This is a genomic window from Streptomyces sp. NPDC096013, assembly GCF_044763565.1.
Taxonomy (GTDB): domain Bacteria; phylum Actinomycetota; class Actinomycetes; order Streptomycetales; family Streptomycetaceae; genus Streptomyces.
Genome location: NZ_JBIWGK010000023.1, coordinates 56775 through 113777 on the forward strand (window position 1 = coordinate 56775; position 57003 = coordinate 113777).

Sequence of the window (57003 nt, forward strand, 5' to 3'; positions counted from 1 at the left end):
GACATGAAAAAGGCGGGCCCGGTCGGCAAGGCGTGCGCCGCCTACGCCCACAAGCCCACCTGGTGGCGGGTCGGCGGCGCCGGACTGCTGCTGGTCGCCGCCCTGTTCATCTGCGGCATGCTGCTGTCCTGCGCCATCGTCCTGCTCGCCACCCAGGGCATCTGCGCCGCAGCGGCGGCCGCCGGCGGCGTCACCTTCATCGCGGGCATGCTGCCCGGGCCACCGCGCCAGAGCGTGTGGAAATGGATGTCGCTGTGGGGGATCGCGGTCTTCGCGCTCGTCGCGGTCTGCGCGTTCATCCCGGCCTTCGGCATCGCCGTCGACGCCACCATCACCAACGGCCCCGACCTCATGGTCGAGCGGATCCTGCTCATCGACGTCCTCGCGATCGCCGGCACGGCCGGGCACCGCCGCATGCTGGCCGGCATCACCTCCTTCGGCCGGCGCACGGCGATGCGGATGCGGTACGCCAAGGTCGGCGGCACGCATCTGCCCGGCGACACCTCCGAGCTCGGTGCGGCCCTCGCTATGAACTCCCCTGCTGCGATGGGCGGTTACGGCGGCGGGCTGCGCATGTTCGCCGGCGGCGGGGGCGGCCGGTTTCGGCTGCTGGGCACCCGCTACCGGCTGCTGAGCGCGCTCACCTCCCTTATCGACAGTGCCGGCATGCCGATGGACACCGGCGGAATCCTTGCCGACGCCACCGCCGAAGCCGGACGCGGACTTGCCCCGCTCACCGCCGCGGCAGCCGTCGGCGGTCTGGGCGCGCGGCTTGGGCTGAAGGGCTCCCACTGGCTGCTGATCGGCAAGCGGCCGGACTACGAGCAGTTGGCCAAGTGGCGCAAGCCCACCGCCGACGGCGACCCCGGGGGCGGGACGTGGGGCAGCGGACCAGCCGGTTCAGGCGGTTCAGGCGGGGGTCCCCGCAGACCAGGGGGGCCACCCGACCGGTACCGCAACGACCAGGGCCAAGTCATCAACCGCAATACCGGGCAGGTGCTGCACGACCAGAACACAGACCGAACTCTGCTGTCCACGCGCGCCCACAACCAGCTGGTCCGCTTCCGCGGCTACCGCATCCTCAACCGGGGCGGCAAGGCCGCGTACGGAGGGACGGTCGGGCTGCCGGCCAACGTACGCCGCGCCCGGGCGGGCGGTTCGCGCTACACGCAGGACGCGCTGCAGCAGCTACGTGTGTGGGGCAACACCACGCGCGAGGACGCCCGGGCCTGGGGCGACGCAGGCCGCGCCGCGGCCCGGGTCAGCGGCCAGACCGGTCGGCTCTTGAGCCGTCGTCCGAACACGCCAACGACTCCGGCAACGCCAACAACGGGCGGGCTGGCACGGCCGGCAACACCACCCCGGCCGACAGCACCACCACGGCCGACCGTGGCGCCCGCCCGTCCGCCACGGCCCGGCCCAGGCGCGACCGGACCGACGCCACCCCATGCAGGCGGCGGTCCCACCCCGCCGACGCCTGCTCCGGCGCCTTCACGGACAGCCCGCCTCGCCCCCGGGCCCACAGCCCGCCCGTCAGGCGGGACCGGGCCGGCTCCGACCGAAGGCAACAACGCGGGCAGCAGCGCAGGCACCGGCGCCCAGGACCAACTTCGGGAGCGGATGCGGCAGGCCGAAGCACTGCGCGCCATGCGGGAACGCTGGCAGATCGAAGACGGTGAGGATGAGTGAGCCAACGCGGACGCCGTATGAAGCGAGTGAAGCGGTGGAGCTGTGTGGTCGCACTGTTGATGTCCGCCGCCGTGTGCTGCGCCGCCCCACTGTCGAGTGCGGTCGGCGCCTACGTGGCACTGAAAACGGGAGTGAGCGACGGCGGTGGGATCGCCGGGGGCGGCAGCGCCGCGGACATCCCGGCGCGGATGCTCACCGCCTACAAGAACGCCGTCCAGCAGGTCGGCCAGTACGTGCCGACGTGCCAGGGCATGCGCTGGCAGATCCTCGCCGGGATCGCCAAGATCGAGTCCAACCACGCCGTCGGCCATGCCATGGCCGCCAACGGCGACATCATCCCCAAGATCTACGGGGTTCTCCTCAACGGTTCCGGTGCCGGCGGCAACACCACCGCCGTCGCGGACACCGACGGCGGCAAGTGGGACGGCACCGCTCAGGGAGAGCGCGCGGTCGGACCGTTTCAGTTCCTGCCCTCCACCTGGGAGTCGACCGGGAAGGACGGCAACGGCGACAAGGTCGCCGACCCGCACAACGCCGACGACGCCTCGCTCGGCGCCGCCGTCTACCTGTGCGGAGGCGGACGCGACCTCACCCAGCGCTCCCAGCTGAAGGCCGCGATCCTGCAGTACAACCACTCCAACGCGTACGTCGCCAACGTCCTGGGATGGATCGACCAGTACACGGCTGCCGCCAAAGACCCGGACCTGACGAACGTCACGGGCACGGTCCGCACCGTCATCGAGGCCGCTCTCTCCCAGCGGGGTGTCCCGTACTCCTGGGGCGGCGGCAACGCAAACGGCCCGTCGTACGGGATCTGCTGCTCCCCGAGCGGCAAGAGCGGCACGAACATCAAGGGCTTCGACTGCTCCGGGCTGACCCAGTACGCGTACGCGAAGGCCGGCATCCCTCTGCCGCGCGTCGCCGCCGCGCAGGCCAGTGCCGGACAGCGGATCCCCGCCGGCCTCGGCCCATCCGTCCTCAAGCCCGGTGATCTCGTCTTCTTCGCCACCGCACCCGGACACGACTCCACGATCTATCACATCGGGATCTACCTGGGCAGCGGACAGATGGTCAACGCCCCCCGCCCGGGCACCGCCGTGCGCCTGGACGCCGTCAGCACCATGCCCGGCTACGCGGGCGGAGCGCGACTGCTGTGAACCCCTCCGCGCGCCCGCTCCGATCACCGCTGCTCCTGTCGCTGAGCACCCTCGTGCTCGCCATCGCCGGCATCGCATTGCTGGACGTACCGCAGGGTCAGGAACCGTCGGTCCCGGCAGTGGCGCCAACCATGCACGCGGTCACGATTCCGCCGACGGCAGCCGCCACGTCCCCTACTGACAGGCCAGCCGCCAACGCGCCTGCCACGGTAGCTTCGCCGGCAGCAATACCGTCGGCCGCCGAGTCCGCGCTGCCGCCGCACGGCGAGGGCGAGGCTGGCGACGCGGCTGTCCAGAGAAACCTGGTATCAGCCTGGCCCGCCGACCTTCCGGCCGCCGACGAGCGGGAATTGGTCGCTGCCGGCCGCGCGCTGCTGCGCGCGGACGCCACCGGCATCGGCCGCACCGCGTGGCCCGACGTCTTCCCCGGCTCGGGTCAGCCGGTGGCGCCGGCGTTCTCCACCGTCCGTTTCCGCATCCAGGCCGCGATCGCCCGCCGCAACGGAAGCCCTGCCAAGGCGGTGGTCCACCTGGTGTGGGCCGGCACCGACCGCGGCGGCACCTTCACCGACCTGAACGTCACCGACTGGCACTTCACCCGCACCGTCACGAAGGGAACCACGGCGTGGACTCCGCAGCCCAGTATCTGACCAGCCGGACCGACGACATGGCCGCCGGGCAGGCCCTCGGCCTGCTCACCGGCCTTGTCGACGTCGTCGACTGGCTCTACGTCCACTGGTATCTGCTCGCCCTGGCCATCGCCGCCTGCTTTGGTGTGGGCGAGGTGGTGGTCCGCCGGCTGGCGGCGCGGGCCTCGGCCGAGCGGATGGCGCTGGAGCTTGTCTCCAACCGGCACTTCGACCCCGGTCTGGAGGAGATCTTCCGGCGCGGAGTCCAGCTCGCCCGCGCGTCCACGGCGATGCCGTGGTGGGCGCCGCGCCGGGCGAAGACGGTACAGATCCGGCTGCGCGCGGACGGCAGCAGCCCGTTACGCTACCGCGTCGAGGGCCCGGCCGGCGGCGAACGGCTGCTGTCCATCACCCCGTTCGGACCGGACATCACCGTCAACCGGGCCCGGCCGATCGTCGACAAGCCCCGGACGCATACCGTGCGGGCCGAGTTCATCCTGCGCGGCAAGGTCATCTCCCCGCTGCGCGAGGTGCCGCTCGACCCCGACCCGCTCCAGCCGCTCGTGGACGCCGTGTCCGACCTGCGGGCCGAGCTCGGCGACCTCGCCGAGATCCGCCTGGACATCCAGCGCGCTCCGAAGTGGGCGCTGCGTGCGCGCCGTCTGCAGCTGATGAGCGCCGCGCGCCGGTCCGAGCGGCGGGAGGCCCAGCGGGCCGCGCGCTGGCTGCGGCAGGACGCCGGTGGCATCGAGGACTCCTGGACCGGCCAGCTGCGTCAACTCCTCAGCGACAAACCCGGATCAGGTGCCGGGCGACGTCTGGTGATGCCTCCGGTTCCCCGCCGAGTGGAGCCGGCCGAGGCACTGGGCAAGCTCGCCGAGGACGACCACCTGGTGCGCGTGCAGCTGCTGGTGATGTGCGCCTCGAACATCGAAGGCCGCGCCCAGGCCCGCCTTGCCCAACTCCAGGCCGGCCTTGATGTGTTCGGCGGCCGCTCACGGTGGGCGATGCGCGGATGGCGGCTGGGGCCGCGGCGGATCGGCGCCGATCACTGGCCCACCCGGCGCGGCTTCGAACGCCGCTGGAATCTGGGGCACTGCCAGCCGCCCCGCGCGAACTGGGTGCGGCTGGAGGAACTCACCGGCCTGCTCAAACCCCCCACCGTCCACTGCCGTCTACCAGTGCTCGCCGGGGACCTGCCCACCTTTGAGTTCGGCGACCCAAAGTTCCTGCTGCAGGGCATCTACCGCGCCCCGGACGGACGGCAGAGGCTGGTCGCCACCTATGCCGAGGAGACTCTGTTCGAGGTGGGGGTCGGCAAGGCGGGCGGCGGCAAGACCGAGCGGGCCCTGGCGCAGGCGATCGGCTGGGCGCACGCGGGCGGCGGGCTGGTCTTCGTCGACCCGCACCGCGACTCCTGGCCACGGGCCACCACCTTCCTGGCACACGAGCACCTGGCGCCGCGGATCGCGCTGATCGACCTCAACGGTCTCGGCCCCAACCCACGGGTAAGTTCGTGGAATCCGCTCGGCATGGACCGCGGGCAGGCGGCACACGAGGTCGTCGAGGCGATCACCGATGCCTATGCCTCGGTACTGGCCTGGGACGACGCGACCGCTCCGCGCGCGCTCACCATCCTCACCGCAGCGCTCACGGTCCTGGTCACGGTGAACGAGTCGGCCTGCCAGGCGAGTCGGCCCAAGGACCAGGCCACGATCTTCCATGTGCGGTCCCTGCTCACCGACGCGGGCTTCCGTTCGGCAGCGCTCGCCGCGGTGGCAGGCCGGCTGGATGAGGAGGCCCGCTCCTGGTGGAAGACGGTGTTCCCGACGCTGACGCCGGACGCGTTCGCCGTGGTCCTCAACCCGATCGCCCGTCTCGCAGCCAATCCCGTCGCCCGCGCCTTCCTCGGCCAGCCGGTCGGCGTCTACAACATCCGCGCAGCGATGGACTCCAGGATGATCGTGTGGGTGTGCCCGGGCGGCAACGGACCCACCGACCGCCTCCTTACCGCACTCCTCGCCCGCGACCTGCTGCGCGCCGCACGCTCCCGGCGCGACACCCCCGAACACCAACGGGTGCCGTTCCGCCCCTACTTCGACGAGCTGATCACCCTGACCGGCGCATCCCCGGAAACCATCGCGGCGATGTTCGAGGACCTCCGCAAATACCGCTGCCACGTCCACGGCATGACCCAACTGCTGTCCCGCCTCCCCACCCCCGTCCGGCTGTCCCTGGTACAGAACGCGTCCACTCTGGCCACCACCGCCGGGTCAACATCCGCGATCGCACCGATCACCGCCGAATGGGGCGACAACCCGAGCCCCGACCGGGTCGCCACCATGGAACGCTTCGAGCACTTCGTCTCCCTGAACGCGCACGGCCACCGCGTCGGCCCCGTCCAGTTGCGCGGACCGCGTCTCGACGACGTCTTCGCCGCCCAGGCCCGCCCGAAGAACGTCCCCGCACTGGAGCGGGCCGCGCAGGCGAACGCCGGGACGCTCCCGCTGGACCAGCTCACCAGCCGCGCCGCCGGGCAGCTCAGCCACGTCACCGCCTTCCTCACCGCGCACTCCCCTGCCGGCGCCGCTGCTGTCCACCTGACGAAGGACAACGAATGGACCTGACCACCGCCCAGTCCGCAGACCGTGCGACGGCAAGCTTCACACCCAGGTAGGAGCCGTGGCCCTCGCCTTGCGATGCACCGCACAGGCCGCCGACCGGGCTGACACCTTCCGGTTGGTGACCTTCGCGCTCATTCCGGGCTCACACTCGCCGCCTCGCCGCTATCGGCTAGGCGTTTAATCGGATGTACGTGCGGCGCGGAGTTGTTAGGTTCGCCGTGTGCCGAAGCTGAATCAGATCATCGCAGTCGAAAAGGGTGTCAAGTCCAAGGCTCTCCAAGAGCTCACCCAAGCTCACCAGGACGTGCAGAAGCCTGCCCTGCTGGCAGGCATTTCCCGGACCTACCAGCCCAAGGACGAAGAGGGCGAGCAGTTGCCGCCCGAGTCCACGCGGGTGCAGATCAAGGCCGAGGATGCTCTGCGGGCGACCGCTGGGACCCTGACGCGGCTCTTCGACGTGACCGCGACGAAGGACTGGGCGAACCGGTCCGCGGTCGCGGACGTGGTGGTCGACGGTACGGTGCTGTTGCCTCAAGTGCCTGTCCCGTACCTGTTGTTCCTGGAGAAGCAACTCACCGACCTGCACACCTTCGTGCGCAAGCTGCCGGTCCTTGATGCCTCCGAGTCGTGGAATCTGGACCCCTCGACCGACTCGTGGAAGACGGACCCGGTGCGGACCATCCGAACGAAGAAGGTTCCGCGTAACCATGTGAAGGCCGAGGCTACGGAGAAGCATCCGGCGCAGGTTGAGGTGTACTACGAGGACGTCGCGGTCGGTTACTGGACTACGGTGAAGTTCTCCGGCGCGCTGCCCGCCCGGCGGGTCAACGAGCTCCTCGACCGCGTCGAGAAGCTCCAGCAGTCCGTCAAGTTCGCCCGCGAAGAGGCGAACAACACCGAGGTGACCGACCAGCGGGTCGGTGACGCGGTATTCGGCTACCTCTTCGGGTAGCCCCACATACGCCCTCCGTCGCGAGCGGAGGGTGCGCGAAGAGCGCAAGCTGAAACTGATGTTGAAGCTGATGAAGGGGTGTCAGTTGGGGGTTCGAATCCCTCTCCCCGCACCACGTGCGGGGGTGGCCCAAGTCTGGCAGAGGCGGCCCCATGAAACTCAGATTCTCGCTCCAGTCTCAGTATTCGCCGCCGAACACCGGATCGACCGAGCGTGGGCGAACATCGACGGATGGGGGTTCAAGTCCCCTCGGCGCCTCTCTCGTGGCGCTGTAGTTCAAAGGCAGAACACGTCGATCTCAACATGACCCGCGGTTCTTAAACGCCGCCGGTGTGCGCAAATGGGTGGCAAGCTGGAGCCCGGGAGCTGGACATGCTCCCGGGCTCCGTCACGTTCCGGCTGCGGCTTGTGCTGTGACCAGGAGGGGTCACCAGGTCGAGTGTCCTAGCAGTGGCGGGTAGGAGTAACTCAGAACTCATACGGGACAGCCTTCAGGCGCCGTCCCGGGCCCGGATCGCCTCCTCGACCGTCGGGTACGAGGCACGTGCCTCGATGAGACATGAGCATCGGCCCTGTTGCCCGGGGCCGGGCAGACGATGGCCACGACCAGGCGGGTGTCGGCGTCAATGATGACTGCACGTTCGCCGAGAACCGGTAGGTGCGGCTGACGGCGCCAACCCCCGCCTCCCGGGCTGCTCGTATGGCGGGCGTGGGGCCGGGAGAGAGTCACCGAGCCCGGCAACTCTCTCCCGAAGTACTGAGTGTGATGGCCCGGTGCGCGAGATGGGTGAGGTCGATGACCCGGGGGTCACGGTGCCAGGGTGCCATGGCGCGGACGACGCCGGCGAGGTAGTCGGTGGCGCGGGTGGACCGTACGTGGCTGAGGATGATGACGGCGCGCTGGCCGTGGACGAGGGCTTGGTCGAGGTCGCGGTTTTGGAGGTGTGTGGTGGCCAGAACGGTCATGCGCAAGCCGACGGAGCGGGTGAAGTCGCTCTCGCGCATGGAGCCCGCGCGGTTGTTCCAGCGCAGGGCGGCGGCGGGCAGGCCCAGGTCGCGGTGGATCTCTACGGCGTCGGCTGCCATGCGTGCCGGGGTGTAGTAGCGAATCCATGAGGGTTCGTCGCCGGGTTCGCGCTCGGCGCGTTCGAGGAGTTTCTCGGAGGAGGAAAGCGCGGAGGCGGCTGATCGGGCGTCGCCGAGGCGGGCGTGTGCGCGGGCCTCGATGAGGCGGGCAAAGGCGAGGACACGGGGGGCTGCTTGACGGCGGGCGCGGTCGTAGGCGCCCTGGGCCATGTCGACGGCCTCGTCGGGGTAGCCGCGCAGGCTGCTCTGGAGTGCCATGTTGGTGAGGATGTGGCAGCCGATGTCCAGGCGTCCGCTGGCCCGGGCCATGCGCAGGGCCTGGATGAAGTGCCGTTGGGCGAGGGCGTGGTGGCCCATGTCGAGTGCGCTCCATCCGGCGACGCGCGCCAGTTCAGCGGTGCCCGCGAACAGTTCTCGCCCCACGGCGTCGGTGTAGTCGCCGTGCAGGAGCGGGATGGCGTGCTCGTTCAGGAACGCGGTCACCGTGGATGCCTTCCCGGTTCCGCCGCCGTACTTGGAGTCCGAGCGCTGCGCGTCGGCGGCAGCCGCCCAGAGACCGTCCAGGTCCCGGCGGCCGACATGACATCTGCCGTGGTGGGCGGCGCCCGCGTCTTCGGGCACGGCGAGCCACCGGGTGACGGGCGTGCTGTAGGCGCCGACGGCGAAGGGCGCGGTGAGGAAGGTTCGGCGGTGCACGGTGCTCCAGAATCGGGTCGCGGTGTGGATGGCCTCGTGGGCGTCACGGTGGAAATCCAAGCCGACGTGGTCGGCGCTCTCGCGTATCTGGGGCATGCCTATTTCTGCCGGGTCGACCGGCCGGCCTAAGCCTTCTGCCAGCGCTTGGGCGATGAGTGCGGGGACCGGCGGGCGGGGAATCATGCCGCGGCGGGTCCAGTTCACGACGCTCGTATGGGTGTAGGAGAAGGTGATCCCGAGCCGCTCGGCGAGGACGTTGACGCGCCGGGCCAGCGCGTGGTGGCTCATCCCGGACGCCTCGATCAGCTGGGCCAGCGGTTTGTTCGCGGTCGCGGGCGGGTGGTCGCTGAGCTTCATGACGGTGGCCTCCTGGGAACCGGGTGCCGCCGGGTGGGCCGGGCGGCGGGGCCAGTTAGGTTTTCGAGCGTAGGAGCCTGCGACCTGCGGCCGGGGCTGTTTCCCCGTTGTGAGCCCCCTTCGTGAGCCTGTGCCGGGGCGCGGGACGGCCTTTCATGCGGTCATCGCACTTTCTTTCGGAGCGGGGCCGGATGGCCTCGAGGGCTCAGGCCGACAGGCCGTTCCTCGCGGTCAGGTGATTCCGGCGCCGCTTCGCCCGCCGTGCCACCCCATGGAAGGGGACATGCTCATGAATGTGCTTGTGACCGGGGGTGCCGGTTTCATCGGCTCCCACTTCGTCAAGTCGCTGCTGCTGGACGACGACATCGACCATGTCACCGTGCTGGACGCCCTCACCTACGCCGGCCACGTCGAGAACCTCGGAGAGGCGTTCCTCGACCCGCGGATGACGTTCGTCCACGGCAGCATCCTCGACGCCGCGCTCGTCGACCAGCTCATGGCCGGGCACAGCCGCGTCGTGCACTTCGCGGCCGAGTCCCACGTCGACCGCTCCCTGCTGGATGGCCAGCCGTTCGTCGCAACGAACGTGGCGGGCACCCAGGTTCTGGTGGACGCCGCAGTCCGGCACCAGGTCGAACGGTTCGTACACGTCTCCACCGACGAGGTATACGGACCGCTCCTCGAAGGAGTGGCCACGGAGGACTCTCCGCTGCTGCCCACCGTTCCCTACGCCGCCTCCAAGGCCGCCAGCGACCTGATCGCCCTGAGCGCCTTCCGCACCTACGGGCTCGGCGTGTGCGTGACCCGCTCCTCGAACAACTTCGGGCCTGCCCAGTACCCGGAGAAGATCATCCCGCTGTTCGTCACCCGCCTGCTGCGCGGCGAGCCCGTCACCGTGCACGGGCAGGGCGAGCATGTCCGCAACTGGCTGCACGTCGCGGACAACTGCCGGGGCATCAGCGCGGTCATGCACGACGGAGTCCCGGGCGAGATCTACAACATCGCCGGCGGGAGCGACCTGACCAACGCCCAGCTGACCGAGATGCTGCTGGAGGTGTGCGGCGCCGGGCCGGAACTGGTGACCTACGTCCCCGACCGGCGGGCCAACGACCTGCGCTACGCCATGGACTGGACGAAGATCGCCACCCGGCTGGGCTACCGGCCCGAGAGGGACCTGCGGGAGGAACTGGCCGCCACCGCCGCGTGGTACCGCCGCAACCCGGAGCGCTGGGCGCCCCTGCTCCAGAGCCCGCACGCGTTGCCCGTCCCGGCAGGAGTGTGACGCCATGACAGACGCCACCAGCGCGCGTCCCTGGCGGATCCTCGTCACCGGTGTCGGCGGAGCCCCAGGCCTCGACGTCGCGCGCCGTCTGATGGCCCTGGGCTGTGAGGTCGTTGCCGCCGACAGTGACCCGCACGCGATCGGCCTGCGCCTGTCCGATGTCACGGCGCGGGTCACGATGCCCGCCTACCGGGCTGACTACGCCGCGAGCATGCTCCGCCTGTGCACCGAACTGCGGCCCGACGCCGTGGTCTCGGCCGTCGAGCAGGAACTGCCTCACCTGTTCGGCCTGTGCCGTGCGCTGGCCGACCTCGGCGTGGCCCTGTGGCTGCCCGGACTGCCCGCGATCACGGCCTGCACCGACAAGGCCCGCTTCGCCGAGGTGCTGGCCGATCACGGCATCCCTGCCCCCTGTACGGTCCTGCCCGACCAGCTCGGCCAGGCTCCCGACGGGCCGCTCATCGTCAAACCCCGCCGCGGGCAGGGCGCCAAGGACGTCATCTGCTGCGACACCCGCGCGCAGGCGGCCGTCCTGTGCGAGCTGGTGGCCGACCCGATCGTCCAGGAATGGGTGAGTGGGCGGGAGTTCACCGCGGACTGTCTCGTCGACCGCGTCGGCCAGGCCAGCGTGATCCTGCGTTTCCGGCTCGTCGTCAAGGGTGGGCTGGCCATGGTCAGCCAGACGTTTGACGACGCCGAGGTGGAGCGTCAGGTGCGGGCGGTCTTGGCGGCCACCGGCCTCGTGGGTGCCTGCTGTGTCCAGGGCTTCCTGTGCGAGGGGGGCCCGCACCGCGTCGTGATCACCGAGGCCAACCTCAGGTTCGCCGGCGGTTTTCCCGCTGCCGAAGCCGCGGGCGCCGACCTCGTCGGCCAGTACCTCAACGGCCTGTTCGGCCACCGTATCGACCACGACCGGCTCCGCTACCGGCCTGCGGTCCGCCTCACCAAGTCCTACGAGACACTCGCCGTCACCGAAGGGATCACCCCGTGATGACCGCCGCCCCCATAACGACGTCCGTCACCGGTGCGGGCGCCGGCGCCCGCCCCTTCCTGTTCGGGCCCGAGGATTACGCGCTCCTCACCGCCCTGCACAGCGGCCACTACAACCACTCCGAGGTCTGCGACCGGTTCGAGGAGCGGGTCGCAGACGTCCTCGGTGTCGCGGACACCGTCGCGGTGTCCTCGGGGACCGCGGCCCTCACCGTCGCGCTGCTGGCCGCCGGGATCGGGCGCGGTGACGAGGTCATCGTGCCGTCCTTCACGTTCTGCGCCACCGTCCAGGCCGTCCTCGCCGTCGGCGCGATCCCCCGCTTCGCCGACATCGACCCGACCACCCTGTGCACGGGGGCCGCAGAGGTCGCCGAGGCCCTCACGGCGGCGACCCGGGCCGTGATGCCGGTCCTGTACGCGGGCCGGGCCGTCGACCTGGGCGCGGTCCGTCCCGAACTCGACCGGCGCGGCATTCCCGTCATCGAGGACGCCGCGCACGCCTTCGGCTCCTCCCACGACGACGCCCGCCCGGTGGGGGCCACCGGTGACTTCACCTGCTTCTCCTTCGGCCCGATCAAGAATCTGACCTGCGGCCAGGGCGGCATGATCGTCCCTCGGAGTCCCGAAGAGGCCGCCGCGCGCAGGGCACTGCGCAGCCTCGGCATCACGGACACGGTCACCAGCCGCGCCGACATGACCAGCTACCCGGTCAGCGGCTTCGGACTGCGCGTGCAGATGCCATCCCTCAACGCCGCGATCGGCCTCGCCCAGCTCGACCACTTCGCCGAGATCCAGCAGCGCCGCCGCTACCTGTGGCGGTCCTACGCCGCCGCGCTGGAGGAGATCGAGGGAGTCGTCCTGCTCGACGTCGACATCGAGCGCACGGTGCCCCACCTGTGCGTGGTCCGTGTCCCCGACCACCGGGAGGAGGTCTTCGCCGCCCTGCGCCGACTCGGCATCGGCGTCGGCACTCACTACCCGGCCAACCACCGCCAACCCGCCTTCACGGCCTGGCACCGGCCCCTGCCGGTGACCGAGCGGATCGGCCGCGAGGTCATGACCCTGCCCTTCCACCTGTACCTGGACGACAGCGACATCGCCCAGGTCGCGGACGCACTGCGCCACGCCCTCGCCCAGGTCCGACGGTGACCGCGGCCGTGCCCCGGCGCGTGCTCGTCGTGTGCTTGGGCAACATCTGCCGCTCCCCGCTCGGCGGCGCCGTTCTTGCCCGATGGGGCGGAACATCCGTCGAGGTGCGCACGGCCGGCCTGCGGGACAAATGGACCGGCCACGGCGCGCATCCGATGATGACCACCGCAGCCGCCGCCCGCGGCTACGACCTGAGCGCGCACCGCGGCCGCCGGGTCGACCGCGATCTGATCGGATGGGCCGACACCGTGCTCGCCATGGACCGCGCCGTCCTTGCCGCGCTCCAGGACCTGGCCGCCCCGCCGGACCTGCCGAAGCTGCGTCTGTACCTGGACGGGCAGGACGTTCCCGACCCCTACGGCGGCGACGCTGACGCCTTCGCCGAGGTCGTCGCACTCGTCGAGGCCGGCGCCGCCCGCCACGTGTAGCCCCAGCGTGGGGTCAGCCGGACGCAGCGGAGAGGATCACGTCCACCAGCCTCTCGGCCGCGTCCGGCCGGCCGTGTGCGCGGGCCCGCTCCGCCATCGCCGCCCTCAGTCCCGGATCGGCCAGCAGCGGCTCCAGGGCACCGGTGAGGGTCTGCCCGGTGACTCCGTCGGTCAGCGCAACGGCGGCTCCCGCCTCCTGGAGGTAGCGGGCGTTGTGCAGTTGCTCATTGCCCGCCGAGGTGGCCAGCGGGATGAACACGGCGGCCTTGCCCAGCGCGGTCAGTTCGGCGAGTGTGCCCGCCCCGCTGCGGGAGATCACCACGTCCGCGAGCGCGAGGACGTCGGGCAGCTCCGCCCCGACGAAACCGGTCAGGTGGTAGCGGGCAGCGGCCTCGGCAGGTAGCGCCGCCGTGCGCCCGCGCAGGCTCTCGACGTGGTCGGGTCCGCACTGGTGGACGACGTTGGCGTACGTGAGCAGCCACGGCAGGACTTCGGCCACGACGTCGTTGATCTGCTGGGAGCCCTGGGCGCCGCCGGTGACGTACACGGTGGGCCTCCGGCTGTCGAAGCCCCGCAGGCCCAGCGCCTCGACAGCCTTCGCACCGTGGCCCGACAGCACCTGGGGCCGTACCGGATTACCGGTGACGACCGCGATGGCCCGGGCAGCGGCGGGCAGCAGTTCCAGCGTCGACTCCGAGGACACAGCGATCCGCGTCGCCGAGCTGGCGAGTTTGCGGTTGGCCAGGCCCAGTCGCACCGTCTGCTCGTGCAGCACCAGCGGTCTGCGGCACATGCGGGCCGCGAGCCCGGCCGGGACCGCCACGTACCCGCCGGTGGCAAGGACGACGTCCGGCCGGAAGTCCGCGATGCTCCTGCGGGCCTGTGCCACACCCAGCGGCACCCTCGCCATGTCCGTCACGTTCGCTGCGGACAGCATCTTCAACGGATTCGCCGACCGCCGGATCTTGCCCGTGGCGACCGACGTGAACGGGATCCCCTCAGCGGGCGCGATCCTCGCCTCAAGGCCGTGCTCCGTGCCGATCCACAAGGTGTCCAGTGTCCGGCCGGACACCGCCAGCCGTTCCTGGAGCGTCCGCACTGCCGTCAGCGCAGGGTAGGTGTGCCCCCCGGTCCCGCCGCCCGTCACCACTAACCGGAAGACACCAACCGACGCGGTGTCATGAGCACTGTTCACCAAGCAAATCCCATCTGACCCGGACATCGAAATCGCTCGTACCGTAGCGGAAACCCGCCGGCGACTGGCTGGCGGCTCGCGCACCGCGACGTGGTCGCTCATCGGCCGTGTTCCCTTGCGGATCTGGCGGCTGAGACGCCGGTAGACGCCTCTCTGGGGAGTCACGCTTCAGCTTGTGCTTTAGCCTCCAGCGCGCTGATGGTCTCGGTCGTGCACTCCTGCGTTCCGTATGCCCGTGGGGCATCGGCAAGTGGTCGAAACGCACGGCCGAGTCTCGGTTCAGAACATCACGAACAAGGCTGCGATCTTCATAGTCGCCGCGGTGGAGCTGTGCGATCCGGATCAGCGCCGCCTACGCACTGGCCACCGCCACTGACCTCGACCGCGCAGTCCGTGCCGCCTTTCGCACCCGACTCGACGACGAACAGAGCCCGATCGTCCGCGCCGCCCTGGTTCTCGCCACCGCCGAAGTCAGCCAGACCCACCCCCACCCGCCGACCACGGTGTGGATGCGAGAGTGCTGGCGGGACGGAACACAACCATCCGAGGCCCAGCTGGCCACCGCGATCGGCTGGCTCTGCCTCACCGACGAACCCGCCCCTGACGACCTGCGCGCAGCCGTCGACGACCTCGCCGCCGGCGAGCGTGCCCACGCCATGGACGACCTGCCCTGGATGGCCGCCGCAGGCGGGTCCGGCGAAACGGGACTGCGGCGATGCGTCCGCGAGATACTCCACCCCGAACAGCCTGATCCGACAGAGCACAACGACCCCTGGGCCCCGCAATCCTGACGGCGGAGGCATGTTCAGCAAACCCGATGATCACTCTTCCTCACCACGCACTCCCCTGCCGGCACCGCCGTCCTCCTGTCGAAGAACAACGAATGGACCTGACCACCACCCGCAGACCGTACGAGGGCGGGCTTCACACCCAGCTCCGTTCCGCGGCTCTGCATGGCCATCGTCGACCGACTCACCTTCGACGGCACCATCATCGAGAGCGGCACCGATCCTGCCGCCTCGCCCAGACCAGGGCCAGGCACCAGTAGACGAAGAAGTAGCCCCGGGGCCAGCTGGCCGGTGGAATCTAATCTCTGCTGCCTTGGGCCTGGCGGTCCAGGAACTCAATCAGCCGTGTTTCCGAACGTGCAAGCGTCTCCCGTTGTTCGCGGGGAAGCGAAGCGAGGGCGTCGACCAGGACCCGCTTTCTCGGGACGTGCACGATGTTGCCGGAGTAGATCCGGCAACGGGAACACCAGGCGAGTCCGACGCACCGTTCGCACATGGACGACTCGGGCGGATGAAATCGGTACTGGTACGAGCGGACGGGCGTTCCGCAGGCGGCACAGATCCGACGGTCCCCGTCGGAGACCGTGTCCCAGGTCCCGACCTTGTGCCAATGCTGCCGCCCAGCCGGTGCTCTTCAAGTCGTCATGCCCAGCATTCTCTCCCACAGCGAGTTGTCCGGCACAGCCGTCCCGGACAACCTGGGGCCTGAGCAGACCGGAGGCCGGAGCCACTTCGAGCCGGAACAATCGCCCGAACCATCCCCGAAGTGGGGCCAGTTCGGGTCGGAAAAGTGGGGCCAGTTCAGACCGTTAATGCCACTCCTACCGACTCGCCACCACCCGAGCCCGCCAGGGCGCCGTCAGCTGACCAAATCCCCCTTGCTGTTGAACACCAAGTGTCACCAGGACTAGCGTTCTCACACCTGCCAACTTCGGCACTCTCAGGGAAGTCCACATGCCTCGCCGGACACCGGGCGAGATCAGGTCCCAGCTGCCGCTACGTGACACCAGGCACTTCAGGCGGACCGTCATCAGAGGACTGTCTGCTTCAACGAACCGCCAAATCGCCCAGTTCGAGCGGGACCGACGCTTGCCCAGGGGTGACGTTGCGCTTGCCTTCCGCCGCTGGGCCCAACGAGCCGGTCGCCCCCGCAACGCGGAAGAGTGGCGATACGGGTACTCCGACGTCCCCACAGGGCACATCCGCACATTACTCGAAGTCGCCGCTTGCAACCTCCGTCCCCGCGCTCGAAGAGAGCTGCAAGCCGCGTTGGCACCGCTCGACGCACGCGTCCTGAGGCGCACTGTCAACGATCCATTCGCCATGCAACATCTGCCCTGGTGGCAACGGCGCATCGAGATTTGACTGAGGCTGCCCGATCGATGAGTCAGCGCTCACGGCCGGCTCGGCGGCGCTGAAGCTGCTCTTCGCGAGCTTCGAGGAGCGCCGCCAGGCTGGGGTACAGCGGCGGCCAAGTACCGTGTGGTTCGAGGGTGTTGTGGGGTAGAGCGTGCAACGCGATCGCCAGCTGAACCGCCAGATGGTGTTGTCCGACCACCGCGAGCCAGCCAGCGCACCAGGGCAGCGGTTGGGGGCCGTCCGGCCGGTCGAGCGGGCAGTCGACGACGGGGGCCGTGAAGGACGCCAGCTCGCGTGGTCGGCCGTCGGCGCGGGCCAGCATCTGCATGTCGTGTTCGGTTGTGGCGGTGAGGTCGCTGTCCGTACGCCACAGGCACTGGGCGCACGGACGGTCCCGGTAGTCATAGGTGGCGCCGGCCGTAAGAGTCAGAACGGTGACGTGGACGGCATCGTCGGTAGTCGATCCGCTGTCCTGGTCCACGTTCGTCTCCTCATGGGCTCGGTGGCCTGGCTCGGCAGCTAGGAAGCGCTTTTCCATTCCTGCTCACTCAGAGGTGCCTTGGGCAGGTGCGGTTTCTTCGGGCCGAGGAGCATGGGGATGAGCATGTCCGGTGAGAAGAGTCGGGTGGCTGGCTTTTCCAGGCTCATCACGTCCAGGAGTGCGCTCAGGGCGCGGGGGTTGCGGGCGCCGGTGGAGACGGCCTGGTCGACGAACCGGGCGAGGATCCGCTCCACGGTGGTGGGTGGTGTATCCGTGGCGCCGGGGTAGAGGGCGTCCTGTCCGACGGCGAGGTCCCAGGCGGCGGCGACGGGGCGGGCGGCGGCTCGCTGGAGGAGTTTGGCGGTGCCGGGTGCGGTGATGCTGGTGGTGTTGAGGATGTCCCGGACGGCTATCGCGCATTGGGCAGCGACGGTCAGGCCGTGGCCGTAGACGGGGTTGTAGGCGGCGATGGCGTCGCCGAGGACGGTGTAGCCGTCGGGCCAGCGTCGCGTTTTCTCGTAGTAGCGGCGGTGGTTGGCGGTGCTGCGGGTGGTGGCGATGTCTCCGATTGGTTCGGCGTACTCGAGGAGCCGGCCGATGACGGGGTCGCCGAGGCTGCGGGCGAAGGCCTCGAAGGAGTTGAGGTCGCCGGTCGGCTCTCCCCCGCGGGTTCCGGCGAGGGTGACGATCCACTGGTCGTCTTCGATGGGCAGGATGATGCCGCCCTGGCCGGGGGCCTTGGCGGGGTTGGCCTGGACGTTGATGAGGGGGAAGTTGCGGTCGGCGGTGGTGCCCGGGGCCCGGTAGAGGCGGGTGGCGTAGGCGACGCCGGCGTTGACCTCCCGTTCGGGGGGCTTGGGCAGGCTCAGGCGTTCGAGCCATACCGGAGTGTGGGAGCCGCGGCCGGAGGCGTCGACGACGAGGTCGGCGTCCAGGGTGAGTTCGTCTCCGCCGGTGCTGACGTGGAGGCCGGTGACGCGGTTGGCATCGCCGACGAGTCCGAGCGCGGTGGTGTTCTCGCGGAACGTGACGTTCTCCAGGGCGCGGACGCGGGCGCGCAGCACGGCGTCGAGGAGATCGCGGGAGCAGACGAGATTGCGGTGATGGGTCGCGGTGAAGCGCCGGAACCACAGTTCGTTGGGGCTTCGGGAAACCATGTCGCCCATGATGTGGGCCAGGCGGCCGCCCCGGGAGACCACGTCGTCGGTGACGCCGGGGAGCAGGTCGTTGAAGGCTTTTACTCCGCCGCTCCACACCAGGTGGGCGTGGCGGGCTTGCGGGACGCCGCGGCGGGGTTCGGGTCCGTCGGGCAGCAGGTCGCGTTCGACGATGGTGACGTCGGCGAACTCGGCCAGGGCGGCTGCCGCGAAGAGCCCGGCTGCGCTTGCCCCGATGACGACGGCGGTGGGTCGGCTGTTGGTGGCATTACGAGGCATGTGTATCGGCGCTTTCTGTACCGGCCACCCGCTGGCGGATGCCGTCGACGAGGCGAGGATGGTGCAGGACCTGCGCGATCGTGTCAATGTGCTCGTGGATGTCCGTGCCGAACTCGAGCTGCCGGTCCGTGAGGGTCTCAGGGCGGGGCACACCGCGGCGGTGGGCGTCGATGGCGGCGCGCACGGTGACGGCGCGGGCCACGTCGCGGGCCTTCTCCTCGGTGTAGCCGGAGGGTGCCGCTTGGTGGGCTCTTTGGTAGAGGTCCTGGTCGAAGTAGGGGACCAGGACACGCAGCGCATCGTGAATGCGCTGCTGGCGCTGCACCAGGCGGAGGTCCAGCGGCATCCAGAGGCCGAACCGGGCGGGGGCGGAGGAGGGGGTCACCTCGCGCACGGCCCGCCACAGGGAGCGCAGACGCCAGTACTCGCGCCGGTCACGGACCCATTTCTGCTGGAGGGGGCCAGCCTGGGGAACGATGAACCCCATGGCGACGAGGATGCCCGACAGGAGCGCGAAGGGCGGTGCGATGTTGGTGCTGAGAACGTCCCAGTCGCGGCCCGACCAGCGGGCGCCGATCGCGATCAGTTTCACCACGTCGAAGACGAGGCCGGAGGCGAAGCCGAGCTGCAGGAAGACGACGCCCGATCTCAGCCAGCGGTTCTCGACCTCGGGGAACCACTTGATCAGCATGTAGGTGGCGACCAGGGACGTCGCCATGTGGGCGCCCAGGTACAGGAGGATGTGCTCGCTCATCCAGGGGGTGCTGGCGTAATAGGTGTCGAGGTCGTAGATCCTCGGCTCGGGCACGCGGGCCAGCAGGAAGGTCACCCACAGCATCACGATGATGCCGGTGTATATCCAGTAGATGAGGCGCATCCGGCGATGGCGCCCGGCCGAGGGCTCCTCCCGCCATCGCATGATCATGGTGAGGGCGGTGGCGCCGAACGCGGTCAGGAACGAGTAAGCCCAGGGCGAGGCGATGTTGGGGACGCCGGTCCACTGGTTGAGGCGTTCGATGTTGACGGGGGTGATGACGACGAGCACGGCGGTGGCGAAGCACAGCAGGAGCGTGGTGGCCTTGACGTTGGGATCCCGCCAGGCCCGCATGATAGTGGGCAGCTTGAGGAGAAGGGCGATCGCGAGGAACGCGGTGGGGAGGGCGTACGGGATGTGGAAGTACGCACTCACAACAGGCGCCCGCCGCGGTTGAGGAGGGAGAGGTTGATGCGGCCTTCGACAGTCGCGTCGCTGACCGGCCCTTGCGCGTACTCCCCCGTCATCCAGGTCCGCACCGCCCGGCCGAAGAGGAGGCCGAAGGTCTCCGCGTCCACCTCGTGGTCGTCGGCGGAGTGGGCCCGGGCCGTCACCGTGAGGACGGACTCCCTCAACGCGTCGTACTGGTCGAGGATCTGTTCCACAGCGCGCCCCACCGTTTCGGGCGACTGCGGGGCGCCTAACGTGCGGGCGGCCGCGGGCATCCCGGCCGTGTGATGGCCCGCGTTGCCGTCCTCCTCATGCCACAGTTCGTGGCCGAGGATGACGAACTGGGCCCCGGGGGCGGTGGCTGCCTCGACGACGATGAGGGAACGTTCCCCGAAGTCCAGGCGTACGCCCGACATTCCGGCTTCCGGAGGGAACGTGTGAAACTTGAGCTCGATGGGCCGGCCTTTGCGGACGCTCATGGCCCGGCAGAATTCCTCCATCACGGCCCGGGGTTCGGCCGGGCGCTGAAGTGATTTCGACACCTCCTCTCCTAAGTCGCTGAGCAGCGCCTTCATCGCCTTGGTGCTCATGTGCCGGACTCACCCTTCTGCGGCAACACCGATTGCAGCACTCCCTTGAGGACACGTTCCAGTTGGTCCCGCGTCATGGAACCGTCCTGCCTCATGTGCGCACTTTCCACTCCGTACTCGCGCATGAGCTGCGACAGAGGATCCGTGTCGGGGCCTTCCAGCTTCTGCAGGACGGGAAGCAGTACGCGGTTGAGCGCCTCGTCGGCTGGTGCGGTGAAGAAGCGCTCGCCGCCTTCGACGCGGAAGTACGCCGCCAGGTGGTGCAGGAGATCGACGTTGGGCATCTTCTTGCCATCGCAGACGCTGCGCGCCCAGACATCGGAGATCCCCAGCGACTTGTGGAGATCGGCGGCCAGGTTCTTCATCTCTTTGCCGGTGTCGGCGAGATAGGCGTCACTGACCACCTTCATGCGCGCGCAGACACGGTCGGAGACCGTATCGGGCGTCGGTTTGCCGCCCTTCACCAGGCGCCTGACGACGGTGGCCGGCAAGGCCGTCTTCGCGGCCAGAGCCTGCACGTCGAAGATGTCCGCGCGGTTCAGGCCTCGTTCGGTGATCAGCTCGTCCAGACGTCGCAGCGTCTCGGGAAGTGATGTGGATGGCTCCAACGAGGTTCTCCCTACGGGCCCTTGGGGGCGGCGGCTCCCGCACGTGTGCAGGGCAGCGTACGCGCAAACACCCACGGTTCACAACGATCGTTTCTCAGCTGCACGCGATCGTTAGATTTCCAGCGTTCTTCCCAGATAGGGACAGACCCTAGTCCGGAGAACGGCAGCACTGCCTCTGCCGCACCGCGACTCTTCACCAACGATCGTTTGTAAAATCCGAACTTTCGTTGACACCCGGCGTTTGCTCGTAGCAATATCACCGGACAGCGGAGGTGAACCGTCCGGCTACCGGGCGTGATCACCATCGTCGGAGCTGTCCTGCCCATGCCCCCACCCGAGGGAGACACCCTTGCACGCGCCACGCGCGCCGAGCGGCACCCGCTGCACGCAGTGCCGTTCTCGCCCGTACGCCGCCGGGCACCCTCTACTGCTTCCGGGCGTCCCTTCCCCCTAACCAGGGGACGTCCGGGAGTACCGGGCGGGGCCGTTCCAACGTCGCTGGACCGGCCCCGCCCTCGGCCCGACAACCGTCGTCCGCTCCGCCGGCCGTGCTCACGCATCCCGCCCCGACCGCGGGTGCGCCAGCGTCACCGAGCGGCAAACCGCCCGGAAGACAGCGCGTGCAGCACTACCCGGCACCACAGTCCGACCGCCGCACCACCTCATGCGCATCCCGCCGTCCCACTCCAGGAAGGAAGCGCTCATGGGCAAGTTCCCGCTGAAGAACGGCCGCAGGCCAGGCCATCGGAGAAGCCGGTGGCGTGCCGTCCTCGCCACCCAGACGCCCCCGCCCCGGACGGCACCAGCCCAGGAGCACCTTCCCGTGCGGGAACCGCAGGCCGCTCTGTCCGCCCTGGTACCGGACCTCCCCGACGAGCCTGAACCGGTGAACCTGTTCGGAGTCGCCGCGGGCGAGGTCACGAACCCCGCCTTCGACCTCAAGCGGCTGCGCCGGGTCCGCTGCCCCGACGCTCCGCCGGAGAACACCCCGTGAGCAGCGCCGTGTTAAGAAGCCACAGACTGTCGGCCTCGGACTGGAACACGTGGACCGCTGCTGTCGCGCCGACGGCCGTCCATCCCGCCGAGAGCGCACGCTTCCGCGAGGCCGTCGGCCCGCATCCCGGCATGACCGCCGTCGATCTCGCGTGCGGAACGGGCAGGTGGACGCGCCGGCTTGCCTCCTGGGGCATCACGGTGACCGGCTATGACTTCTCCGACGAAGCCCTGCGGCAGGCTCAAGCGGCAGCGCCCTGCGACAGCCTGTCGTACGCGCTCTGGGACATCGTCGCCGATCCGATTCCCCGCGATCTGGCGCCCGGCAGCTTAGATGTCGTCACCTGCCGCTACGGCCTGCCGTTTCTCGAACCAGGCCGGCTCCTCACGGATGTGGGGCGGTGGCTGAAGCCGGACGGCGTCTTCTACGCGCTCGTGCGCGTCAGCGCCGGAGCCGACCGCGATGTGTCCGAACAGCGGGTCCGCGGCGAGGCCGCTGTGGACCCCGCCTCGTTCGACGTCGTCCTCGATGAGGTCGAGCTGAGCACCATCGGCGCCGGCTGGACGCGCAACGAGGTGCATCCCCTCGGCCGCGACGGCTGCACGATCGTCCTTGGCGGATACGACGGACCTGCACTTCCGCCTGCGCCGACGGCGGACAGCCGTGCTCGGTCAGCGATTCGCCGCTCGCGCGTTCCCGGCGACGGTACATGTACGCGGCCGGTCGCTCAGGCTGCCGTCTCCGGAAACGGTCGCGCCGGCAGTCCTTCGGTCATGCAGCCGGTCAAAGCCCACGCCTGCACCGCACAGGTCTGAGAGGCCATCTTGACTGCTCCCGGCTCGCACCGGCACCCCGTACCGGTCAGGGCCGAGAGCCACACACGGGGGTCGGCGTGGCTGGCCAGGCAGCCACGCCGACCCCCGTCACGTGCCGCGTCATACGCCGAGGCGTATCCGGCGTCCAGCCGCTCCGACCTCCACGTCGCCCCTCCCGCTGACACCCCGCCCCGTACCACTCAACCGCTGCGTTCCGGGCTGAGGAGAGTTCATGCCCCGCTTCAATCGGTCACAGGCAACCGCCACTTTCATCTGCCCCGCGTCCCCCCACGACGGGCGCTGCATGCTGGAAATCGTCGTCGCGAAGCCCACCACCAAGAGCGCCACCACCATCAACTCAGCGGTCGTGGTGCACGGGGCAATCTCCGATGAGGACTTCACCGAGGTCCGTACGAGCCACCCCGGCCGCCACGTCACGCTCGACGACAACGTTCTCGTCCTCTGGCCCGGCGGGCAGATCTCATGACATCAGGTCGCGCCGTATGGGCCGCCTCCTCACGCGAGCAGCTGATCCGGCGGAGCAGCAGATCGTGCGCGAGGAGAGGGCAAGAACGCTCCGACCAGGACCATCTGCCAGAAAGGACGGACATAGCGCCATGAGAACGTGCTTCATCATCCCGCTGCGCAGACAACTGCTCACACCGCTCCTTGCAGCAGGTCTGATCCTCGGAGCCTCAGGCTGCGCAGGCGGCGGCAGCCAAGACGGCGGCGCGCTGGCCTCGGCTTCGGCAACCAACGGCTCCGCCCCGCGCGCGAAAGTGGGCCTGAGCGGCACAGGGCTGGCTGAGCTTCAGGGCCAGAACGACCTGGCGCTGACGATCACATCCGCCGAACGGGATCCGGCCGGCTACCTCACCGTCCGCGGCGACCTCAAGAACGAGGGGGCCCAAACGGCCGTCGTACCCGCTGAGTTGCGCGGCGACGAGCTCGCCGTTCTCAGGACCGGACCGTCGCTGGCGGGAGCCACGGTCACCGACTTCGTGCAGCGCAAGCGCTACTACGTGCTGCGCGACACGAGCGGTCATCCCCTCACCACGACCGGCCTCACCACGCTGAATGCCGGGGAGAGCGTCCACGTCTTCATGCAGTTCCCTGCACCACCGGCGAGTACAAGCGCGGTCGGCTTCCAGCTCCCGCTGTTCGACACCGCGACCATCAAGATCTCCGGGTGAGGTGCCCCATGTGGCCACTGCCGTCTCGCCTCACGGTCGGGCTCCTCGCGCTCACCACCCTGGCTGCGGCCCTCAGCGCGACAGCCGCCGGCGATGTCCAGGAGGCGGTGGCCCTCCCGAACCACAGCGGCACCGGTGCCGCACTGCGCGGCGGTGCCGCACTCGCCCCGCCCAAGATTCTCGATATCGGCTCGGACCCTGTCGCCGTCAGCCGAGTGGTCGCGAACCAGGACGGCTCCGAACGGCGCACGGACACGAGCGCGGAGGTGACGTACGCGCTCCAGGCCGAGGTGCTGTTCACCAAGGACAGCGCGATACTGAGCGGTTCGGCACTGTCCCGTATCGCCGCGATCGCCCGCGCGATCAGCCGGCAGCAGCCGGTGAGGGTCCGCATTTTCGGCTTCACCGACAACCTCGGCTCCTCGGCCCACGGCGACGTGCTGTCCGCGCAGCGCGCCCAGGCCGTGCGGGTAGTCCTGGCCCGCGGGCTCCCGCCACTGGTCGCCTTCGAGACCCGGGGTTTCGGTGAACGTGATCCGGTCGCGTCGAACACTACGGAGGCCGGCCGGAGAGCGAATCGCCGCGTCGAGGTCTCCTTCTCGCGGACGTGACGTTGACCGCAGGAGAGAGGCGGAGCCGGCACGACGAACCGACATCCAGTTCTGAACGTGACCAGATATATCCCGAGTTGTACGAGTGAACTCACTGAACTAGCTGTGAAGTTGACTGGCATATGCGCGCACTTGCGGTCCCGCAGACGCATCACCACAGCCGACTCTGGCCGCGAACCCAGACCGCCGTGCGCCGCCGACCGCCAGTGATCATGCCGCACCACGTCGTACGGGGAGACAAAGTGACACGTAAACAACGACGCCCGGGAGGGCTCACCGCTGTCCGCATCCAGGAGCACGCAACCACGGTACTGATCGCCGGCGGTCTGCTGCTCGTGACCGCCTGCGGAGGCGGCGGTGAATCCGGCTCGGCCGCCAAGAATTCGCCGCCGGCGAAGGGCACCTCTAGGCCGCCGGCCGCTTCGGCGCGTACGGATCCGCAGGCTCAGGCCAGGGCCGACGTTCTCAGGGCGTACGACGGTTTCTGGGACGCCCAGGTCAAGGCGTACGCACAGGCCAGCATCAAGGGGACGGACCTGGAGAAGTACGCCACGAAGAAGGCCCTGGGCCGCGCCATGGGCGACGTGCTGGTCATGCAGAAGGCCGACACCGCCGCCACGGGCGCTCCGACGCACGACGCGAAGGTCACGTCCCTGGTGCTCACCGGCGCGACGCCGAAAGCCACCGTGCGGGACTGCCTGGACATCTCGAACTGGAAGACCGTCACGAGGAAGACGCGCGCCGTGCGGCCCTTCCCGTCGAATCAGCCCTTGCGATACGTGACGACAGTTAAGGCAGAGAAGTGGGGGAAACAGTGGATGATCACAGAAGTCACGCCAGACGGAACGCACACCTGCTGAACCGCTCCATCCTGGCCACGGTCCTGGCTACCGCAGCGCTCTGCACGCTGGCTGCGGCGTCGGCGAGTGCCGACGACGACCCGGTGATCGGGGGCGACTGCCCCGGCGCGAGCTCCTACGTCACGGTCTGCGAACAGCAGCCGGGAACCTCGAACGGGCAAAGCCCATCAGGCGAGCCGACCGCCAAGGGGTCAGGCAAGGACACCGGCCCCCAGCTGTGCTCGGTGAAGCGCCTCGACCCTCAACCTCCCGCCAGCGATCCGGTCTGGGACGGCCACAAGCCCGGCGACGGGGCGATCTACACGCGCATCTGCCTGAGGGACGCACTCGCGGCCGCTGCAGGAGCACAGATCGTTCCTCAGGTCTTCTGGGCGGCGCAGGCGCCCGCGGTCAACGTCGACCCCGAGCAACTGGCGCGCGAGGCCGTGGACCGGATGCTGCTGACCGGCCCGAGCATCGCCAGCCCGCGCGCCACCGGACAGTACGTGGTCGGCGTGCCGATGTGGATGTGGGTCAACGAGAGCCCCACCACGTACGGACCTAACACCGCGTCCGCGTCACTGGCCGGTGTGACGGTCACCGCAACAGCGAAGGTCAGCAAGATCAAGTGGTCGTTGGGTGATGGAAGCACGCTCTTCTGCAACGGGCCCGGCACCGCGTACGCGGCCACGTACGGCAAGCGGGAGTCCCCGACCTGCGGCCACACGTACAGCACAGCATCCGCCTCTCAGGCCGGAGGCAAGTACGCCCTGAGCGCGACAGCCACGTGGACGGTCAACTGGCAGGTCGTCGGAGGTGCCGGAGAGACCGGCCAGTTCACCGAAACCCGTCAGTCCCAGATGCAGGTGGCGATCGGCGAACTCCAGGTCGTCAGATAACGCCATCGGAAGGATGAAACGTTGAGCAGGACCAAGACCCAAGAACGCGCGGAGACATCAAGCGCGACCGGAGTCCCCCAGCAGGGGCAGGTGGCTGCACCGGTCGCTCCCCCACGTGTGTCGGCCCGCAGGCGCCGACCGGGCGTGATCGCCCTGTCGCTGGCGCTGGTCGCCGCAGGTGGCGCCGGGGTGGCCGTCCTGCTGCTGCAGGTCGGCCACCGCACCCAGGTGGTCACCGTGGTCCGTGACGTCCAGGTCGGCCAGGTCCTCACGGAACAGGACCTTGGGACGGCCTCGATCTCCCTGGACCCGGCGTTGAAGGCCGTACCCAGGGATGCTCTGGGCTCGGTCGTGGGCAAGCGGGCGGCCGTGGAACTGAAGCCCGGCAGTTTGCTGACTCCCTCGCAGGTGACGAAGGATTCCCTGGTCAAGGCCGGTGAGCAGGTGGTGCCGATCGGGCTCAAGCCCGAACAGGTTCCTGCCACCAGTCTGGTGCCGGGCCAGAAGGTCGAGCTGGTCCACGTTCCCGCGCAGAGCACCACGGACACCGACAAGACGTCCACCGCTCCGGAGACGATCACCGGGCGGGTCGTGAAGGCTTCGAAGGCCGCCCCCGGCACCGGGGTCGTTGTCGTTGATGTCGCGACTTCCGTCGGCGACGGCCCCACAGTCGCCGCGTGGGTATCGGCTACCGCGCTGCGTCTGGTCCTCGGCGCTCCGGACGGCACCTGATGGCGATCATCGCGCTGGCCGGCTGCACCGGCGCACCGGGGGTGACGACCAGCGCACTCGCCCTGTTGCTGTCGTGGCCGCTGGAGCCGGGCCGGAAGATGATCCTGGCCGAGTGCGACCCGGACGGCGGAGCCGTGCTGCACGGACTCCTGCAGGGCACGCTCGGCGAACGGTACGGGCTGCCCAACCTTTCGGTGGCCGCCCGCACGGGGGAGTTCGGGAACGCCTTCTGGCGGCAGCTGATTGATCTGATCGGTGAGGACGGCCAGCGGGCGTCACCGCGTGACCGGCTGCTCCTGCCCGGCATCACCGACCCCGCGCAGACAGCGAGCCTGGGCTCGGTATGGAAAGGCCTGTCGGCCATGTTCCGGGGCATTGAGGCCGACTACGGCCACGACGTCCTGATCGACCTCGGCCGCAGCGGCGCCTTCGGTGCTTCCGGGGTGCTGGCCGATCAGGCTGATTCCGTGCTCGTGGTGGTGCGCAACACCCTGCGCTGCCTGAAGGCCGCCCAGGCTCGGGTGACGGCGCTGGAAGAACGTGTCGGGGACGTCGGCCTGCTGGTGATCGACGAAGGCCCCTACCCCGCAGGCGAGATCCAGCGCGTGCTGAACGCTCCGGTCGTGGCAACACTGCCGTATGCGCCGGAGGACGCCCAGGTGCTGTCCGACGGCGCCGAGCAGCCCCGCCGCTTCACCAAGTCGCCGCTGATGAAGGCCGCCCGCACGAGCAGTGCCCTGCTGGTGCAGCGGGCCGCCGTACGACGTGCCCGCCTCGATCAGCGCCGCGTCTTCGCCGGCGGGGAGGCCAACCGTGAACGCTAGGCCCCTGCACCCCGATCCCTCCGTTGCTCCCCTGCCCGGCCGCCCTCAGCAGACGTACCGGACTGGGGCCGGAACCGCTTCGAGTCCGCACACGGTCGGCGCCGCAGCACCGCAGATCACCGTCGACTACCAGGCAGCCCGGAACATCGCGGCCCAAGTCGCCCGGCAGCGCGAGGAGTTGCTGAAGACCGTCCCGGACATGGACCGGGACAGCGAGGAACAGCTCTGCCTGAACTGGATCAACGAGGCAGTCGCGCAGTGGTCGGTGGCGAACGCGATGACACCGCACGAGGACGAGGCGCTGCGGCGGGCCGTCTACGACCTGCTCTACCGGGCCGGGCGGCTGCAGCCGTATCTGGATGACCGACAGGTCGAGGACATCATCATCCAGGGCCCGGGTGAGGTGTGGCTGGACTACGGCGACGGTGCACGCCGGATGGTCGGCCCGGTCGCGGACTCGGAGGAGGAACTCCTCGACCTGCTGAGGGAGTTGGCACGCGACTCCGGGCACAACGAGCGGACCATCTCCACCGCGAACCCCACCCTCGCCCTCTCGCTCCAGGACGGCTCTCGCCTGCAGGCGATCACCGGGCTGGGGCCGATGACGTATGCGGTCATCCGCCGCCACCGCGTCTCCCACGCCGGACTCGACGATCTGGTGCGGCTGGGCACGATCGACCCGATCCTGCGGGAGTTCCTCGGCGCGTGCGTCCGCGCGGAGAAGAACGTCATGATCGCGGGGAAGCAGAGGGCGGGGAAAACCACCTTGTTGCGGGCAATGCTCCGGGAGTTCGACCCGGAGTGCCGCTTCGCGACCATCCAGACCGAGGACGAGATTTTCGCCCACAGCAACGGCTACCACCGCCAGGTCGTCTCGCTGGTCGGGCGGGAGTCCAACGGGGAGAAGGACGTCACCGGCCGCGGCGCGGGCGAGATCACGCTGCTGGACCTGATGCATCCGGCGCTGCGGATGTCGTTGGAGCGGATCGTGGTCGGTGAGGTCCGCGGCCCCGAAGTCGTGGCGATGATGCAAGCGCTGACGAACGGGTCGGGCGGCAACCTGTGCACGATCCACGCGCGCCGTCCCGACATCGTCTTCGACCGGATCGCCGAGCTGTATGCGCTCGCCCAGGGCAACCTCTCCGAGCAGCTCGCCTACCGGCAGACCGCCAACGGCCTGGACTTCATCGTGTACGTCGACATGACGGACGAGACGCGTATCGGTGGCCATCGCCACCGCTACGTCTCCCACGTCCTGGAGGTGACCGGCATCGGCGAGTCCGGGCGCCCGGCGACCAACACGATCTTCTCCCCCGGAAGGGAGTTCGGGGACCTGCGGGCGGTGCCGCGGATGGATCCGGGGTGTGTCGACGACCTGCGCCGGGTCGGCTTCGACTCCGGCCTGCTCCAACTGCCCTACGGAGCCTGGGAGCGTCCGCTTGCCCTGAAGGTGGGGGCCGGCCGGTGATCCTGTTGTGGGCGCTGCTCAGTGGCATGGCCGTCATCGGCGGGCTGATCGGCGTCATCTTCGGTGTGGTGGGGACGTCGGCGCCGCGCCGGGCCTCGCTGATCGAGCGGTGGAAGGCCGGCCGCGGCGGGGCGGAGCTGGGCGAGGCTGTCCGGCTTCGGCGGCGCACGCTGACGGTCGCGGCAGTGGTGGTGTTCGTGGCCGTGTGGCTCATCTCCGGGAATTTCGTGGCCGGTGCGCTGCTGGGTGCGGCGGTGGTCGGGGTGCCGTGGCTGATCTCGCCGGCGCAGATCGCGCAGGAACGCATCGGGCAGTTGGAGGCGCTGAGCGAGTGGACGCAGCGGCTGGCCGGGCTGCTGCGGCTCGGGATGGGCCTGGAACAGGCGATGATCGCCAGCCGTCGCGGTGCCCCGGAGGAGCTGGCCGGGCAGATCGTCAACCTGTCCGACCGGCTGCGGCTGGGATGGCGGCCTGAGGAGGCGCTGCGCGCGTTCGCCGACGAGCTGGACGACATCACCGCCGACAAGGTGGCGGCCGCGCTGATCCTCTCGGCGAGCGACCGCGGCCCGGGCCTCGCCCAGGGCCTGGAGGACCTGGCCGCGACCGTCCGTGAGGAGGTCGCCGGCAAGCGGAAGGTCGAGGCGGACCGGGCCAAGTCCAGGACGACCGTACGGTGGATGACCCTCATCACGCTGGGCATCGTCGTCGCCGGGTTCTTCGTGCCGTCCTTCACCCGCCCCTACAACACCCTGCTGGGCCAGCTGGTCCTGGCGTTCCTGACCGCCGGGTTCATCGCCACGCTCGCCCTGATGCGCTCACTGGGCAGCTTCCGGCACACCGCCCGGTTCCTTGTTGCCGATGCCCGCAGCACCGTCCGCCTGCCCGCGCCCATGGTGCAGCCGGTCGCGGAGCGCCACCTGGAAGGAGCCGGTCCGTGAACCTGTTTCCTGTCGTACTGGCCGGGGGCACGGTGGGTGCCGGCGTCTCCCTGTTCGTGCGTGAACTCCTGCAGCCGCAGCCCGGGTTGGCGGCGGCCTTGCAGCGCACCGGGCCCGCGAGTTTAAGCATGCCCGAGCCGGAGCTGGACCGGGAGGAGGTGTGGGGGCGTTGGCTGCTGGCCCGCCTTGAGTACCTGCCCGGCGTACGCATCCCGGCCAAGAACCTCGCTCTCCTCGGACAGGGTCGGGGGCAGTTCATGCTGAGGAAGTCGGCGCTCGCCGCGCTCGGTCTGCTGTGCCCCGTGCTGGTGTCCGTCCCCTGGATCATCGCGGGCGTCGACCTGCCCTTCTACGTGCCCGCGGCCGCCGGACTCGCCATCGCCGCCCTGCTGTTCATCACTCCCGATCTCGCGGTACGCGACCAGGCCGAGCGGGCGCGGCAGGAGTTCGCGCACGCGCTGTCCGCCTACCTGGACCTGGTGGCGCTCAAGCGGGCGGCGGACGCCGGACCGGCCGAGGCACTGGAGAGGGCCGCGGCTGTCGGGCGGGGCTGGCCGTTCCTTTATCTGCAGGGCGCGTTGCGCCGGGCCCGGCTGGAGAAGATCCCGCCGTACCAGGCGCTGTCCGAACTCGCCGACGAGTACGGCCTGCCGGTCCTGTCGGATGTCGCCGACATCATGCGCGGATCGGCCACCGACGGCGCCGCCGTCTACAAGGCGCTGCGGGCCCGCGCCGCCGCACTCAACACCGAGCTGCTCGCCGACCAGGCCGCCGAGGCCAATGCCGCCAGCGAGCAGATGACCGCCCCCGGCGCTCTCCTCGCTGTCCTGGTCATGCTGCTGATGGCGTTCCCCGCGGTGATCCGCATGCTCACCGTCTGACCCATTTCGACCTTCGAACACGCTCAACCCCTGGTGAGGAGCACGCACGATGAAGTACACCGAGATCCGGTCCTACCGCGTCATCCGCTGGCTGACCACGCGTTTAGAGGAGGCCTCCCGCCAGCCGGACCGGGGCGATATCAGCATCACCACCGTCATCATCTGGGTCGCCGCCGTCGGCGGCGCCCTGGCGATCGCCGGCACGATCGCCGTGGTGATCGCGAAATACAACTTGAGCCTGAGCGGGATCTGATGGTCAATGGCGCCCGTATCCGGACCTGGTGGCACGGGCGGCGCTGGGGGGATGACCGCGGGGACGCCTCCATCCAGATGGCGATCGTCTTCCCGGTCATCCTGCTCACCACGATCGCCGTCATCCAGGCCTCCCTGTGGTACTACGCCCGGGAGATCGCCCTGACCGCGGCCCGCGAAGGCCTCACCGCGGCCCGCGCCTACCAGGCGTCCCCCGCCGACGGTACGGCCCGCGCGCAGGAGGTCCTCGAGCGCAGCGCGGGCGACAGCCTGCACGGCTACGGCGTCACGGCCAGCACCGACGGACAACGCGTACGGATACAGGTTTCCGGTAGGGCGATGTCGATGATCCCGGGCCTGTCGGGCCTCAAGATCACGCAGTCGGCGTCGGGGCCCGAGGAGCGCTGGACGGCGGCGGGAGGGTGAATCCGTTGCGTATCAGGGGCCGTTGGAAGCGGGCGACCGGTGGGGACGAGGGCAGTGTCGCGGTCGAGGCCGCCATCGTCCTTCCTCCGCTGATCATGTTCCTGTGTCTGGCGATCGCAGGCGGACGCCTCGTCATGTCCGGCGCGAAAATCGACGCGGCGGCCGAGGACGCGGCGCGGGAGGCATCCATCCACCGCACCGTGGCGGCCGCGCAGGACGCCGCCCATGCGGCCGCCCTCGAGTCTCTGGACGATCAGGGCGTCAAGTGCGCATCCGCCAGCGTCAGCGTGAACACCGGCGGGCTCAACGTGCCCGTCGGGCAGGTGGGAACGGTCACTGTGACCGTGAACTGCACGGTCGACCTGTCCGGTCTTCTGCTTCCGGGCGTGCCCGGGGCCCGGACCCTGACGTCGACGGCGACATCGGTCGTTGACCAGTACCGCCAGCGGGAGGACTGATGATCGCGTGGCTGGCAGGCCGGCTCCGGGGACGCTGGGACGACCGGGGCGGCGTCACCATTTTCGTGGCCGTGTGCGTGGTCGCGCTGATCGGCATCATCGGCATCTCCGTCGATGGCGGCAGCAAGATGCGCGCTACCGAACGAGCCGATTACATCGCCGGTGAGGCCGCGCGGGCCGGCGGGCAGGCCATCGACCCGGCCCAAGCCATCGCCGGCGCGGCGATCGTGGTGGATCCGCAGGACGCGCAGGCCGCCGCCCAGGCCTACCTGCGCTCCGCCGGTGCGACGGGATCGGTCAGCGTGTCCGGGGACGGCAAGACGCTCACCGTCACCGTCACCGACTCGTACACAACCAAGTTCCTGCCCGTGGTCGGGATCGGCAATCTCGCGGTGACCGGCCACGGCAAAGCGACTCTCCTGCACGGCGTCACCGCACCCCAAGGAAACTGAATGCCCGTCCCCCGCTCCCCCACCACTACGCGCTCCGTGACGGCGCGGATCGTCATCACGGTCGGCAGTCTGCTGGTCCTGGCCGGTGCGCTCGCCGGGCTGCCGCTGCTGCTGGCCTGGGTGACCCCCGTCCTGTGGGCGTCCGGCCGCGACGACCTCACCCATCTGCTGGACCGGCAGGACACCGGCGGAGGGTTCCTGCTGCTGCTCGTCGCCGTGGGATGGATCGGCTGGTCACAGTTCACGTTCTGCGCCGTACGGGAGTTGAGCGCACAGCTGCGCGGCCACACCTGGCATGCCCCGCGCGGGCTGGGTGCCTCGCAGCGCGCCGCGGCCGTCCTGGTCGGCGGGATCCTGGTGCTGCTGCCCACCGGCTCCGCACTGGCCACGCCCGCGCAGGCCGCCCCCCACGCCACGGCCGCCCAACGCCCGGGGCAGGCAGGCACGCAGAGCTCCGACGCGGGCCGGGCGGCATCCGCTGCGGACCGCGTGCAGAGCGCGACCTACACAGTGCGGGAGGTACGGCCGGCGGAGAGCCTGTGGAGCATCGCCGAGAAGAACCTCGGCGACGGCGAGCGGTGGCGGGAGATCGCCGGCCTCAACGAGGGCCGCACCATGACGGACGGCCAGGTCTTCCACGCGAACAGCTTCCTGCAGCCCGGCTGGCAGCTCAAGATGCCCCCTGCCGCCGCCGGAACAGGAGGCCTCCGTACGCAGTTGGGTGACGACGGCGCGGCTGCCGCCGGCAGCAGTGAGCACGTCGTCACCGTCCACGCGGGCGACTACCTGTCGAAAATCGCCCAGGAGGAACTCGGCGACGGCAACCAATGGCCGAAGCTGTACGAAGCCAGCCGCGGCACACCACAGCCCGGCGGACTGCCCGCCATCACCGACCCGGATGTGGTCTTCGCGGGGCAGCAGGTGACTGTGCCCGGCATCCAAGCCGACCAGCACGCCGCACGACGCGACAGTGACGACGGCGAGGAGGCGGGCGGCCAAGAGGCCACTCCCCCGGCCGCCCAGACGACCGATGGTCAGATTCCGGGTGACGACGCGGAAGATGGGCCGACGCCGACACCGGGTACCACCGCGCCGTCCACGCCCTCCAGCATCCCGAGCAGTCGTCCCGCCGAGCAGCCCGGACAGGAGCAGCCTCCTTCCGCAACGCCCGCGCCCAGTACGGGTTCTGCTCCCTCTGTTGCCTCTCCGTCAACGTCGTCCGAAGCGTCGAGCTCCACTGCCTCCTCCCCCGCCGCCACGCCGTCCGCGACGCCGGGGGCGACTCCGCCGAGCAGTCCGCTGAACCTGCGCACCGTGCTCGGCGCCGGCGCGCTGCTGGCGGCCGCCGTCACCGGCGCTCTGGCACTGCGCAGGACACTGCAGCGCCGCCGCCGTCAACCGGGCGAGACCATCGCGATCGCGCCACAACCGTCGTCGGCCGAGGCGCAGTTGGCGGTGGCCGCCGAACCCGGCGGCGCTGCCCGCCTCGACGTGGCCTTGCGCACGATGGCCTATCAGGTGGGCCGGGGGGGAGACGGAGCGGTCCTGCCGCCGCTGCGGGCCGCGCGGATCGGTGCGCGCGCGGTCGAAGTGCTGCCCGAGGACCTCGCCCAGGAGCCACTGGCGCCCTTCAACAGCGGGAAGGCCGGCTGGTGGGTCCTGGCCGCCGACGCCGATCTCCTGGACGAGGAGACGGCCCACCAGGTTCCGGCGCCGTATCCGGGGCTGGCCACCGTCGGCAGCACCGAAGCGGGCGACCTGGTGCTCCTCAACCTTGCCCGTGTGCCTGCCGTGCTCCTGGACGGCAACCCGGTTCACATCACCGAGGTTTGCGTCTCCCTCGCCCTCGAACTCGGGATGAGCTCCTGGGCGAGCAACGTCGAAATCATCACCATCGGGTTCGGCGAGGACCTGCCCGGGCTGCTGCCGACCGCGCGGATCACGCACATGCGCCACGCCGCACACGCGCTACGCGATCTGAGCGAACGGCTGCTGGAAGCACACCAGCTGCCGGAGACCAGCCGGCAGCCCTATCTGCTGCTGTGCGCATCCGCGCTGGCCGAGGACACAGCCTGGGAGTTCGCCGAGGTCATCGACAAGGCCACGACGGTGCCCGTCACCCTGATCGCACCGGCGTCTTCCGCAGCCGCGCACTTTCCCGAAGCGGAGATCCTCAACGCCTCGCTCACCACGCCACAGCCCCTCGACTCCGTCGGTGCCGACATCACCGTGCAACGCCTGGAACACGCCGCCTACCAGCAGATCACCGACGCGCTGACGTTGTCCGCCCAGAACGCCCACCCGGCCGAGGGGCCCTGGCAGGACGTTCCGGACGAGCCCGACAGCACGGTGCCACCCCCGCAGACCACGCCGACAGAGCCCCCGGCCACGCCCGCGGGCGACGACACCACCACAAGCTGGTCGACAGCAGACGGCGACAACGGCATCTTCCCGGCTCTGCTCGCCGCCACCACCGACCCGTCCCAACTCCGGCTGCTACCCACCGCTGACACACCGCCACAGGCCGAGGCCAACACCCGGAGCGCCGACTCGGGGGCGCCCTCCACCACAGAGGCCTCAGAGAGTGGCGACCGGAGCAACGGTGACGAAGCCCCCGCGCCGGAGGCCAAGGAGGAACGGGAAGCCCATGACCTGCACGCGCCGGAAATCCGGGTACTGGGTCCGATCCAAGTGACCGGCGTGGAACGCACCGGTCACGGCCCACGCATGGCACAGCTCGCAGCGTTGTTGTTTTTCCGGCCCGGACGCGGCGCGGATGCCCTGTGCTCTGACATGGATCCCGTCAGCCCCTGGTCGTCCGCCACCCTCAACGCGCGGGTCCAGGGCCTGCGCAGCTCTCTGGGCAACGACCCCAACGGCAACCCCTACGTGCCGCGCCGAAAGGCCGCCGACGACCCCTACCGGCTCTCCCCCAGGGTGCGCTGCGACTGGACCCGCTTCCTTCAACTGGTTGAAAGCGCACTGCCGTTGGGCCCGCACGGCCTCCCCGATCTGGAGAGGGCGCTCGCCCTGGTGCGCGGCCGCCCGTTCGGCGGCCGGCCCCTGCCGTGGGCCGAGCCCTACCAGCAGGAAATGGTCACGCGCATCGTCGACGTGGCACACACCGTGGCCACCTACCGCACTCCTCCCGGCCCGCACCACGATCTCAGCGCGGCCCGCCGGGCCGTCGCGACCGGTCTCGACGTCGACGAAACGGCTGAGCTGCTGTATCGGGGATGGCTGCGAATCGAGGCTGCGGCCGGGAACCGGCAGGGGCTGCACACCGCCATCGCCCGTGTCCAGCAGGTGAATCGGGGGCTGGACTGTTCCCTGGAGCTGGAAACCGAGCAGCTCATCAACGACCTGCTGGGCACACCGCGCTCCGCCGGGGCGCAGTTGTGATGACCGCGCCGCGCCCGGCATCGCCCTCCTCACCGCCAGCCCCCACACCCCCATCAGCCCTTCCCACGGCGCATGGTCTGCATCGCGCCCGGGCCGTCCTCAGCCGCACCCAGCGGGTGCTCATCGCCGTGGTGGTCTCCGGTGCGATGGTCATCGCCGGTATCGGCTTCGCCGGTTCGTACGCCGCCGTACGCGAGCTCGCCCTGAAGAAGGGCTTCGGGAACTTCGCCTACGTCTTCCCGATCGGCATCGACGCGGGCATCTGTGTCCTGCTCGCCCTCGACCTGCTCCTGACCTGGATCAGGATCCCCTTCCCGCTGCTGCGCCAGACGGCATGGCTGCTCACGGTCGCGACGATCGCGTTCAACGGCGCCGCCGCCTGGCCCGACCCGCTCGGTGTCGGCATGCACGCGGTGATCCCGATCCTGTTCGTGGTCTCGGTGGAGGCCGCCCGGCACGCCATCGGCCGCATCGCCGACATCACCGCCGACAAGCACATGGAGGGCGTCCGGCTCACCCGCTGGCTGCTCTCCCCCGTCCCCACGTTCCTCCTCTGGCGCCGGATGAAGCTCTGGGAACTGCGCTCCTACGAGCAGGTCATCAAGCTGGAGCAGGACCGCCTCGTCTACCAGGCCCGCCTCCACTCCCGCTTCGGCCGCGCCTGGCGCCGCAAGGCCCCGGTCGAGTCGATGATGCCGCTGCGCTTGGCCCGCTACGGCGTCCCCCTCGCCGAGACCGCCCCCTCGGGCCTGGCAGCGGCGGGCATCGAGCCCGTACTGCCGCCCCCCACCCCGCAGTTGGAGCCGACAACAGCACCAGGATCTGGAACGGGAAACAGCCCACAGCAATGCGTCGGACAACAGCCTCCCGCCCAAGACGCCCAACCCCTCTCGCAGCCGGAGCAGGACCAGCCCCGGCACCAGGACTCCGACGGCAACGAGAGCCTGCTCCAGGAAACCCGCCCGCACACAGTCCACGACGACGAAAGCCTGGGGTACGACCAACCGATCCAGCACGTCCCCGAACACGAACAGGAGCCGGAGAACCCACAGCAGTACAAGCAGCAGGAAGGGCATACCCGGCCGTCACAACCAGCCGAAATCCCCTGGTTCACCATTCCTCTGCGCAGCATCACCCGGTCAGACGGCCAAGTGATGCAAGAACCCGCCCGCAGCCACGAGGAACAAGAGCCCGACCAACGTAACCAGCAGCACAACGACGCGCCCGGTCGGCGACGCGAGTTCGGCAAGGAACACCCGCCCACGACCGAACCCGGTGCCGACACCAGCAAACACCACGTCATCGAATCCAGACCGGACGATCCAGATCAGATGGCAATGGGCACGGACACTTACGCGGCCAACGGCCAACCCCGCCTCCACGTGAATGCCACGGCCGACGGCCGGGCGCAGGCCAAAGACGTAACAACGAGCGAATCCCTTGCACTTACCACCGTCGACCGCTACTACCTCGCCTGGCAGGAGCTACGGCATCGCCAAGGACGCGAGCCCGACAGCACCGAGCTGTCAGCCCACCTTGCCCACCAGGGCATCGTGGACCGCAATAGCCAGCCCCTCAAACCAAAGACCCTGGCCCGTTATTTGCTGCAATTCCGGATTTACACCATCTGGGCCGAACACCGGGCCACCGACGACAACCCCGACACCGACCACATCGTCAAATATCTTGCACAGCACGGCATCACCGCGCAGTACAACAAGCCCATCCACACAAGCGATCTCGAGAGATACGGCGCTGCCTTCGAACGCCGTTGGCAAACACTCATCACCACAGCACTACCTGACCGCCCGGACACGGACACCACATCGCCTCGTTACAGCAGCCCGATGAGATGAGCGAGCCATCTTCCCGGGGGTGTCGCTGTCCAGGAGCCAGGGCGATACCAGTCCGGCCGGGACGGCCAGCGCACCGGCGGTGAGACTGGCGGCGGTGAAATGAATCGCGCACGCCCGCTAGCAGCGAGGGCCTCGTGGCATTCGGCGACTACGGAAGTGGGAAGGGGTCCCAAAGATCGCCGAGGGCTGGCATTCGGGACGGCGGCAGGGGTACTCGTCCGCGGGTGGGCCCGGTACCGGCAGGCGGAGGCGGTCGCGGCGACCCGAAACGGTGGCCCTTGAACCAGCCGTGTGCCTGCCCGAAAGCAACGGCCCTGACGCGCAACACCCGGCCGACAGGCTCTGAAGTCAATCTCCCGCTGCCCTCTCGCGGTCATGGACCTGTCGCACGTCATGTCCTGCGACTCCTCGGGGTTCAACGCCCTCTTGCGCCTACGACAACGCGCCGAGGAAGCCGACGGTCAACCCGACAGAGGGATCGCACGGGCCCACCGGAAGACGAAGGTTGGTCGATCCGTCCAGCAGGTCTCCGGCAGGGGACGGCGCTCGACCTCCCCAGGTAGTGCGCCGTCCCCGCCATCGGGCCTCGCTTACCCGCACGTTCCCGTCATACGCCCATCCAGAGCAACGAGGTCGGCAACCGTCATCCGGGACTGAACGGCCAGCTCACCGCCAGACCCAGCCGAACGCGGCGATAGGTCCTACCTGCGGCGGGTCAAGCGCCCCGCCCGAGGTAGCCGGAACGGAACGTGGGAGCCACCAGGGAGCCGAACGCTCCCTACGGTTTTTCCCAGAACCGCCCGTTCCCCCGACCCGGTGCTCTACGGCCGGGAGAGGGGAACGGGCGAAACTCCTACTCAGGCTCGGCCAAGCAGGTGGGAGGGCCGGGCCGTCAGCGCATCGGGCCGGGGTCACCGGGCCGGATGCGGCCACGCCAGCCTGCTGTGTCGCCGTCCTCACGCTCGACGTAGTCCTTGAAGCGGCGCATATCGCCCTTGACCCGTCGACCTATGACGCCCAGCGCGTCGGCGCCCTTCTCGGCGACACCGGTGGGTTCGACGTCCATGGTCAGCTCGACCCGGGTGTGCAGGTCGTCCAGACGCTCGAACCGGACCGACCCGCTCTGCTGGGTGTCACCGCCCACCGACCGCCAGGTGATCCGGTCGTCCACCAGCTGGTCGACGATCTCGGTGTCGAACTCGCGCCGCACCCCGCCGATCTTGGTGGTCCAGTGGTTGTGCCGGTCGTCGAGCTGCGTGACCTCCTCGACGCCCTCCATGAACTGCGGGAACTCCTCGAACTGAGTCCACTGGTCGTAGGCCGCGCGGAGCGGGACCTCCACGTCGACTGCTTCCTTGACCGTACTCATGAGTCCCTCCTCTTATGCCTTGTGTGCGTGTGCGAAGCACCGAGTACCCGGGAACGCCGAGCGAAGTCTCCGACCCGATCGCAGGAAGGCGTTGGCCGGCCTTCCCGTCCAGGCGGCCCGATTCGGCGCCCTCCCCCGCCGTCGCACGATCTCTCCGCCGACGTCGCGGTGGTCGGTGGCGGAATGGCGGGGCTCAGTACGGCGTGGGAGCTGGCCAGGTCTCCGGCGCTTGGTCGGCCCTCTGCCTATCTCACGGTGGAGGCGGCACGCAGGTAGTCGTTCCATCCCTCTCACAGGTCGGCCAGGAACCCCGCCCGCACCTTCACCGGCCCCGGCGTGAGGTCGATCCGGGCGAACAAGAAGGCAGAGGCCGCAAACGTCAGCGCGTCCCACCCGATGGCCCACGCCGACCCAGCCGCCGCGACGAGAACACCGCCGAGGGCCGGCCGCCGACCTTGACGAGGTTCTGCGCGATCTTCAGCAGGGCGTTCGCCGCGTGCCGGGCCTCGGCCGGCACGACCTCCTTCACGATGCCGCCCGCGGCCGGGGTGAAGAACGCCGAGGCCGCCCCGCAGATCCCGGACATGAGCACCAGATGCCACACCCGGGCCGTGCCGGACCACAGCAGCGCAGCGGCCAGGGCCTCGGCGAGCGCGCACACGATGTCGGACCACACCATGACCCGGTGACGCGGGAGCCGGTCGGCGACGACTCCGCCCACCAGAAGTAGAAGGATCTGGGGTGCGACGCTCGCCGCGAGGACCAGGCCGAGGGCGCCCGCGCCCCCGCCGATGTGCAGCACCGCGAACGCGAGGGCGATCGGACTCACGGCCGATCCGGTCCACGACAGGACGCGTGCGGTGAAGTGCAGCCGGTACGGCCTGAGCGCGAGGGGCGCCCCTGCTTCCCAGACGCGGGCCGTCCAGCCGATCCGGTGGCCGGGCCCCGCCGTCCAGTCCCGCAGCCGCGCTTTACGCAAGATCCAACTCCGCCCAGGAACAACGAAATCCCGGCAGCGAGACGCCACCGGGAAAGCTGCCCGACTCTAGAGGACACGAAAGATCGTCTGTCGCAGACGCAACAGCCCCCACACCGGGAAGTCCGGCGACCGCGCCGAAAACCCCCGCCAGACCATCCCACCGGCCGCCGGTTCCTCCGGAGGGTCCTCGCCCCGGGCCGTGGGTGTGACCGAGCACGGTATCTGGCACGGATGGTCAACTCCGATGCAGAGAAGTGGCGGGACCGTCTGAATCCTCGCTGGTACGCGGTGCGGCCAGCTCCTTCCGGGATCGGCCGTCGGATGGCTGACGACCGGGTGGAAAAGGTCCTACAGCGCTGAGTGTTCAGCTGCTGAGGTCAAACGCGCCCCACGCGGTGAACGGCTCAGCCTGGACGTAGATCCTGCTTCCCGACCGCACCCGCTCAGCCTCAACAAGGGCCACCCCGCCCGCCGCTCATCGGCCAGATGCAGCACACGGACACCTGTGACTGAGCGCGGCACCTGGCCTGGATGGCCAACTCCGATGCCCGTTTTTGCGACAGGTGAGGGCGGGCAACGGTGTCTCGGCCTCGTCGCATCTGTGCCAGATTGCCTTCATCGTCAGTCACACAACTGACCTTCTATGGCAGAGACAGCCTGGACATGTGACAGGACAAGGCGGCGATGCGCGAGATCGACGTCGATGATCTGCACCGTGAGGACGTCGCCGGCCTCGACGAGGTCCCCGGACGACTCATTCAGCTCGCTGGTGGGCACGAGCCCCTGGAAGCCGTCCTCCCGGTCCTCGATGCGGACGAAGGCGCCGAACGGCACGATCTTGGTGACCGGCCCCGTAACCACCTGGCCGACCCTCTGTGCTAGCTGCGGCCAGGGGTCTTCCTGCACTGCTCGGAGCGACAGCGGCACCCGTTCCCGGACCATGTCGACGTCGAGGACCTCAGCCGTGACCTCTTGGCCGATGCTGACGACGTCAGAGGGGTGGTCGAACGGGCGCCAGGACAGCTCCGGGATGTTGATCATTGCGGTGAAGCCGCCGATATCCACGAAGGTGACGCCGAAGGTGGCGATGGTCGTCACTGTGCCGGTGACGGCCTGGCCGCGCCGCAGGGTCTTCAGGAACGCCCAGTCCCGGTCGCTGGGCGTCGGTTCGGTCTGCCAGCGAGCGCGCAGAACGCCGTCGCTGTCGGGCAACACAGCAGTGAACAGCGGGAGATCCTCGCCGGCATACATGGATACGACGCCGGCAGCACGCGCGCCGGCGAGCTGGGAGGTCACCGCCTCGAACTGGGTCTCGTCCACGACCGTGCTCGTGATCCGACCGTCCTCGTCCTCCCAGACGATCTCCACGAGGCCTTCGTCGGGCAGAGCTGCCACTGCCTGGTCGACGTCGGTGAGCAGGTCCGGCCAGACGGCCAGCTGTACGCGTGGGGCCAGTTGGGAGCGCACGGTCTCGATGTTGTCGCGGGTCAGGCGGTGCCACCGGGAGGCGTTGCCGGCGAAGACCTCCTCCAGGAACACCGCGCGGTGGGCACTGACGGTCCACCGCAGGCGGGCCCAGAAGTCGGCGTCGGCCGGCCGTTGCACGTACGCCGGGTCGTCGGGGGCGAAGTCGTACGGTGAGGCGTCCAGGCGTTCCGGGAACAGGCCGAGCGCGCGGATACGGGCCAGTGCGGGTTCACAGGGCAGGTTGCTGCCGATGTAGAGGTACTGGTCCCAGCCGACGTGCACCGTGAATGCTCCCCCCGCCTCCAGGCGGCACCAGGCACCGTTGTCGCGGAGCATGGCCCGGACAAGCTCCAGGCCGACACCGATCGGCACCAGAGCACCGTCGTGGAACCCGGCCGGCCCGTCCGGGAACAGGCCGGTCAAGCCGTAGCCGTCGACCGGTGGCTCCAGGCCGAGGCGGACGAAGCCTTTGAGCTGTGGCTCGCGGATCTCCAGCCGATCGATGCCTGCCGCCTCCGCGAAGGCAGCGACGGCCTCCAGATAAGCCTCCTCAACCGGCCCGTGGTCACTGACCGCGTCCTCGGCACCGGTGTAGTGACCGCACTCGTCCCGGTCGGCAGGGTCGTACTTGGTGATCCGGTGGACGAACGGCGGCACGCTGCTCCCGAGGTGGTCTGAAGGGGATCCCAGCGTAGGTTCCACTGCCCAGACCAAGGTCAGGATTTTCTGGAGAACAACCCAGGGTCACCTCCGCTGGGCACCCTCTGATCGCCAAGTTCAATGCACACCCACGACAGGTCCCGTGCTCACTGGACAGGTCTGGCGCACAGTCACAACAGGCGCGCACCACCGGAGGGCGGGCCCTAGCCGCTAAATTCGAAGTCGGGTCGCCCGGAGGGATCGCACCTCCGGGCTCCCACAGAACCGTGCGTAACAGTCTCCCGTTACACGGCTCTTGCCACCTTGATCACCAAGCCTTCGCGGTCCATGCCCAGTGGGCGAAGAGCCTCGGCTGCTGGCGGGTGACGCGTTGCCAACAGGCATGGGCTCTCGTGTATGTCCGGAACCGGCGATATTTCCTGCGGATCCAGCGCATCAGGTAGACGTTGATGCGCTGGAGGAGGGGATGCAGTGCGGAGCGGTAGAAAGCTCCGTAGTACTGCATCCAGCCACGCAAGATGGGGTTGATCCCCCGCGCGACCTCGAAGAACGTCAGGTAGACCCGCCGGTGAAGCCGCCAGGAGCGAACTTCTTTGCCGATCTTGTTCAGGGCGTCCTTGCTGATTGCGGGAAGGAAACTGGTGAAGCTGTATCCCTTCCGTGACCGTGCTTCGCGGGCGCGGAAGGTGAACCCGAGGAAGGTGAACGACGTGTACTCGTAAGAGCCGCGCCGACTCTGATCCTTGCAGTACACGATCCGGGTCTTGTCGGGGTGCAGCCGCAGCCCGACTTCCTCCATTCTGTTCGCCACGTCGGCCAGGACCTGCCGGGCCTGGCGCTCGGTGACGCAGTGCACGACGGCGTCATCGGCATACCGCTCGAACTGGATCCCCGGATAGTTCCGGGCAAGCCAGGTATCGAACGCGTAGTGCATGAACAGATTCGCCAGCACGGGCGAGACCGCCGAACCTTGAGGGGTCCCACGGTCGCGCTTCAGCAGGGTGCCGTCGGGCAGCTGAAGCGGGGCACGGAGCCACCGATCAACATACAACCTCACCCAAACGGCGTCGGTATGAGCTTCCACGGCCTTGACAACGAGGTCCCAGCGGACGCTGTCGAAGAACTTCTGGATGTCGAGATCGATCACCCAGTCTCTTTTCCAACAGCGTTGCCGGCAGACCTCCACCGCATCAAGCGCCGACCGTCCAGGTCGATATCCGTAAGAATCTTCGTGGAAAATCGGATCCACGCGAACCCCGAGATGTCGCGCCACGACGGTCTGCGCAACTCGGTCAGCGACAGTTGGAATGCCGAGCATTCTGACGCCACCGCCGTGTTGCTTGGGTATCTCGACCGCACGCACCGGAGGCGGAAAATAAGCCCCCGAGGACATTCGATTCCAGATCTTGTAGAGGTTGCCCTTCAAGTCCTTTTCGAATTCCTCGACGGACTGCCCGTCCACGCCCGGAGCGCCCTGATTCCTCTTGACGTCTCTATACGCCTCCAGTACTTCCCACTTGGAGATATCAAACGGCTTACTCAGTGACTTCAGCTTGTCCATCGGCTCCTCCCGGTAGCGTCCGGTTGACCTGATACACACAGCCACAGATGGCCCGGCCCCTTCGCTCCACCCCCGTTACAAGGGCTTCATCACTACTACGAACCGGTCCGCCAGCACCTCTCGCGACGGTACTCAGCCCCTCGCAGGTCCTCTGCTCGGAGTTCTCCCTCTCGCCCCCTCTCGGGAAGCTGTGTCGAGACGTGCCTTCCCGCGTTCCATGCGAGAGCAGCAGATCAGGCTCACGCCGCCTTCGTGCCGGACACCACCTGGCCAGTAAACGGGTTTCCGCCAGACTCATCCCGAGACACACGTGTTTTCTCTCGGTTTTGATGCCACTTCGAATTAAATAACGACACTTCATCAGCGGTTCGCTTGCGCTCGTCTTCCTGATCCCTACCTGACACCTCAGAGGTGCCTTTTCTGCATCGCTCACCACAGTCGCGTCACCGCTTCCGCGGCATGCAGTGGTTTGAGACCTCCCCCCGCAGGGCGGTCCCGAAGGGCCATACCTTCATCTCTCGCACAGCATTGTTTTCTAGAGCGGCCTACATTTCGCCCCTTTCAACATTCGCGGCACACCACATGATTGAATCGGCGACATGGAGCAGCATCCGACGTTTCCGCGTGACCTGATCCGGACCCAGCGCCAGCGGGCCCGCACCTATGCGGCCCTGGAGCGCCGTCCCCTCCAAACGGCTGCGCTGCGTCGCCAGTTGCAGCAGTTGGACAACCGGATCACCGCTCACCCGTTCTGGCGGACGACGGCCGGGCGCTCGCCGTCCGCCAAGATCGCGTTGCGAGACCTGGTCCGGGAGATCGAGGCGGCGGAGGAACTGCTGTCGGACCAGCAGCGGCGCATCCTGGCGTTCATCAGGAGATGGGCTGCCGAGCATGACGGCAAAACTCCCTCCGTGCGGGAGATCGGCCGGAGCATGGGTCTGTCCAGTACCGGCAGCGTCGCGTACCAGCTCGGGCAGATGGAACGACTCGGCGTCCTCGACCGCAGCGACCGCCGTGGCCCGGGAAAAGGGATCGCCCTGCTCTGGTGACCAATGGGGGCGTCACCCGATGGGGGCGTAGCGGTGATGGGGGCAGGTGCAGCGAGGGACGAGGAGGATGCCGCCGCCGTGAGGGAGCGGTATGTCAGCGGTCTGCCGGCACTCGCGGTGCAGGTCCGCGTAACCGGGTTGCTGGGCGACCGCGCACTCGGCGGACATGGTCGAGGTGTCCTCGGTGGGCGCGTACATCACAGAATGCCGCCGCTGCTCTCGGAGTTCACGGCGCGGTTGCGCTCCTGCATCGCCGTGAGACGGTCCTCGGTCGTGGCCAGGCGGACGAGAGCGGGGGCGGCGTCCCACTCGCGCCCGCCGGTCACCGGCCGCAGCTGTACGTACGGGCCCTCGTGCCCCATGACGTAGCCCAGTTCGTCTCTCTCCGTGTCGTGGACCAGAGCGCCCGCTGGTAGTTCGACCTCCTCGCCAGTCACTCCTGGGCTCCCCGCCGGAGGGCGTTGGCCAGGCGTTCGGCGACGTCGGCACGGATGCGCCCCAGTTCGACGAGCTTCAAGTCGGGCGACGCTGCGTCAACCCGGAGCGAGGGGAAGACGATCCCGGCCTCGGTGAGCACGGCCCGCAACGACTCCACGGCCACGTACGGGTCGACTTCCAGCGCTTTCTTCGTAGCCATGAACGGGACGCTAGAAGTGGGCGGCCTGCTGGCGGTAGGCTGTTTTCTCGTATTTGCTCGATGCCTCATGAGGATTGCTGGACTTTTCTCCTGACCCCCACCTGAGCCCATAGTGCCGAGCCGGTCATCTCGCCATGCTGTTGGATCAACCTCTGGAAGGGAGAGCGTCCATGGCTCGCCAGCTACGCTTCACCGGCACAGACAGCAAGGTCGACGGCTGCCCCGCCCTGCACACGGACGAAGGCACCGGCGAGATCGTCGTCCAGGGCACTCCGGTCACCGACCCACACGACCTCGCCCAGCTGAAGCACTTCGGGCCCGACGACGCAGCGGTCGTCGTACCGCGCGAACTGCTCGTGAACTGGGGGCCGAAGGAGATGGAGCGGGTGCCCGAACTGATCGACCGAAACACCTTCCAGCGCCTCTTCGAGACGTTCGAACACACCGCCTGGCGCCTGGAGACACGGCGCGGCTATGCCTCCGACCGTCAGGACCCCGACTACCAGGCGTTCCTGGCCACCGGCTCGTCGCCCTTCGACCCTGACGAGCCCTGGTTCGTGAACATCCGCCGCCAGACCAGGGCCGGCAAGAAGGTCAGCCGGGTGCGCATCGCCGACAACCCGCCCACCACCGGGCAGTTGTTCCTGCTCGACTACGCCCGGCACAACGCGGCAGTCGGCGAGGACATCCGTTACCTGTGGCGTCAGGACGCGGCCCAGCTGCCCGCCGAAGACTTCTGGCTCTTCGACTCGCGCCTGGTCGCCCTGCTCCACTTCGACAACGCCGACAACCTGCACGACATCGAACTGATCACGGAGCCCGCCGAAGTCGTGCGGTACTCCATCGTCCGTGACGCGGCCATGCACGGCGCCGTACCGTACGACCAGTTCGCCGCGCAGGTGGCCCCGACCAAGTAACGCGTGACCGGTGAGCACTGACTACCAGCAGGCACGGGAGGCGCTCGGCGCGCGTCTGCGCGAACTGCGTTTCTCGTCCCCGGGTGGCCGGCTCACCGGTCAGCAACTCGCACAGCGGCTCGGTTGGCCGGGCTCGAAGGTCAGCAAGCTGGAGAACGGCAGGCAGACGGCCACCCCCGAGGACCTCCAGGCTTGGGCCGACGCGACCGGCCAGCCGGACCTGTACCCCGAACTCGCCGCCCGCCTGGCGGGGTTCGAGTCCCACATCAGGTCGTGGCGCCGGGCCCTTGCCAACGGCTTCAAGCCGCTGCACGAGGGTCTGAGCGCCGAGATCGAGCGCACCACTGACATGTGGGTCTGGGAAGAGTCGGTCATCGCGGGGCTGTTGCAGACCCCCGAGTACTCCCGCCACGTCATCCAGCGCTACTCGGTACTACTGGGCGGCGCCAACGACATCGAGGCCGCCGTACGTTCCCGGGTGCAGCGCCAGGAGTGGCTGTACCGCCCTGGACGCAAGCTGCACGTGCTGATGTGGGAGGCCGCGTTGCGGTCGCTGATCTGCCCTCCCTCCGTACTGGCCGCCCAGCTCGACCGACTCACGGGCGTGGTCGGGATGGACACCGTCGAGCTGGGCATCATCCCCTTCACCGCCTCGGTGAAGATCGTGCCCGCCAACGGCTTCTGGGTCCTGGACGACAGCTTGGTCGTCGCCGAGGACTGGCATGCCGAGTTGTGGTTGGACGACGCCGACAACATCGCCCTCTACTCGAAGGTCTGGCGCACCCTGCGTGAGTCCGCCGTCTACGGCTCCGACGCCCACGCCCTCATCAACTCGGCTCGCCGAGCCCTCAACCCTCGTTGAGCTCAGCTCCGCCAGAAGGCGAGTCGAGCCAACCCTCGAGCTTCGACCTGTGGAAAGGGAGTGTAAATCTAAATTGACACACCCGCTTCGCGTCCACGCCGGTCCGGGCAGGCGGGCCGGGGTGGGTTGCGCCAGGTGTGAGTCAACGTGGTAGCGAGCCCGTGGGTCATGACGTCGGTCGATGTCGTCGTCCCGTCAGCGATGTGTCGGCTTCCACCCTGGTCTCCATGGGCAGGGGGACCACGGTGGGCCCCTGAAGGACGCGCACTCGCTGCAACCTGGACAAGGGGGCTGCCGTCGGTGCCCGCACTGGTGCGGTGCGGGACATCGGGTCGGCTCACCGGTGCGCGCGAGGGTGTCGGGCACCGTCGGATGGTGCGCACCGGGTGCGGTGGCGGACATCGGGCGGGACTTTCAGCCGGTCCTCGTCTGCTGGGTGGCTCGGGGGTGCTGCCGAATGCGGAGCGACGGCCGCCGACTCCGGCATCTTCAGTCCCCCGGGGCACGAGGGCGTCGAAATCGAGCCAAAGGGGCTCCCGTCCCTGGCGTCCGCCCCTTACCGCGTTAATGATTGAACAGTCAACCAAATGCTCTGCCCAGTGATGGGCCCGGCGACCTGGTCATCCCTCGTGCTCGACCCACAGCAGAGGAGAACTCACATGAGCTTCCCGCTCGTGCGCAACCCCGGCGAAGGCACCCTCTACTCCTATTACGACACCGTCCAGGAGCAGGTCGTGTCAACCTCCGAGACGCAAGGAGTGGCCACCGTCCTGCGGCTGAACATGCGCCCGTCGGACGCGCCGCCCCTGCACAGCCACAGCGGAGAGGACGAAAGCTGGGTGATCCTGTCCGGCCGCGTCCGCTTCTGGGTCGGATCGGCCTCGCTCGACGAGTGTGACGTCCATGACGCCGGGCCGGGCGCCTATATCTTCGGCCCCCGCCTGGTTCCCCACACCTTCCAGCCGATCACCTCGACGGCCGAGGTGCTGCAGATCAACAACCCCGGGGCCGTCGAGGGCTACTTCCGGTCGGTCGGCTCCGCCGACGCGCGTCACGACACGGACCATACCGACCTGCTGGCCCAGTACGGCATAACACTCCTGGACGGGCCGCCGAAAGCCTGAGGCCGTTCTCGCGCGGGCCACCCCTCGGATGCCCCGGGCCGAGGCCACTGGGACGGGAGAAAGCTCAAAAAGACGGGACTCTCCCTGCCGAGCCGGATCACCGCGGGCTGTGGGCGACAGAAAGCGCACCAACAGAACCGCGCCGTCCACATGCCGCACCGCGGCCATCCGGCGCCGGCCGTCGGCATCGAGATCCGCTGGACAAGTCCATGGGCACGAGAGGCTGACGCTGTGTCTGCGCGGCGCGCCTGATGCGATCCGGGTGTCGGGTCCCGTCGCGGTGACGCAGATAATCTGCTGGATCGGACACGGCATGCGATGTACGGCATTGCTGCACGACATCGGGTTGCAGGTGACCATGCTGAAGCTCTGCGGTGGAAGCGCATGGCGCGCCAGCTGCTGGCCGCTAGGGGCTGTTTGGGGTTCGGATCATGTGGTCTAGGTACCGTCCTTGGGCCTCCGGAGGCGCGCCCGGGTGGCGGCATGCCGTGGTGGGGTGTGGGGACGGACCGCCGGGTGAGGGGAGGGTCGGGTGGAGATGCCCCGGGTGAGCCGGGCGGGGCGGCGCGGCCGCCGTCGGGATCTCCTCCCGCGGCAGGACGCCTGCGCGCGTCGACGGCGCGTACGGCGTGCGAAGCCGCGGGTTGTCCTCAGACCGTGGCGCTGGACTCGGCGGACTCCTCGCGCACGCGCAGTCGATAGCGCAGCGGGGACTCGCCGACGACCCGTTTGAAGGCGGTGCTGAACGCGCTCTCCGAGCCGTAGCCCAACTCGCCGGCCAGCGCTCCGACGCGCGCGTCGCCGTCCCGCAGCGCGCGCTGCGCGAGCACCATCCGCCAGCGGACCAGATAGCTCAGCGGCGGCGTCCCGGCGACTTCGCGGAAGCGCTCGGCGAAGGTCGTCCGTGACATCGCCGCGGCCTGGGCGAGTTCCTCCAGACTCCAGGCCCGGCCGGGGTCGGCGTGCATCCGGTCGAGCGCCGGGCGCAGCCGCTCGTCCGCGAGCAGCCGCAGGACTCCCGGAGGGAGTTGGGCCTGTCCGACGTACGCCCGCAGCACCTCCAGGAGCACCAGTTGGCCGTACTGCCGGACGGCGAAGGCCGAGCCGATCCGGGCGGCCGTCGCCTCGTCGAAGAGCCGGGTCAGGCAGGAGAGCAGCCGGTCCGAGCCCGTCTGTGCGGCGCGGATGTGGGCCAGCGGCGGCAGGGAGTCGACGAGCAGCGTGCGGCCGGCCTCGTTGAGGTTGATGCAGCCGCCTATCAGGATGTCGTCGGCGCCGCGGTCGGAGACTGCGAAGGCGGCTGCCGTGAACTCGGACTCGGGGCGCACTTCGCAGCGCGGTGGGTCCCCGGCCTCGAACGCCACCCAGCGGCGTCCGGTGAGGATAGCCACGTCGCCGGTCTCCAGCTCGATCGGCCGGTCGACGCCGTCGGTGGAGAGCGTGGCCCGGCCGTTGACCATCGCGAAGAACTTTACCGGGTCGTACAGCGGTCCCCGCGACTGCCAGCCGCCCCGGGCCACCGCCCCGCCGGTCAGCACCCCGCGCACCTCGACCAGGTCGAAGACCTCGGACAGCCACTCGCCACCGCTCATATTTCCACGCTTCCGTACTCTCGCTAAAGAAATCCGGACGGACAACTATTCATCGTACGGGTCGGAGCGTAGAGGCTGGGGGTATCCCCGATCCACAGGAGACAGCAGACATGCGCTACCGAACCCTCGGCCGGACCGGCATCCGGGTCAGCCCGTACGCACTCGGCGCCATGATGTTCGGCGCCATCGGCAACCCCGACCACGAGGAGTCGATCCGGATCATCCACCGGGCGCTGGACGCCGGTATCAACCTGGTCGACACCGCCGACATGTACTCGCGCGGGGAGTCCGAGGAGATCGTCGGCAAGGCGCTGGCCCAGGGCGGCCGCCGGGACGACGTCGTACTCGCCACCAAGGCGCGAAACCCCATGGGGGACGAGCCCAACCACCAAGGGGCCTCCCGCCGTTGGCTGTTCAAGGCTGTCGAGGACTCGCTGCGCCGGCTGGGCACCGACTACATCGACCTCTACCAGATCCACCGCCCTGACCCGGACACCGACATCGAGGAGACCCTGTCGGCGTTGACCGATCTGCAGCGGGCCGGCAAGATCCGGGCCTTCGGCACCTCCGCTCTGCCGGCCTCGGACATCGTCTGGGCGCACTGGGTGGCGGAGTCCCGCGGACTGGCCCGGCCGCGCACCGAACAGCCGGTCTACTCGATCCTCAACCGGGGCATCGAACGCGAAGTCCTGCCGGTGACCGAGGAGTTCGGGATGGGCACGCTGGTCTGGTCGCCGCTCGGCGGCGGCATGCTGACCGGCCGCTACCGCAAGGGCCGGGAGGCCGACACCCATCGTGCCCACTACGGCTTCCAGCACCTTAAGGACGACCGGCGCCTCGACGCGGTCGAGCGGCTGATCCCGCTCGCGCAGGAGGCGGGGATGCCGCTGACCCACCTCGCGATGTCCTTCGCCATCGCCCACCCCGGCGTCACGTCCGCGCTGATCGGCCCGCGCACCATGGCCCAGCTCGACGACCTGCTCGCCGGCGCCGACCGCGTCCTGGACGACGACCTGCTGGACCGCATCGACGCGATCGTGCCGCCGGGAACGGACGTGGGCACCCTCGACATGGCGTACCAGCCGCCGGCCCTCCTGCGTACCGCCCTCCGGCGCCGACGGCCCGAGGAACGGGCGGCGGCCTAGTACTCCAGTCACGCTTCTCCATTTTCCCTGGTCAGCATGCCTGTTTCGAGTCTAGCGAACTGACGCTGCATCAGGACGATGGTGGTTCGTGACTCACCCGATCGAGGCGGGGACAGAGATCTTCGCGCCACCTACGTAGGTGGCGCGGTCCGGCAGCTTGCCTGGGCGGACGTCCTCGCATTGGTTACTGGCTGTGAATTACGCTGCGACTCGCATGCGGCTTGGGCAGCGTTTCGGGTGTCTTTGGGGATGGGGTGGACCGAGGCCATGCGGTGGATGTCCACGCCGCGGGCGCTGGAGTCAACGTTGTGCTCGATCTGTGCGGCGTCGAAGTCGCGAAGGCTGGTCTTGATTTTGTCGGCGATGACTTTGCCTTGCCAGATGCCGTAGATGCCGAGAGTCCCCTGAGCTCTTCCTGCGAGCAGCCCTTCTTTGCGTAATGCGCGCCCTGGCGGATGTCCCCTCGTACAGTGGCCCAATAAAACTCTTGTCCTGGGGGCGGACGTTGGAATCCAGGTTGCTCATCGAAGACGCCGACGCCGGAGTGGCGGCCGCACAGCTCGGGGAGTTGGCGGAGTGGCTCCGGCACGAGCGGGAACTGCGCGGGCGGATCCGGCTGGAGCAGGGCGCACCCGCGCCGGACGAGATGAGCGGCGGGCTGTCTGACGCGCTTGTGGTCGCGCTGTCCACCGGCGGGGCGGTCAGCGTGCTCGCGCGGGCGGCTGTCGAGTGGGTCAAGCACCGCACCCGGGACGTGACCCTGAAGGTGGTCCGGGCGGACGGGGAGAGCTTCGAATTCGGCGTACAGCGCGCCACCTCGGACGACGCGCTGGTCGCTGAACTCCTCTACTTCCTAGGGCCGGACGAGCAAAACGCGGGCCCCGATGAGACAGCCTGACAGCGCTGGATCACGCGTCGTGCTCGTGGGCACGGGCACCTACTCCGCCGATCGGTCCCTCCAGGATTTGCCCTCGGTACTGAACAACCTCACCGACCTGGTGAGCGCGCTCAGCCAGCCCGCCCACGGCTGGTTCGCCGAGGAGAACTGCACCGTCGTACGTGACCCAGCCCGGGCGGAGGAGGTCCATAGACGGCTCGCCGAGGTCGCGTCGCAGGCCGAGGACCTCCTGCTCGTCTACTTCGCTGGGCACGGACTGCTCGACAGTCGCGGCAACCTGTACCTGGGGCTCTCCGAGACTCGCCGTGACCTGCTGCGCTACACGGCCATGCCGTTCGACGGGGTGCGCGAGCTCGTTGCCGACAGCCCAGCCCGCAACCGCGTCGTCATCCTCGACTGCTGCTACTCCGGACGCGCCATCGACGTCCTGGCTTCCGACGACGTGGTGATGGACCAGACGCAGATCACAGGGTCTTACACCCTCACCGCGACCGCGAGTGGGGTGACCGCCCTCGCCCCCAGCGGAGAACAGAACACCGCCTTCACCGGGCAGTTGCTGCGGCTTCTACGCGAGGGCGATCCACGCGCGCCCGAGGACTTGACACTGGATCACGTCTACCGATCCCTGTACCGGGGGCTGCGAGGGCGGGGGCTGCCGGAGCCGCGACGGCAGGGGACGGACACTGTCGAGGACCTGGTGCTGGCGCGTAATCTAGGGTATCGGCCTTCGGCCGCCGGGGATGTCGAGAGTGGGGGCCGGCTGCTCGTCGACGACGCGGAGCAACTGGGGCACAGGGGCGACCCGGAGGCAGCGGCCCGGCGCTACGCCGAGATCAGCCGGCAGCTCATGAGGTTCTACGGCGCCGACTCCGCGCACGTGCGCAGCGCGGAGGCCAGCGCCATCTTCTGGACACAGCATGCCGCTCGGAACACTGGTGGCGAGGGTGGACCGGCACCCTCCGTTGCCCTGGGACGGGCCGTCGGCATCGACTTCGGGACGACCAATTCCGTCATCGGCATCCTGAATGGAGGCGTGCCCGGCGTCATCACCAACGCCGAGGGTGCTAGGACCACGCCGTCCGTCGTCGCCTTCGCCAAGAACGGCGAGGTGCTGGTCGGCGAAGTAGCCAAGCGCCAGGCAGTCATTAACGCGGAGCGGACCGTCAGCTTCGTCAAGCAACGCCTCGGCACCGACTGGAAGTTCACCGTGGACGGCAAGGAGTTCGGCGCTCCGCAGATCGCCGCCTTCATCCTGCAGAAGCTAAAGCAGGACGCCGAGTACCAGTTGGGCGAGGAGGTGACCGACGCCGCCTTCACCGTGCCCGCCCACTTCGGCGACGCCGAGCGCCAGGCGCTCAAGGAAGCCGCCGAGATCGCCGGGTTTACCGTCCTGCGCATCATCAACGAGCCCACTGCGGTCGCGCTCGCCAACGGCCTGGAAGTGGACCTCGACACGGACGTGCGAGCAATCCTCGTCGTTAACCTCGGCGGCGGTACCTTCGACGTATCGGTGCTGGAAGTCGGCGACGGCGTTCTCGAGGTGAAGGCCATCAACGGCGACACCAACCTCGGTAGTGACGAATGGGACCAGCGTATCGTCGACTACTTAGTCAAGCGGTTCCAGGAAGCCCACGGTGTCGTCCTGTCAGGGGACAGGATGGCCTTGCAGCGTCTACACGACGCCGCTGAGAAGGCGAAGATCGAGTTGTCGTCCGCCACCGCGACTGTGATCAACCTGCCCTACATCTTTGCCAGCACTGACGGCCCGCTGCACCTGGAGGAGACGCTCACCCGCGCCCAGTTCCACGAGCTGACGGCCGACCTGTTGGAGCGCTGCAAGGCGCCGTTTCAGACGGCCCTGCTGGACGCGGGTGTGGACCTCTCTCGGGTCGACCACATCGTGCTCGTCGGCGGCGGCACGCGGATGCCTGCCGTCACCGAGCTCGTGAAGGAGCTGACCGGTAACCGGCCGATACGAAGCGGGTTGCAGCCGGACGAGGTCTTCGCTCTCGGCGCCGCGTTCCAGGCCGCCACGCTCCAGGCTGATTTCACCGACGACATGCCGCTCGACGTGACACCCCAATCCCTCGGCATCGAGACTGCCGGCGGCGTCATGACGAAGGTCATCGATAAGAACACCCCCATTCCGACGAAACATTCGGCGATCTTCACAACGGCCGAGGACAACCAGACGTCGATCACGATCGAGGTCTTCCGGGGCGAGCACGAGATGGCGGCCGACAATGAGAAGGTCGGCACCGTTGAACTCCAGGGCTTGCCTCCGGCTCCGAAGGGCGTCCCCCAGATCGAGGTCACTTTCGAGATAGACGCCGACAACGCGGTACAGGTGACGGCGAGGGACCTGGCGACGGGCAGGGAGCAGAGGATCGCCCGCAGCTGAGTTCTTTACTTGTGGACCCGCAAACGCTGCCTGGCCAGGCGGCCATTTCCACGAGGAAGGCCGAGGCCTCACTCAGGTACCGCACAGGCGCTCAGCAGAGAACCCGAACTCGCCGCCCACAACGTCATGCAGTTCGTCGTGGCGGTTCCGATTTCCGTGCTCGGACAACCGCATGGCTTGCTGCGCGGAGGACACATCGCCGAGGTAGGCGAAAGCCCGAGCCTGGATGGCGTGTAGGCGGTGCTGTGCGATGTCGCCCAGGCCGCCGTACGCCTGCCCAAGGCATCTCGTGGAAGAGGCCGGGCCGCGAGCACGGCAAGGGCGACGGTGGTTGGCCCGAGATGAACGGTGCCGCTCTGTTCCACGCTCGGCATGCGGCGTTCGGTGAACTCTCAGGAATAGTTGCTCGCGGTCGTGTGGATCAGCTCAACCAGGCGTCCTGTGTCTGTGAGATCAGGTATGACGTGATCGGCTCCTTCGGTTGCCAGACGCTCAGCCGAGGTGGTTCCCGAGGCAACGCCGACGACTTTCGCGCCTCCCTCCTGTCCGGTTCTGACGTCTTGGAGCGAGTCGCCGACGATGACTGTGTTCTCGCGGTTGAACGTATGGCCGTACACCGCCTTGGCTTTGGTCTGGGCAATCCGTACTAGAGCGGGGCGATGAGAATCGTCGGAGGCGTAGCCTCCGACCGTCGTGTCGACATAGTCCAGGAGAGAGAACGCGGACAGTTTGATCTCTGCACTTGCTTTCAGATTGCCCGTGACGACAGTTGGGACGAGGAGCTGGGACTGGCGGACAGCTGCCAGGGCCTCGACGGCGCCGGGCATTAGGTGACCAGTGCGGCGCAACGCCTCACGATGTAGATACAACTGTCCGGGCAGGCGGTCAATGATCAGATCCGCAAGGTTGTCGGTCTCCGGCTCGGAGACTCCGTTAGCTGAAAGGAGCTCTCGCACTGCAAGCGGCATCGTGACACCAGTGCCTCTGGCGGGGAGTTGCTGCGCCTCGCGGCCGACCACGTCGCGAAATACTTCGCGGTACACCAATCGGTCGGTCTCACCGACGTACAGCAGCGTCCGGTCGATGTCCCAGAGAACCAAAATCATGTGAGAGCTCGCTCTTTGAGGACCGCCTCGCCCCGGTCGAGGAGCTGGCGAGTAGGTGCGGCACGCTTGAACAGGCGGGCCTCACCCAGCATTGCTCGAAGGTGCTCGTCGAGGCGAGCGGACTGGATTCCGTCCACCATGGTGAGAACTTCCTGTGCGGTGGCACAGCCCGCGTCGGCGTCACCCGCCCGCATCTGCGCTGTTGCCGCGCGGGAGAGGAACTGGGCCTTCGTGCGCGTTTCCTGGTGGCTCAGGGTGCCCCGGGCACTGGCGAAGGCGTTGGCGGCTTCGGTCGGACGGTCCAATTCGAGGAAGCAGCTACCCCGTTGGCCGAGGATCTCGCCGGAGTTGATCCAGTACAGCCAGTGCGGGTCGTCCTCGCCAGGTCCGTTTGCGTACAGGGCTTCCGCTTCGTCAAGGGCTGCCAGCGCGTGCCGTTCCTCGCGGAGTCGAGCATGGCCTCGGGCCTGTCGGGTAAGGAGCATGGCCTGCAGTGTCGGCGCGTCCTGGTCGCTGATGCTCTGGCGCGCGGTCCTAGCGGCAGTGACTGCCTGGCGGGGGTCGCCTACTGAGTATCCGTGAATGGCCAGGAAGGACAGGGCGCCGGCGCGGAGCCTGGAGTCTGCTGACGCGTGAGCTGCGCGCAGCGCGCCGACGAACAACCGTTGAGCCTCTTCGTGCTTGCCGCCGTCGAACGTGTACCACCCGGTCTGGATGGCCGTATCAGCGGTCACCGCTGCAAGGTGCCGGCCTGTCCGCTCGTCGTAAGTTCCGGTCTTCAACAGTCCGAGCAAGACCTTGAGGTGCTGCCTGGCTGTACTGGCTAGGGTTCCACTTCCACTGGTCGCGTCCAGTTGCCTCAGCGCGTCTGTGGTGGTCTGCAGGGATGTAAGCAGGGGGGTGGTCACCCGCGTTCCGTCTCTACTGTCCGCGGCCAGTGCCTCTTGGGGGGTGATGGCTGACTGCAGAACGTATTGGGCGACGCTGGCTCCGCTCAAGGCGGTCAGCACGCTTCGGCGCTTCATGGAACCTCCGACAGCAACTTCCAGTGACGTCACCATACGGGCTGCTGTCCACGGCATCGCGGGGTCGAGTGTGTCCGAAACTGCTGTCTCATCCCGGTCCGTGAGCGGAGTCAGCAGTAGCGGTCTCAAGTCCGAGGGAAGGCCCAGACCATTGAGTAGATCGATGATGGAGTCTCGGCCGCCCAACTGCTTGCGACCGTTCTCAAGGTCCGAAATGTGTGACTGCGTGAGCCCGGTGAGGGCACGTATCCCCATCTGGGACAACCCCGATCGGCGACGCAGTAAGCGAATCAACTCCCCGAAATCCCAAGCAGCCAGGGCTCGTTGTACCTCCTCGTCCCGCCATGCGCGGTCAGGGACGGCAGGCGCGGCGCCATTACGTGAGCAGGGCGCGCACACGGCATCCGGGTTGTACTTACTCAGCGTACTTCCGCACTTGCCGCACACGCGGATCGGCATCTTCATAACAGC

At 68.7% G+C, this 57003-nt stretch carries 51 protein-coding genes and 5 pseudogenes (1 of these 56 cut by a window edge); 38 read left to right on the forward strand and 18 right to left on the reverse strand.

What is annotated here, in order from left to right; genetic code table 11:
• The 5 genes from ACIRB1_RS42855 to ACIRB1_RS42875 form a co-directional block, all read left to right on the forward strand.
• Positions 1 to 1689 carry the 3' portion of a hypothetical protein gene (locus tag ACIRB1_RS42855; protein ID WP_403469403.1) on the forward strand. It extends 1089 nt beyond the left edge of the window, so only the last 1689 of its 2778 coding nucleotides appear in the window; its start codon lies off the left edge, out of view; its stop codon occupies positions 1687 to 1689.
• A 17-nt stretch (positions 1690 to 1706) separates the two neighbouring features.
• Complete coding sequence (locus tag ACIRB1_RS42860) at positions 1707 to 2846, forward strand: C40 family peptidase (RefSeq protein WP_403469404.1); 1140 nt, start codon at positions 1707 to 1709, stop codon at positions 2844 to 2846.
• A gap of 53 nt (positions 2847 to 2899) precedes the next feature.
• On the forward strand, positions 2900 to 3496 hold the full coding sequence (locus ACIRB1_RS42865; RefSeq protein ID WP_403469405.1) for a hypothetical protein: 597 nt from the start codon (positions 2900 to 2902) through the stop codon (positions 3494 to 3496).
• Complete coding sequence (locus ACIRB1_RS42870; RefSeq protein ID WP_403469406.1) at positions 3472 to 6102, forward strand: ATP/GTP-binding protein; 2631 nt, start codon at positions 3472 to 3474, stop codon at positions 6100 to 6102. Before ACIRB1_RS42865 ends, ACIRB1_RS42870 begins: the two co-directional genes overlap by 25 nt.
• A gap of 217 nt (positions 6103 to 6319) precedes the next feature.
• Positions 6320 to 7051 carry a hypothetical protein gene (locus ACIRB1_RS42875; RefSeq protein WP_403469407.1) on the forward strand — a complete coding sequence of 244 codons (732 nt, stop codon included), beginning with the start codon at positions 6320 to 6322 and terminating at the stop codon, positions 7049 to 7051.
• 559 nt (positions 7052 to 7610) lie between these two features.
• Here ACIRB1_RS42875 and ACIRB1_RS42880 read toward each other — a convergent pair.
• Both ACIRB1_RS42880 and ACIRB1_RS42885 read right to left on the reverse strand, forming a co-directional pair.
• Positions 7611 to 7741, reverse strand: a pseudogene (locus ACIRB1_RS42880) (IS5/IS1182 family transposase); the annotation flags it as partial.
• 36 nt (positions 7742 to 7777) lie between these two features.
• Entirely contained in the window at positions 7778 to 9190 is a 1413-nt protein-coding gene (locus ACIRB1_RS42885) for a sporulation protein (protein WP_403469408.1), read from the reverse strand.
• A gap of 289 nt (positions 9191 to 9479) precedes the next feature.
• Here ACIRB1_RS42885 and ACIRB1_RS42890 point away from each other — a divergent pair, with 289 nt between their 5' ends.
• The 4 genes from ACIRB1_RS42890 to ACIRB1_RS42905 are packed head-to-tail and all read left to right on the forward strand — an operon-like array spanning position 9480 to position 13039.
• The gene (locus ACIRB1_RS42890) at positions 9480 to 10472 is read left to right on the forward strand and encodes a dTDP-glucose 4,6-dehydratase (protein WP_403469409.1); all 993 of its coding nucleotides are present in this window, start codon (positions 9480 to 9482) and stop codon (positions 10470 to 10472) included.
• Between the two features lie 4 nt (positions 10473 to 10476).
• Positions 10477 to 11463: an ATP-grasp domain-containing protein gene (locus tag ACIRB1_RS42895; RefSeq protein ID WP_403469410.1), complete on the forward strand. Its 987-nt coding sequence runs from the start codon at positions 10477 to 10479 to the stop codon at positions 11461 to 11463.
• Entirely contained in the window at positions 11463 to 12611 is a 1149-nt protein-coding gene (locus ACIRB1_RS42900; RefSeq protein ID WP_403469411.1) for a DegT/DnrJ/EryC1/StrS family aminotransferase, read from the forward strand. The genes ACIRB1_RS42895 and ACIRB1_RS42900 overlap by 1 nt, the downstream gene beginning before the upstream one ends.
• A complete protein-coding gene (locus ACIRB1_RS42905; RefSeq protein ID WP_403469412.1) occupies positions 12608 to 13039 on the forward strand; it encodes a low molecular weight protein-tyrosine-phosphatase in 432 nt (143 codons plus the stop codon). The genes ACIRB1_RS42900 and ACIRB1_RS42905 overlap by 4 nt, the downstream gene beginning before the upstream one ends.
• A 13-nt stretch (positions 13040 to 13052) precedes the next feature.
• On the opposite strand, the gene ACIRB1_RS42910 is transcribed toward ACIRB1_RS42905, so the two are convergent.
• Entirely contained in the window at positions 13053 to 14261 is a 1209-nt protein-coding gene (locus ACIRB1_RS42910) for a UDP-N-acetylglucosamine--N-acetylmuramyl-(pentapeptide) pyrophosphoryl-undecaprenol N-acetylglucosamine transferase (RefSeq protein WP_403469413.1), read from the reverse strand.
• Positions 14262 to 14743: 482 nt separating this feature from the next.
• Here ACIRB1_RS42910 and ACIRB1_RS42915 point away from each other — a divergent pair, with 482 nt between their 5' ends.
• A complete protein-coding gene (locus ACIRB1_RS42915; protein WP_403469414.1) occupies positions 14744 to 15025 on the forward strand; it encodes a hypothetical protein in 282 nt (93 codons plus the stop codon).
• A gap of 150 nt (positions 15026 to 15175) precedes the next feature.
• Positions 15176 to 15282: pseudogene (locus ACIRB1_RS42920) on the forward strand (AAA family ATPase); the annotation flags it as partial.
• Between the two features lie 1127 nt (positions 15283 to 16409).
• On the opposite strand, the gene ACIRB1_RS42925 reads toward ACIRB1_RS42920, so the two are convergent.
• From ACIRB1_RS42925 to ACIRB1_RS42945, 5 genes are read right to left on the reverse strand one after another with little or no spacing between them, the layout of a single operon-like run.
• On the reverse strand, positions 16410 to 16862 hold the full coding sequence (locus tag ACIRB1_RS42925; RefSeq protein ID WP_403469415.1) for a DUF6283 family protein: 453 nt from the start codon (positions 16860 to 16862) through the stop codon (positions 16410 to 16412).
• 38 nt (positions 16863 to 16900) lie between these two features.
• Complete coding sequence (locus ACIRB1_RS42930; RefSeq protein WP_403469416.1) at positions 16901 to 18298, reverse strand: NAD(P)/FAD-dependent oxidoreductase; 1398 nt, start codon at positions 18296 to 18298, stop codon at positions 16901 to 16903.
• The gene (locus ACIRB1_RS42935; RefSeq protein WP_403469417.1) at positions 18288 to 19487 is read right to left on the reverse strand and encodes an MAB_1171c family putative transporter; all 1200 of its coding nucleotides are present in this window, start codon (positions 19485 to 19487) and stop codon (positions 18288 to 18290) included. Before ACIRB1_RS42935 ends, ACIRB1_RS42930 begins: the two co-directional genes overlap by 11 nt.
• On the reverse strand, positions 19484 to 20092 hold the full coding sequence (locus ACIRB1_RS42940; protein WP_403469418.1) for a toxin: 609 nt from the start codon (positions 20090 to 20092) through the stop codon (positions 19484 to 19486). Before ACIRB1_RS42940 ends, ACIRB1_RS42935 begins: the two co-directional genes overlap by 4 nt.
• Positions 20089 to 20700, reverse strand: coding sequence for a hypothetical protein (locus ACIRB1_RS42945; protein ID WP_403469419.1), 612 nt, complete (start codon positions 20698 to 20700; stop codon positions 20089 to 20091). Before ACIRB1_RS42945 ends, ACIRB1_RS42940 begins: the two co-directional genes overlap by 4 nt.
• A 703-nt stretch (positions 20701 to 21403) precedes the next feature.
• Here ACIRB1_RS42945 and ACIRB1_RS42950 point away from each other — a divergent pair.
• The 18 genes from ACIRB1_RS42950 (at position 21404) to ACIRB1_RS43035 (ending at position 37740) form a co-directional block, all read left to right on the forward strand.
• The gene (locus ACIRB1_RS42950) at positions 21404 to 21694 is read left to right on the forward strand and encodes a hypothetical protein (RefSeq protein WP_403469420.1); all 291 of its coding nucleotides are present in this window, start codon (positions 21404 to 21406) and stop codon (positions 21692 to 21694) included.
• Positions 21691 to 22509: a class I SAM-dependent methyltransferase gene (locus tag ACIRB1_RS42955; RefSeq protein WP_403469421.1), complete on the forward strand. Its 819-nt coding sequence runs from the start codon at positions 21691 to 21693 to the stop codon at positions 22507 to 22509. Before ACIRB1_RS42950 ends, ACIRB1_RS42955 begins: the two co-directional genes overlap by 4 nt.
• A 304-nt stretch (positions 22510 to 22813) precedes the next feature.
• Positions 22814 to 22996 carry a hypothetical protein gene (locus ACIRB1_RS42960; protein WP_403469422.1) on the forward strand — a complete coding sequence of 61 codons (183 nt, stop codon included), beginning with the start codon at positions 22814 to 22816 and terminating at the stop codon, positions 22994 to 22996.
• Positions 22997 to 23126: 130 nt separating this feature from the next.
• Positions 23127 to 23702, forward strand: coding sequence for a hypothetical protein (locus tag ACIRB1_RS42965; protein ID WP_403469423.1), 576 nt, complete (start codon positions 23127 to 23129; stop codon positions 23700 to 23702).
• Positions 23703 to 23710: 8 nt separating this feature from the next.
• Complete coding sequence (locus ACIRB1_RS42970) at positions 23711 to 24313, forward strand: OmpA family protein (protein ID WP_403469424.1); 603 nt, start codon at positions 23711 to 23713, stop codon at positions 24311 to 24313.
• Between the two features lie 212 nt (positions 24314 to 24525).
• A complete protein-coding gene (locus tag ACIRB1_RS42975; protein ID WP_403469425.1) occupies positions 24526 to 25173 on the forward strand; it encodes a hypothetical protein in 648 nt (215 codons plus the stop codon).
• On the forward strand, positions 25128 to 26051 hold the full coding sequence (locus tag ACIRB1_RS42980) for an ATP/GTP-binding protein (RefSeq protein WP_403469426.1): 924 nt from the start codon (positions 25128 to 25130) through the stop codon (positions 26049 to 26051). The genes ACIRB1_RS42975 and ACIRB1_RS42980 overlap by 46 nt, the downstream gene beginning before the upstream one ends.
• 90 nt (positions 26052 to 26141) lie before the next feature.
• Entirely contained in the window at positions 26142 to 26783 is a 642-nt protein-coding gene (locus ACIRB1_RS42985) for an SAF domain-containing protein (RefSeq protein ID WP_403469466.1), read from the forward strand.
• A complete protein-coding gene (locus tag ACIRB1_RS42990; protein ID WP_403469427.1) occupies positions 26783 to 27607 on the forward strand; it encodes a hypothetical protein in 825 nt (274 codons plus the stop codon). Before ACIRB1_RS42985 ends, ACIRB1_RS42990 begins: the two co-directional genes overlap by 1 nt.
• Complete coding sequence (locus ACIRB1_RS42995; protein ID WP_403469428.1) at positions 27597 to 29075, forward strand: CpaF family protein; 1479 nt, start codon at positions 27597 to 27599, stop codon at positions 29073 to 29075. Before ACIRB1_RS42990 ends, ACIRB1_RS42995 begins: the two co-directional genes overlap by 11 nt.
• Positions 29072 to 30013 carry a type II secretion system F family protein gene (locus tag ACIRB1_RS43000; protein WP_403469429.1) on the forward strand — a complete coding sequence of 314 codons (942 nt, stop codon included), beginning with the start codon at positions 29072 to 29074 and terminating at the stop codon, positions 30011 to 30013. Before ACIRB1_RS42995 ends, ACIRB1_RS43000 begins: the two co-directional genes overlap by 4 nt.
• Positions 30010 to 30894 carry a type II secretion system F family protein gene (locus tag ACIRB1_RS43005; RefSeq protein ID WP_403469430.1) on the forward strand — a complete coding sequence of 295 codons (885 nt, stop codon included), beginning with the start codon at positions 30010 to 30012 and terminating at the stop codon, positions 30892 to 30894. The genes ACIRB1_RS43000 and ACIRB1_RS43005 overlap by 4 nt, the downstream gene beginning before the upstream one ends.
• 49 nt (positions 30895 to 30943) lie before the next feature.
• On the forward strand, positions 30944 to 31147 hold the full coding sequence (locus ACIRB1_RS43010; protein ID WP_403469431.1) for a hypothetical protein: 204 nt from the start codon (positions 30944 to 30946) through the stop codon (positions 31145 to 31147).
• The gene (locus tag ACIRB1_RS43015) at positions 31147 to 31572 is read left to right on the forward strand and encodes a TadE family protein (protein ID WP_403469432.1); all 426 of its coding nucleotides are present in this window, start codon (positions 31147 to 31149) and stop codon (positions 31570 to 31572) included. Before ACIRB1_RS43010 ends, ACIRB1_RS43015 begins: the two co-directional genes overlap by 1 nt.
• The gene (locus ACIRB1_RS43020; protein WP_403469433.1) at positions 31569 to 32030 is read left to right on the forward strand and encodes a TadE/TadG family type IV pilus assembly protein; all 462 of its coding nucleotides are present in this window, start codon (positions 31569 to 31571) and stop codon (positions 32028 to 32030) included. Before ACIRB1_RS43015 ends, ACIRB1_RS43020 begins: the two co-directional genes overlap by 4 nt.
• Complete coding sequence (locus tag ACIRB1_RS43025) at positions 32030 to 32482, forward strand: TadE/TadG family type IV pilus assembly protein (RefSeq protein WP_403469434.1); 453 nt, start codon at positions 32030 to 32032, stop codon at positions 32480 to 32482. The genes ACIRB1_RS43020 and ACIRB1_RS43025 overlap by 1 nt, the downstream gene beginning before the upstream one ends.
• Positions 32483 to 35884, forward strand: coding sequence for a hypothetical protein (locus ACIRB1_RS43030; RefSeq protein WP_403469435.1), 3402 nt, complete (start codon positions 32483 to 32485; stop codon positions 35882 to 35884).
• 146 nt (positions 35885 to 36030) lie between these two features.
• A complete protein-coding gene (locus ACIRB1_RS43035; RefSeq protein ID WP_403469467.1) occupies positions 36031 to 37740 on the forward strand; it encodes a DUF2637 domain-containing protein in 1710 nt (569 codons plus the stop codon).
• Between the two features lie 892 nt (positions 37741 to 38632).
• On the opposite strand, the gene ACIRB1_RS43040 is transcribed toward ACIRB1_RS43035, so the two are convergent.
• Positions 38633 to 39109 carry an SRPBCC family protein gene (locus tag ACIRB1_RS43040; RefSeq protein ID WP_403469436.1) on the reverse strand — a complete coding sequence of 159 codons (477 nt, stop codon included), beginning with the start codon at positions 39107 to 39109 and terminating at the stop codon, positions 38633 to 38635.
• A gap of 120 nt (positions 39110 to 39229) precedes the next feature.
• Here ACIRB1_RS43040 and ACIRB1_RS43045 point away from each other — a divergent pair.
• Positions 39230 to 39361 (forward strand): annotated as a pseudogene (locus ACIRB1_RS43045) (FAD-dependent oxidoreductase); the annotation flags it as partial.
• Between the two features lie 127 nt (positions 39362 to 39488).
• Here the strand turns inward: ACIRB1_RS43045 and ACIRB1_RS43050 are convergent.
• From ACIRB1_RS43050 to ltrA, 3 genes are all read right to left on the reverse strand, one after another.
• Positions 39489 to 40088, reverse strand: coding sequence for an MFS transporter (locus ACIRB1_RS43050; protein ID WP_403469437.1), 600 nt, complete (start codon positions 40086 to 40088; stop codon positions 39489 to 39491).
• Positions 40089 to 40709: 621 nt separating this feature from the next.
• The gene (locus ACIRB1_RS43055; RefSeq protein WP_403469438.1) at positions 40710 to 42212 is read right to left on the reverse strand and encodes a S1 RNA-binding domain-containing protein; all 1503 of its coding nucleotides are present in this window, start codon (positions 42210 to 42212) and stop codon (positions 40710 to 40712) included.
• Between the two features lie 310 nt (positions 42213 to 42522).
• Positions 42523 to 43776: a group II intron reverse transcriptase/maturase gene (gene ltrA, locus ACIRB1_RS43060; RefSeq protein WP_403469439.1), complete on the reverse strand. Its 1254-nt coding sequence runs from the start codon at positions 43774 to 43776 to the stop codon at positions 42523 to 42525.
• A 599-nt stretch (positions 43777 to 44375) separates the two neighbouring features.
• Here ltrA and ACIRB1_RS43065 point away from each other — a divergent pair.
• Positions 44376 to 44825: a LexA family protein gene (locus ACIRB1_RS43065; RefSeq protein ID WP_403469440.1), complete on the forward strand. Its 450-nt coding sequence runs from the start codon at positions 44376 to 44378 to the stop codon at positions 44823 to 44825.
• Between the two features lie 12 nt (positions 44826 to 44837).
• Here ACIRB1_RS43065 and ACIRB1_RS43070 read toward each other — a convergent pair whose 3' ends face one another.
• From ACIRB1_RS43070 to ACIRB1_RS43080, 3 genes are read right to left on the reverse strand one after another with little or no spacing between them, the layout of a single operon-like run.
• A complete protein-coding gene (locus ACIRB1_RS43070) occupies positions 44838 to 45023 on the reverse strand; it encodes a hypothetical protein (RefSeq protein WP_403469441.1) in 186 nt (61 codons plus the stop codon).
• Positions 45023 to 45262: a hypothetical protein gene (locus ACIRB1_RS43075; protein ID WP_403469469.1), complete on the reverse strand. Its 240-nt coding sequence runs from the start codon at positions 45260 to 45262 to the stop codon at positions 45023 to 45025. Before ACIRB1_RS43075 ends, ACIRB1_RS43070 begins: the two co-directional genes overlap by 1 nt.
• A complete protein-coding gene (locus tag ACIRB1_RS43080) occupies positions 45259 to 45462 on the reverse strand; it encodes a hypothetical protein (RefSeq protein WP_403469442.1) in 204 nt (67 codons plus the stop codon). The genes ACIRB1_RS43075 and ACIRB1_RS43080 overlap by 4 nt, the downstream gene beginning before the upstream one ends.
• A gap of 170 nt (positions 45463 to 45632) precedes the next feature.
• Between ACIRB1_RS43080 and ACIRB1_RS43085 the strand changes: the two genes are divergently transcribed.
• The 3 genes from ACIRB1_RS43085 to ACIRB1_RS43095 all read left to right on the forward strand — a co-directional run bounded on the left by ACIRB1_RS43085 (position 45633) and on the right by ACIRB1_RS43095 (position 48365).
• Positions 45633 to 46379 (forward strand): DUF6879 family protein, encoded by a 747-nt coding sequence (locus ACIRB1_RS43085; protein ID WP_403469443.1) that lies wholly within the window; start codon positions 45633 to 45635, stop codon positions 46377 to 46379.
• A gap of 10 nt (positions 46380 to 46389) precedes the next feature.
• Positions 46390 to 47241, forward strand: a complete 852-nt coding sequence (locus ACIRB1_RS43090; protein ID WP_403469444.1) for a helix-turn-helix domain-containing protein — start codon at positions 46390 to 46392, stop codon at positions 47239 to 47241.
• A gap of 659 nt (positions 47242 to 47900) precedes the next feature.
• Positions 47901 to 48365, forward strand: coding sequence for a cupin domain-containing protein (locus ACIRB1_RS43095; RefSeq protein WP_403469445.1), 465 nt, complete (start codon positions 47901 to 47903; stop codon positions 48363 to 48365).
• A gap of 650 nt (positions 48366 to 49015) precedes the next feature.
• Here ACIRB1_RS43095 and ACIRB1_RS43100 read toward each other — a convergent pair.
• Entirely contained in the window at positions 49016 to 49957 is a 942-nt protein-coding gene (locus ACIRB1_RS43100) for a cupin domain-containing protein (protein WP_403469446.1), read from the reverse strand.
• Between the two features lie 110 nt (positions 49958 to 50067).
• On the opposite strand from ACIRB1_RS43100, the gene ACIRB1_RS43105 reads away from it, so the two are divergent.
• The 4 genes and pseudogenes from ACIRB1_RS43105 to dnaK all read left to right on the forward strand — a co-directional run.
• On the forward strand, positions 50068 to 51102 hold the full coding sequence (locus ACIRB1_RS43105) for an aldo/keto reductase (RefSeq protein WP_403469447.1): 1035 nt from the start codon (positions 50068 to 50070) through the stop codon (positions 51100 to 51102).
• A 517-nt stretch (positions 51103 to 51619) separates the two neighbouring features.
• Complete coding sequence (locus ACIRB1_RS43110; protein ID WP_403469448.1) at positions 51620 to 52000, forward strand: hypothetical protein; 381 nt, start codon at positions 51620 to 51622, stop codon at positions 51998 to 52000.
• Positions 51987 to 52643 (forward strand): annotated as a pseudogene (locus ACIRB1_RS43115) (caspase domain-containing protein); the annotation flags it as partial. The gene ACIRB1_RS43110 and the pseudogene ACIRB1_RS43115, both read left to right, overlap by 14 nt.
• A gap of 324 nt (positions 52644 to 52967) precedes the next feature.
• A pseudogene (dnaK, locus tag ACIRB1_RS43120) lies at positions 52968 to 54389 on the forward strand (molecular chaperone DnaK); the annotation flags it as partial.
• A gap of 404 nt (positions 54390 to 54793) precedes the next feature.
• On the opposite strand, the gene ACIRB1_RS43125 reads toward dnaK, so the two are convergent.
• Positions 54794 to 55507, reverse strand: a complete 714-nt coding sequence (locus ACIRB1_RS43125; RefSeq protein ID WP_403469449.1) for an HAD family hydrolase — start codon at positions 55505 to 55507, stop codon at positions 54794 to 54796.
• Positions 55504 to 56997 (reverse strand): helix-turn-helix domain-containing protein, encoded by a 1494-nt coding sequence (locus ACIRB1_RS43130; protein ID WP_403469450.1) that lies wholly within the window; start codon positions 56995 to 56997, stop codon positions 55504 to 55506. Before ACIRB1_RS43130 ends, ACIRB1_RS43125 begins: the two co-directional genes overlap by 4 nt.
• Between the last annotated feature and the right edge of the window lie 6 nt (positions 56998 to 57003).

What these genes read in the sequence shown, in the direction of transcription:
- ACIRB1_RS42860 (WP_403469404.1), top strand. Translation starts at nt 1,707, where the DNA reads ATGAAGCGAGTGAAGCGGTGGAGCTGTGTGGTCGCACTGTTGATGTCC.
- ACIRB1_RS42885 (WP_403469408.1), bottom strand. Translation starts at nt 9,190, where the DNA reads ATGAAGCTCAGCGACCACCCGCCCGCGACCGCGAACAAACCGCTGGCC.
- ACIRB1_RS42890 (WP_403469409.1), top strand. Translation starts at nt 9,480, where the DNA reads ATGAATGTGCTTGTGACCGGGGGTGCCGGTTTCATCGGCTCCCACTTC.
- ACIRB1_RS42895 (WP_403469410.1), top strand. Translation starts at nt 10,477, where the DNA reads ATGACAGACGCCACCAGCGCGCGTCCCTGGCGGATCCTCGTCACCGGT.
- ACIRB1_RS42900 (WP_403469411.1), top strand. Translation starts at nt 11,463, where the DNA reads ATGACCGCCGCCCCCATAACGACGTCCGTCACCGGTGCGGGCGCCGGC.
- ACIRB1_RS42910 (WP_403469413.1), bottom strand. Translation starts at nt 14,261, where the DNA reads ATGTCCGGGTCAGATGGGATTTGCTTGGTGAACAGTGCTCATGACACC.
- ACIRB1_RS42915 (WP_403469414.1), top strand. Translation starts at nt 14,744, where the DNA reads ATGCGAGAGTGCTGGCGGGACGGAACACAACCATCCGAGGCCCAGCTG.
- ACIRB1_RS42930 (WP_403469416.1), bottom strand. Translation starts at nt 18,298, where the DNA reads ATGCCTCGTAATGCCACCAACAGCCGACCCACCGCCGTCGTCATCGGG.
- ACIRB1_RS42940 (WP_403469418.1), bottom strand. Translation starts at nt 20,092, where the DNA reads ATGAGCACCAAGGCGATGAAGGCGCTGCTCAGCGACTTAGGAGAGGAG.
- ACIRB1_RS42950 (WP_403469420.1), top strand. Translation starts at nt 21,404, where the DNA reads ATGGGCAAGTTCCCGCTGAAGAACGGCCGCAGGCCAGGCCATCGGAGA.
- ACIRB1_RS42960 (WP_403469422.1), top strand. Translation starts at nt 22,814, where the DNA reads ATGCTGGAAATCGTCGTCGCGAAGCCCACCACCAAGAGCGCCACCACC.
- ACIRB1_RS42965 (WP_403469423.1), top strand. Translation starts at nt 23,127, where the DNA reads ATGAGAACGTGCTTCATCATCCCGCTGCGCAGACAACTGCTCACACCG.
- ACIRB1_RS42970 (WP_403469424.1), top strand. Translation starts at nt 23,711, where the DNA reads ATGTGGCCACTGCCGTCTCGCCTCACGGTCGGGCTCCTCGCGCTCACC.
- ACIRB1_RS42975 (WP_403469425.1), top strand. Translation starts at nt 24,526, where the DNA reads ATGCCGCACCACGTCGTACGGGGAGACAAAGTGACACGTAAACAACGA.
- ACIRB1_RS42990 (WP_403469427.1), top strand. Translation starts at nt 26,783, where the DNA reads ATGGCGATCATCGCGCTGGCCGGCTGCACCGGCGCACCGGGGGTGACG.
- ACIRB1_RS43010 (WP_403469431.1), top strand. Translation starts at nt 30,944, where the DNA reads ATGAAGTACACCGAGATCCGGTCCTACCGCGTCATCCGCTGGCTGACC.
- ACIRB1_RS43015 (WP_403469432.1), top strand. Translation starts at nt 31,147, where the DNA reads ATGGTCAATGGCGCCCGTATCCGGACCTGGTGGCACGGGCGGCGCTGG.
- ACIRB1_RS43025 (WP_403469434.1), top strand. Translation starts at nt 32,030, where the DNA reads ATGATCGCGTGGCTGGCAGGCCGGCTCCGGGGACGCTGGGACGACCGG.
- ACIRB1_RS43030 (WP_403469435.1), top strand. Translation starts at nt 32,483, where the DNA reads ATGCCCGTCCCCCGCTCCCCCACCACTACGCGCTCCGTGACGGCGCGG.
- ACIRB1_RS43035 (WP_403469467.1), top strand. Translation starts at nt 36,031, where the DNA reads ATGGTCATCGCCGGTATCGGCTTCGCCGGTTCGTACGCCGCCGTACGC.
- ACIRB1_RS43040 (WP_403469436.1), bottom strand. Translation starts at nt 39,109, where the DNA reads ATGAGTACGGTCAAGGAAGCAGTCGACGTGGAGGTCCCGCTCCGCGCG.
- ltrA (WP_403469439.1), bottom strand. Translation starts at nt 43,776, where the DNA reads ATGGACAAGCTGAAGTCACTGAGTAAGCCGTTTGATATCTCCAAGTGG.
- ACIRB1_RS43065 (WP_403469440.1), top strand. Translation starts at nt 44,376, where the DNA reads ATGGAGCAGCATCCGACGTTTCCGCGTGACCTGATCCGGACCCAGCGC.
- ACIRB1_RS43070 (WP_403469441.1), bottom strand. Translation starts at nt 45,023, where the DNA reads ATGTACGCGCCCACCGAGGACACCTCGACCATGTCCGCCGAGTGCGCG.
- ACIRB1_RS43080 (WP_403469442.1), bottom strand. Translation starts at nt 45,462, where the DNA reads ATGGCTACGAAGAAAGCGCTGGAAGTCGACCCGTACGTGGCCGTGGAG.
- ACIRB1_RS43085 (WP_403469443.1), top strand. Translation starts at nt 45,633, where the DNA reads ATGGCTCGCCAGCTACGCTTCACCGGCACAGACAGCAAGGTCGACGGC.
- ACIRB1_RS43095 (WP_403469445.1), top strand. Translation starts at nt 47,901, where the DNA reads ATGAGCTTCCCGCTCGTGCGCAACCCCGGCGAAGGCACCCTCTACTCC.
- ACIRB1_RS43100 (WP_403469446.1), bottom strand. Translation starts at nt 49,957, where the DNA reads ATGAGCGGTGGCGAGTGGCTGTCCGAGGTCTTCGACCTGGTCGAGGTG.
- ACIRB1_RS43105 (WP_403469447.1), top strand. Translation starts at nt 50,068, where the DNA reads ATGCGCTACCGAACCCTCGGCCGGACCGGCATCCGGGTCAGCCCGTAC.
- ACIRB1_RS43125 (WP_403469449.1), bottom strand. Translation starts at nt 55,507, where the DNA reads ATGATTTTGGTTCTCTGGGACATCGACCGGACGCTGCTGTACGTCGGT.
- ACIRB1_RS43130 (WP_403469450.1), bottom strand. Translation starts at nt 56,997, where the DNA reads ATGAAGATGCCGATCCGCGTGTGCGGCAAGTGCGGAAGTACGCTGAGT.